The 57201-nt window shown below is 66.9% G+C and carries 51 protein-coding genes, 1 tRNA gene and 1 riboswitch (2 of these 53 running past the window's edge); of the genes, 32 read left to right on the top strand and 20 right to left on the bottom strand.

The annotated features are described in order from the left end of the window. The 4 genes from CRO07_RS04970 to CRO07_RS04955 all read right to left on the bottom strand — a co-directional run. Positions 1-173, bottom strand: partial view of an NUDIX domain-containing protein gene (locus tag CRO07_RS04970; RefSeq protein WP_097029581.1) — the 5' end (the start) only. The gene continues 268 nt to the left of window position 1, outside the view; the window shows 173 of its 441 coding nt (coding positions 1-173); it begins with the start codon at positions 171-173; its stop codon lies beyond the left edge, outside the window. A 119-nt stretch (positions 174-292) separates the two neighbouring features. Beyond that, the gene (locus CRO07_RS04965; protein ID WP_235840932.1) at positions 293-1450 is read right to left on the bottom strand and encodes an MFS transporter; all 1158 of its coding nucleotides are present in this window, start codon (positions 1448-1450) and stop codon (positions 293-295) included. Between the two features lie 193 nt (positions 1451-1643). Then, positions 1644-4070 (bottom strand): ATP-dependent helicase HrpB, encoded by a 2427-nt coding sequence (gene hrpB, locus CRO07_RS04960; RefSeq protein ID WP_097029580.1) that lies wholly within the window; start codon positions 4068-4070, stop codon positions 1644-1646. A gap of 91 nt (positions 4071-4161) precedes the next feature. After that, on the bottom strand, positions 4162-4866 hold the full coding sequence (locus tag CRO07_RS04955) for a DUF3108 domain-containing protein (RefSeq protein ID WP_097029809.1): 705 nt from the start codon (positions 4864-4866) through the stop codon (positions 4162-4164). 134 nt (positions 4867-5000) lie between these two features. Between CRO07_RS04955 and meaB the strand changes: the two genes are divergently transcribed. The 4 genes from meaB to CRO07_RS04930 all read left to right on the top strand — a co-directional run bounded on the left by meaB (position 5001) and on the right by CRO07_RS04930 (position 7802). Continuing rightward, the gene (meaB, locus tag CRO07_RS04950; RefSeq protein WP_097029579.1) at positions 5001-5972 is read left to right on the top strand and encodes a methylmalonyl Co-A mutase-associated GTPase MeaB; all 972 of its coding nucleotides are present in this window, start codon (positions 5001-5003) and stop codon (positions 5970-5972) included. A gap of 270 nt (positions 5973-6242) precedes the next feature. After that, positions 6243-6533: a 50S ribosomal protein L28 gene (gene rpmB, locus CRO07_RS04945; protein WP_097029578.1), complete on the top strand. Its 291-nt coding sequence runs from the start codon at positions 6243-6245 to the stop codon at positions 6531-6533. 383 nt (positions 6534-6916) lie between these two features. After that, on the top strand, positions 6917-7270 hold the full coding sequence (locus CRO07_RS04935; RefSeq protein WP_097029576.1) for a hypothetical protein: 354 nt from the start codon (positions 6917-6919) through the stop codon (positions 7268-7270). Positions 7271-7304: 34 nt separating this feature from the next. Continuing rightward, positions 7305-7802, top strand: coding sequence for a copper chaperone PCu(A)C (locus CRO07_RS04930; RefSeq protein ID WP_097029575.1), 498 nt, complete (start codon positions 7305-7307; stop codon positions 7800-7802). Between the two features lie 59 nt (positions 7803-7861). Here the strand turns inward: CRO07_RS04930 and CRO07_RS04925 are convergent, their stop codons facing one another. Continuing rightward, complete coding sequence (locus CRO07_RS04925; protein ID WP_097029808.1) at positions 7862-8170, bottom strand: hypothetical protein; 309 nt, start codon at positions 8168-8170, stop codon at positions 7862-7864. A gap of 226 nt (positions 8171-8396) precedes the next feature. Here CRO07_RS04925 and lepA point away from each other — a divergent pair, with 226 nt between their 5' ends. Then, positions 8397-10196 (top strand): translation elongation factor 4, encoded by a 1800-nt coding sequence (lepA, locus tag CRO07_RS04920; RefSeq protein ID WP_176504500.1) that lies wholly within the window; start codon positions 8397-8399, stop codon positions 10194-10196. A 36-nt stretch (positions 10197-10232) separates the two neighbouring features. On the opposite strand, the gene CRO07_RS04915 is transcribed toward lepA, so the two are convergent. The 3 genes from CRO07_RS04915 to ftsY all read right to left on the bottom strand — a co-directional run bounded on the left by CRO07_RS04915 (position 10233) and on the right by ftsY (position 13051). Next, entirely contained in the window at positions 10233-10826 is a 594-nt protein-coding gene (locus tag CRO07_RS04915; RefSeq protein ID WP_097029573.1) for an inner membrane-spanning protein YciB, read from the bottom strand. 10 nt (positions 10827-10836) lie between these two features. Continuing rightward, complete coding sequence (locus tag CRO07_RS04910; RefSeq protein WP_097029572.1) at positions 10837-11742, bottom strand: DMT family transporter; 906 nt, start codon at positions 11740-11742, stop codon at positions 10837-10839. 103 nt (positions 11743-11845) lie between these two features. Then, positions 11846-13051, bottom strand: a complete 1206-nt coding sequence (gene ftsY / locus CRO07_RS04905) for a signal recognition particle-docking protein FtsY (protein ID WP_097029571.1) — start codon at positions 13049-13051, stop codon at positions 11846-11848. Positions 13052-13228: 177 nt separating this feature from the next. Between ftsY and CRO07_RS04900 the strand changes: the two genes are divergently transcribed. Next, positions 13229-13621, top strand: coding sequence for a hypothetical protein (locus CRO07_RS04900; RefSeq protein ID WP_097029570.1), 393 nt, complete (start codon positions 13229-13231; stop codon positions 13619-13621). Here the strand turns inward: CRO07_RS04900 and xseA are convergent. Next, positions 13618-15180 carry an exodeoxyribonuclease VII large subunit gene (gene xseA, locus CRO07_RS04895; RefSeq protein WP_097029807.1) on the bottom strand — a complete coding sequence of 521 codons (1563 nt, stop codon included), beginning with the start codon at positions 15178-15180 and terminating at the stop codon, positions 13618-13620. The two genes, CRO07_RS04900 and xseA, sit on opposite strands and share 4 nt — an antisense overlap. A gap of 123 nt (positions 15181-15303) precedes the next feature. Here xseA and purD point away from each other — a divergent pair, with 123 nt between their 5' ends. The 6 genes from purD (at position 15304) to CRO07_RS04865 (ending at position 24290) form a co-directional block, all read left to right on the top strand. After that, positions 15304-16566, top strand: a complete 1263-nt coding sequence (purD, locus tag CRO07_RS04890; protein ID WP_097029569.1) for a phosphoribosylamine--glycine ligase — start codon at positions 15304-15306, stop codon at positions 16564-16566. Between the two features lie 133 nt (positions 16567-16699). Beyond that, the gene (locus tag CRO07_RS04885) at positions 16700-17959 is read left to right on the top strand and encodes an aspartate kinase (RefSeq protein WP_097029568.1); all 1260 of its coding nucleotides are present in this window, start codon (positions 16700-16702) and stop codon (positions 17957-17959) included. A 24-nt stretch (positions 17960-17983) separates the two neighbouring features. Continuing rightward, the gene (gene ptsP, locus CRO07_RS04880; RefSeq protein ID WP_097029567.1) at positions 17984-20227 is read left to right on the top strand and encodes a phosphoenolpyruvate--protein phosphotransferase; all 2244 of its coding nucleotides are present in this window, start codon (positions 17984-17986) and stop codon (positions 20225-20227) included. A 22-nt stretch (positions 20228-20249) separates the two neighbouring features. After that, a riboswitch (SAM riboswitch) is annotated at positions 20250-20328 on the top strand. Positions 20329-20372: 44 nt separating this feature from the next. Further along, the gene (metZ, locus tag CRO07_RS04875; RefSeq protein ID WP_097029566.1) at positions 20373-21554 is read left to right on the top strand and encodes an O-succinylhomoserine sulfhydrylase; all 1182 of its coding nucleotides are present in this window, start codon (positions 20373-20375) and stop codon (positions 21552-21554) included. A gap of 98 nt (positions 21555-21652) precedes the next feature. Then, the gene (gene folE2, locus CRO07_RS04870) at positions 21653-22732 is read left to right on the top strand and encodes a GTP cyclohydrolase FolE2 (RefSeq protein ID WP_097029565.1); all 1080 of its coding nucleotides are present in this window, start codon (positions 21653-21655) and stop codon (positions 22730-22732) included. A gap of 100 nt (positions 22733-22832) precedes the next feature. Beyond that, positions 22833-24290, top strand: coding sequence for a TrkH family potassium uptake protein (locus tag CRO07_RS04865; protein ID WP_097029564.1), 1458 nt, complete (start codon positions 22833-22835; stop codon positions 24288-24290). Positions 24291-24329: 39 nt separating this feature from the next. Here CRO07_RS04865 and CRO07_RS04860 read toward each other — a convergent pair whose 3' ends face one another. Beyond that, positions 24330-26204 carry a trypsin-like peptidase domain-containing protein gene (locus tag CRO07_RS04860; RefSeq protein WP_235840931.1) on the bottom strand — a complete coding sequence of 625 codons (1875 nt, stop codon included), beginning with the start codon at positions 26202-26204 and terminating at the stop codon, positions 24330-24332. Between the two features lie 135 nt (positions 26205-26339). Between CRO07_RS04860 and CRO07_RS04855 the strand changes: the two genes are divergently transcribed. From CRO07_RS04855 to CRO07_RS04815, 9 genes are all read left to right on the top strand, one after another. Next, positions 26340-27263, top strand: coding sequence for a glycine--tRNA ligase subunit alpha (locus CRO07_RS04855; RefSeq protein ID WP_097029562.1), 924 nt, complete (start codon positions 26340-26342; stop codon positions 27261-27263). Then, positions 27260-27730 (top strand): DUF6446 family protein, encoded by a 471-nt coding sequence (locus CRO07_RS04850; RefSeq protein ID WP_097029561.1) that lies wholly within the window; start codon positions 27260-27262, stop codon positions 27728-27730. Before CRO07_RS04855 ends, CRO07_RS04850 begins: the two co-directional genes overlap by 4 nt. 3 nt (positions 27731-27733) lie before the next feature. Further along, complete coding sequence (gene glyS, locus CRO07_RS04845; protein ID WP_097029560.1) at positions 27734-29968, top strand: glycine--tRNA ligase subunit beta; 2235 nt, start codon at positions 27734-27736, stop codon at positions 29966-29968. Between the two features lie 118 nt (positions 29969-30086). Beyond that, positions 30087-32633 (top strand): putative PEP-binding protein, encoded by a 2547-nt coding sequence (locus CRO07_RS04840; RefSeq protein ID WP_097029559.1) that lies wholly within the window; start codon positions 30087-30089, stop codon positions 32631-32633. A gap of 229 nt (positions 32634-32862) precedes the next feature. Further along, entirely contained in the window at positions 32863-33528 is a 666-nt protein-coding gene (locus tag CRO07_RS04835; protein WP_097029558.1) for a cell wall hydrolase, read from the top strand. 98 nt (positions 33529-33626) lie between these two features. Further along, entirely contained in the window at positions 33627-34529 is a 903-nt protein-coding gene (locus CRO07_RS04830; protein WP_097029557.1) for a dihydroneopterin aldolase, read from the top strand. A 46-nt stretch (positions 34530-34575) separates the two neighbouring features. Beyond that, positions 34576-35595 (top strand): dihydropteroate synthase, encoded by a 1020-nt coding sequence (folP, locus tag CRO07_RS04825; RefSeq protein ID WP_097029806.1) that lies wholly within the window; start codon positions 34576-34578, stop codon positions 35593-35595. Beyond that, positions 35592-36935 (top strand): phosphoglucosamine mutase, encoded by a 1344-nt coding sequence (glmM, locus tag CRO07_RS04820; RefSeq protein WP_097029556.1) that lies wholly within the window; start codon positions 35592-35594, stop codon positions 36933-36935. The genes folP and glmM overlap by 4 nt, the downstream gene beginning before the upstream one ends. Positions 36936-37038: 103 nt before the next feature. Then, positions 37039-37236, top strand: a complete 198-nt coding sequence (locus tag CRO07_RS04815; protein ID WP_235840930.1) for a hypothetical protein — start codon at positions 37039-37041, stop codon at positions 37234-37236. 48 nt (positions 37237-37284) lie between these two features. Here the strand turns inward: CRO07_RS04815 and ilvC are convergent, their stop codons facing one another. Next, positions 37285-38307 carry a ketol-acid reductoisomerase gene (ilvC, locus tag CRO07_RS04810; RefSeq protein ID WP_097029555.1) on the bottom strand — a complete coding sequence of 341 codons (1023 nt, stop codon included), beginning with the start codon at positions 38305-38307 and terminating at the stop codon, positions 37285-37287. A 131-nt stretch (positions 38308-38438) separates the two neighbouring features. Between ilvC and CRO07_RS04805 the strand changes: the two genes are divergently transcribed. The 3 genes from CRO07_RS04805 to CRO07_RS04795 all read left to right on the top strand — a co-directional run bounded on the left by CRO07_RS04805 (position 38439) and on the right by CRO07_RS04795 (position 40687). Next, positions 38439-38894, top strand: a complete 456-nt coding sequence (locus CRO07_RS04805) for an Lrp/AsnC family transcriptional regulator (protein WP_097029554.1) — start codon at positions 38439-38441, stop codon at positions 38892-38894. Continuing rightward, positions 38891-39349, top strand: a complete 459-nt coding sequence (locus CRO07_RS04800) for an Lrp/AsnC family transcriptional regulator (protein WP_097029553.1) — start codon at positions 38891-38893, stop codon at positions 39347-39349. The genes CRO07_RS04805 and CRO07_RS04800 overlap by 4 nt, the downstream gene beginning before the upstream one ends. A gap of 210 nt (positions 39350-39559) precedes the next feature. After that, positions 39560-40687 carry an aminotransferase class V-fold PLP-dependent enzyme gene (locus CRO07_RS04795; RefSeq protein ID WP_097029552.1) on the top strand — a complete coding sequence of 376 codons (1128 nt, stop codon included), beginning with the start codon at positions 39560-39562 and terminating at the stop codon, positions 40685-40687. 5 nt (positions 40688-40692) lie between these two features. On the opposite strand, the gene CRO07_RS04790 is transcribed toward CRO07_RS04795, so the two are convergent. The 3 genes from CRO07_RS04790 to CRO07_RS04780 are packed head-to-tail and all read right to left on the bottom strand — an operon-like array spanning position 40693 to position 42902. Continuing rightward, positions 40693-41892, bottom strand: a complete 1200-nt coding sequence (locus CRO07_RS04790; RefSeq protein ID WP_097029551.1) for a UbiH/UbiF family hydroxylase — start codon at positions 41890-41892, stop codon at positions 40693-40695. Positions 41893-41944: 52 nt separating this feature from the next. Beyond that, positions 41945-42175, bottom strand: coding sequence for a hypothetical protein (locus CRO07_RS04785; protein WP_097029550.1), 231 nt, complete (start codon positions 42173-42175; stop codon positions 41945-41947). 52 nt (positions 42176-42227) lie between these two features. After that, positions 42228-42902, bottom strand: a complete 675-nt coding sequence (locus CRO07_RS04780) for a pyrimidine 5'-nucleotidase (protein ID WP_097029549.1) — start codon at positions 42900-42902, stop codon at positions 42228-42230. 113 nt (positions 42903-43015) lie between these two features. On the opposite strand from CRO07_RS04780, the gene CRO07_RS04775 reads away from it, so the two are divergent. Continuing rightward, entirely contained in the window at positions 43016-43651 is a 636-nt protein-coding gene (locus CRO07_RS04775) for a GntR family transcriptional regulator (RefSeq protein ID WP_097029548.1), read from the top strand. On the opposite strand, the gene CRO07_RS04770 is transcribed toward CRO07_RS04775, so the two are convergent. The 4 genes from CRO07_RS04770 to carA all read right to left on the bottom strand — a co-directional run bounded on the left by CRO07_RS04770 (position 43617) and on the right by carA (position 47811). After that, positions 43617-45563, bottom strand: a complete 1947-nt coding sequence (locus CRO07_RS04770; protein WP_407919620.1) for a glycosyltransferase family 2 protein — start codon at positions 45561-45563, stop codon at positions 43617-43619. The two genes, CRO07_RS04775 and CRO07_RS04770, sit on opposite strands and share 35 nt — an antisense overlap. A gap of 111 nt (positions 45564-45674) precedes the next feature. Continuing rightward, entirely contained in the window at positions 45675-45884 is a 210-nt protein-coding gene (locus tag CRO07_RS04765) for a hypothetical protein (protein WP_097029546.1), read from the bottom strand. A gap of 250 nt (positions 45885-46134) precedes the next feature. Beyond that, positions 46135-46524: a PAS domain S-box protein gene (locus tag CRO07_RS04760; protein WP_176504491.1), complete on the bottom strand. Its 390-nt coding sequence runs from the start codon at positions 46522-46524 to the stop codon at positions 46135-46137. A 123-nt stretch (positions 46525-46647) separates the two neighbouring features. Continuing rightward, positions 46648-47811 carry a glutamine-hydrolyzing carbamoyl-phosphate synthase small subunit gene (carA, locus tag CRO07_RS04755; protein WP_097029544.1) on the bottom strand — a complete coding sequence of 388 codons (1164 nt, stop codon included), beginning with the start codon at positions 47809-47811 and terminating at the stop codon, positions 46648-46650. A gap of 176 nt (positions 47812-47987) precedes the next feature. On the opposite strand from carA, the gene CRO07_RS04750 reads away from it, so the two are divergent. Further along, a complete protein-coding gene (locus CRO07_RS04750) occupies positions 47988-48446 on the top strand; it encodes a GatB/YqeY domain-containing protein (protein WP_097029805.1) in 459 nt (152 codons plus the stop codon). Between the two features lie 100 nt (positions 48447-48546). Here CRO07_RS04750 and ctaD read toward each other — a convergent pair whose 3' ends face one another. Both ctaD and lipB read right to left on the bottom strand, forming a co-directional pair. Further along, the gene (gene ctaD, locus CRO07_RS04745) at positions 48547-50244 is read right to left on the bottom strand and encodes a cytochrome c oxidase subunit I (RefSeq protein ID WP_097029543.1); all 1698 of its coding nucleotides are present in this window, start codon (positions 50242-50244) and stop codon (positions 48547-48549) included. A gap of 182 nt (positions 50245-50426) precedes the next feature. Then, positions 50427-51086, bottom strand: a complete 660-nt coding sequence (gene lipB / locus CRO07_RS04740; protein WP_097029542.1) for a lipoyl(octanoyl) transferase LipB — start codon at positions 51084-51086, stop codon at positions 50427-50429. 102 nt (positions 51087-51188) lie between these two features. Between lipB and CRO07_RS04735 the strand changes: the two genes are divergently transcribed. From CRO07_RS04735 to CRO07_RS04710, 6 genes are all read left to right on the top strand, one after another. Next, positions 51189-52724, top strand: coding sequence for a peptidoglycan-binding domain-containing protein (locus tag CRO07_RS04735; RefSeq protein ID WP_097029541.1), 1536 nt, complete (start codon positions 51189-51191; stop codon positions 52722-52724). A 121-nt stretch (positions 52725-52845) separates the two neighbouring features. Next, a tRNA-Leu gene (locus tag CRO07_RS04730) sits at positions 52846-52932 on the top strand. 287 nt (positions 52933-53219) lie between these two features. After that, on the top strand, positions 53220-54323 hold the full coding sequence (locus CRO07_RS04725; RefSeq protein ID WP_097029540.1) for an ABC transporter ATP-binding protein: 1104 nt from the start codon (positions 53220-53222) through the stop codon (positions 54321-54323). A 50-nt stretch (positions 54324-54373) separates the two neighbouring features. Continuing rightward, positions 54374-55462: an ABC transporter substrate-binding protein gene (locus CRO07_RS04720; protein ID WP_176504490.1), complete on the top strand. Its 1089-nt coding sequence runs from the start codon at positions 54374-54376 to the stop codon at positions 55460-55462. A 53-nt stretch (positions 55463-55515) separates the two neighbouring features. Beyond that, on the top strand, positions 55516-56790 hold the full coding sequence (locus CRO07_RS04715) for an ABC transporter permease (protein WP_097029538.1): 1275 nt from the start codon (positions 55516-55518) through the stop codon (positions 56788-56790). Between the two features lie 79 nt (positions 56791-56869). Then, positions 56870-57201: the 5' end (the start) of an ABC transporter permease gene (locus CRO07_RS04710; RefSeq protein ID WP_097029537.1), read on the top strand. Its footprint extends 577 nt past the window's final position; the window shows 332 of its 909 coding nt (coding positions 1-332); its start codon is at positions 56870-56872; its stop codon lies off the right edge, out of view.

The following is a 57201-nucleotide window of genomic DNA, read 5'->3' as shown; positions in this document are numbered from 1 at the left end:
CCGGTTTCCTCGGCCACTTCGCGGATCAGGTTGTCGGGAAGGGATTGGCCGGCCACCACCCCGCCGCCGGGCGCACCCCAGAGATCCGAGCTGCCCTCGGGCCAGGCATTGACCAGAAGCAGGCGGTTCCGGTGCAGGATCAGGGCGCGGACGGCAAGGCGGGGTTGCATCATGGCACAAGTGTCGGGGGGCGGGGCGGGTTTGTCCATGCCCGGATGGCGTCGGGGGGGGGTGCCGCCCGCGGAGGCATCGAGCCCCCGCGGGCGGCGCTGCCGCGGATGCGGGCCGCGGGTCAGGCGCGACCGTCGGCGGCCGCGCAGCGCGGGGCCAGTGCCGCCACCACCAGCAGCAGCAGCGCCAGCGCGGCATAGGTCAGGCGGAACCCGGTCTGTTCGGCGATGACGCCGATCGACGAGGGCGCGACGAGGATGCCGGAATAGCCCATCATCGCCACCGTCGAGATGCCCGCGCCGGGGCTTAGGCCCGGCTGGTTGCCGGCCGCCGAGAAGGTGATCGGCACCGTATTGGCGATGCCAAGGCCCGTGACCGCGAAGGCCGCCAGCGCCCAGCCTTCAGAGGGCGCGATGCTGGCCGCGGCCAGCCCCACCGCTGCCAGCACGGCTGACGCGCGCAGCGTGTGCACCGCGCCAAAGCGGTTGCGCACCCGGTCGCCGGCAAAGCGCATCGCTGCCATCGCGGCCGAGAACAGGCCGAAGGCCAGCCCCGAGCTGGCGGTTCCGCCGCCCAGTTCCTGCATGACGTAAAGCGCCGCCCAGTCGAGCACCGCGCCCTCGGGCACCATGCAGAACAGTGCCATCAGCCCGATCAGCCAGATCGCCGCGCCGCGCGGCAGGCCGCGACGGGCAGGGGCATGGGCCGGCGCTGGCGGCTCGGCCAGAAGGGGGCGCCCTGCCACAAGCACCACCGCGAGCGCCGCCATCGACACGACCAGCGCCTGCGCCCCCGCGCCCAGCGTGGCGATCAGAAGCCCGCCCAGCCCGCCGCCGGTGAAGCCGCCGAGGCTCCAGAATCCATGCGATGAGGACATGACGGCGCGGCCAAGGCGGCGTTCGACCTCGACCGCGTTGGCGTTCATCGCCACATCCATGCAGCCGATGCAGGCGCCCATCGCCACCATCGCCAGCGTCAGCCCATAAAGGCCGGGCGCCAGCACCACCGCTGCCAGCGTCAGGCTGGCCGCAACCGCAAACAGCCGCAACACGGTGCGCGAGCCGTGTCGGGCCACAAGCCCGCCGGTCAGCGCCATCGCCGCGACCGCGCCGGCCCCAAGAGCAAGGATCAAAAGGCCCATCGCGCCTTCGCCGATGCCATGGCGCGGCAGCAACAGCGGGATCTGCGGCGCCCATGCCCCCATCACGAGGCCATTGGCGAAGAACATGGCCGCCACGGCCCATCGCCCGCGCCGGGCAGCGGCAAGATCGGTGGTCACATAGGCTCTCCTTGGTCCTTGAGTCTTCGACGGTTCTTGCCTCTTCGCCCGGCCACGCCGCTTCCCCGGCGCCAGCTTGGGCAGGCCGGGGGCTGCACGGTTCCTCGGACAGGGATGGTGCCATCGGTCGGGGTGCGGGGTCTGTCACCGAATGAAACGGGGGGCATGGGGGCAGGCATGGGGCTGCTGCCGGTCACGTTCCGCGCGGCTTGGCGCGCAGCGTGGGTTCGGCCGCGGTCGGGTCTTCGGGCCAGGGGTGGCGCGGATAGCGGCCGCGCATGTCGCGCCGCACATCGGCGTAGGAACTGGCCCAGAAGCCCGGCAGATCCATCGTCACCTGCACAGGCTTGCCCCCCGGCGACAACAGCGTGATCCGCAACGGCAGCCGCTTTGGCCCCACCACCGGATGACAGGTCACGCCGAACAGCTCCTGAAGGCGGATCTCGATCCCCGGCGCCTCGCCGTCATAGTCGATGGGCACGCGCCGGCCCAGGGGCGTTTCGAAATGCGCCGGGGCGAGGCGGTCGAGAAGCTGCACCCCGTCCCACCCCAGCCGGGCGCGCAGCGGTTCAGTCAGATCAAGCGCACGCAGGTCGGCCTCGGTCCGCCGGCCCGACAGGAAGGGCAGAAGCCAGCCGGGATCGTCCAGCAGCGCCGCATCCGACAGGTCGGGCAGGTCCGCGCCCTCGGCCCGGCACAGCATGGCGCGGGCGCGCAGGCGGCGGGCGCCGTCGCCCCACGGCAGGCCGATCTGGCGCAGGCCATCCACCGCGGCACGGGCGAGCGCCTCGGGCGGGGCGTCGGGCCAGGCGCGATCATCCAGCACCAGCGCGCCGAACCGTTCCTGCCGCCGCGCGATCACCCGGCCGTCGCGGCGGGACCAGTCGCAGACCTCGTGCCAGCCGATCCGCGTCGGAAACAGCGCCCGAAGGTCGGATTCGGTCAGGGCCGCGGCCTGCCGCACCCGGGCCTCGCGCGGGTCGCCGTCCAGATCGGTCGCCACGATCAGCCGCGCCCCCGACAGTGGCTGTCCCGGCTCCATCACTGCGCCCTTGCCGCCCGACAAGACCCAGCGCGGCGCATCGCCCTTGCGGCGCAGCCCCACCCGGTCGGGATAGGCAAGGGCGGCCATCTGGCCCACCGACAGCCCGGCCGCGGTATCGGGCGCAAGGCGCACAAGCCGTTGTGCCTCTTGCCGGATGCGGGTCAGGGCGGGGCGGTTCACCTCATGCGGGTGATCGTCGGAAAACCGCTTTGGATCGCGCAGCGCCGCCAGCCGAAGCGTCAGATCGGGCGGCCCGCGCACCGGATCGCGGTCCGCCATCAGCGCGGCCAGGGGCGCCGCGTCACGCCCCGCCACCATCAGCATGTGCCCCAGCCGCGGATGCAGCGGAAGCCGCGCCAGCGCCCGGCCATGATCGGTGATCCGGCCCCCCTGAAGCGCCCCCAACCCGTCCAGCAGGCTGCGGGCCTCGGCCAGCACACCGGGATGCGGCGGGGTCAGAAAAGGCAGGTCGGTGCTGCCCCAGACCGCCAGTTCCAGCGCAAGGCCGGTCAGGTCGGCGGCCTCGATCTCGGCGGGGGGGAAGGGGGCCAGCGCGCCTTCCTCGCCGCGGGTCCACAGCCGGTAGCAGACCCCCGGCGCCACCCGGCCGGCGCGGCCGCGGCGCTGCTCGGCCTCGGCGCGCGTCACCCGTTCCGTTACCAGCCGCGACATCCCCGACGCGGGATCGAACCGCGCCCGCCGCGCCCGGCCGGCATCGACCACCACCCGCACCCCCGGAATGGTCAGCGAGGTTTCCGCGATCGAGGTCGCCAGCACGATCCTGCGCATGGAACAGGGCGCCAGCGCCGCGCGCTGTGCCGCGAAATCCATCGCGCCATAAAGCGGCGCCACCTCGCACCCCGGCAGCGACAGCAGCGCCTGCACCCGGCGGATCTCGCCCTCGCCGGGCAGAAAGACCAGCACATCGCCCGCCGTCTCGGCCACCGCCCGCCGGATCAGATCGGCAACCGCGGGTTCCAGCCGCGCCCCCGCGGGCAGCGGCCGGTCCAGCCAGCGGATGTCCACCGGAAAGGCCCGCCCGGCCGAGGTGACCACCGGCGCGCGCCCCATCAGATCAGCCACCGGCTGCGCATCCAGCGTGGCCGACATCGCCAGCAGAATCAGATCCTCGCGCAGCGCGCCCCGCACCTCAAGCGCCAGCGCAAGGCCCAGATCGGCGTTCAGGCTGCGTTCGTGGAACTCGTCAAAGATCAGCGCGCCGATGCCATCCAGCGACGGATCGTCCTGCACCATCCGGGTCAGGATGCCTTCGGTCACCACCTCGATCCGGGTCGCGCGGCTGACCTTTGCCTCGCCGCGGATGCGGTAGCCCACGGTCTGGCCCACCGGCTCGGCCAAGGTGTCGGCCATCCGCTCGGCCGCGGCGCGGGCGGCAAGGCGGCGCGGCTCCAGCATGACGATGCGGCCGGGGGCCAGCCCGGCATCCAGCAGTGCCAGCGGCACGCGGGTGGTCTTGCCCGCACCGGGCGGCGCCTGAAGCACCGCCATCCGGCGGGCGCCAAGGGCGGCGATCAGATCCGGCAGGGCCTCGTCAATGGGAAGGGTCTCGCTCATGGTGCCGTTATGGCCGCAGCACGCGCCCCGCGCCAGAGCCTGAGGGCACGTCAGCGAAGGGCAAAGACCCGCCCGATCCCCGCGCCCAAGACTAGCGCCGCGTCAACGTCGCCCGGCCATAAAGCGTGTCGGTCGCCACCTCGACCACCCGCATCCGGCCCTCGGCCGTGGGGGCATAGGTCAGCGAAAAGGGAAACCGGGTCTTTTCGGCCATGTCCTTGCGCGAATAGCCGGCAATCCTGAGGAACTCGCCCGTGCAGGTCACGCCCTGACCCTTGGCCTGCGGCGCAGCCAGCGCCAGCCGGGTCCGCCGCCGTCCGTCAAAGATGTCCAGCGACAGCCGACATTCCTTGCCCGGCTCGACATCGCGCAAGACCGCGTAAAGCGCCGTCAGCGGGTCCACCGTGCCCTTCTGGGTCGCCGGATCGACATCATAGGGCCGCGGATCGCGCGGCGGATCATAGGCATCCACCCGTGGCACGCCCCCCCGCCACGACATCTCGACGTTGGATTGCCGCTTGCCGGTGTCGGCGCTCTCGCGATAGCGCAGGGGCGCAGGCAGCCCGCCGCTGATCCCCCCGCGCGCCTCGGCGTCATAGCGAACCTTGCGCAGCATCCCCAGCAACCCGCCGCTCTGCAACCGGCCCGAGACGGCATACCGTCCCGCCTCCTCGGTGCCGCTGAAAGACAGGGTTCCCGCCCCGATCCCCCGCAACACCAGATCGAACGCGGCCTTGTCGGTCTGGGCCGACGCCGGCCCCGCGACAAGCGCCGCCACCACGATCAAAGCCTTCATCGCCGTCACCCCGCCCGTCACAACCTCCCCTCTGGCATATCCCGGCAAGAGCGGGCAAAACAGCCCCGCGCCGATCCCGCCCGCTGACAATCGCGTCACCGGCAGATCCGCGCGCCACCCTGCCGGAGCGCCCGATGGATGTAACAGATCTCGCCTCGCGTATCGCCAGCGGCGACCGCCGCGCGCTGGCCCGCGCCATCACCCTTGTCGAAAGCCAGCGCGCCGACCACCGCGAACAGGCGCTGGCACTGCTGAACGACCTTGCCCGCCACCCGCGTCAGGCGCTGCGCATCGGCTTGTCCGGCACCCCCGGCGTCGGCAAATCCACCTTCATCGAAACCTTCGGCCTGATGCTGGTGGGCCTTGGCCTGCGGGTGGCGGTGCTGGCGGTCGATCCGTCCTCGGCGCGCTCGGGCGGCTCGATCCTCGGCGACAAGACCCGGATGGAGCGGCTCTCGCGCGAACCGCGCGCCTTCATCCGACCCTCGCCGTCGCAAACCCACCTCGGCGGGGTGGCCCGCCGCACCCGCGAGGCCGTGGCACTGTGCGAAGCCGCAGGCTTCGACGTGATCCTGATCGAGACGGTCGGCGTCGGCCAGTCCGAAACGGTGGTGGCACAACTGTGCGACCTGTTCCTCCTGCTCCTCGCCCCGGCCGGCGGCGACGAACTGCAAGGCGTCAAGCGCGGCATCATGGAGATGGCCGACCTCATCCTCGTGAACAAGGCCGACGGAGACCTGAAACCGGCAGCGATGCGCACCGTATCGGATTATGCCGGCGCGCTGCGCCTGCTGCGCCGCCGCCCGCAAGACCCCGAGGGCTTCCCCAAGGCGCTGCCGGTCTCTGCGCTGGAAGACACCGGCCTTGCCCCGGCCTGGACCGAGATGCAGACCCTGATCGGCTGGCGTCGCGACCACGGCCACTTCGCCCGCCGCCGCGCCGAACAGGCCCGCCACTGGTTCGAGGAAGAGGTCCGCCAGGGCCTCCTGGCCGTCCTGACCCGCCCCGGCCCCGTCCGCGAAACGATGGCTCGCCTTGGCGATGCCGTCACCCAGGGCACCCTGACCCCCGAGGCCGCCGCGGCCGAGCTTCTGGCGCAACTCTGAAAACCGCGCCGCATCACACCACGGATATCAAAGCGGCGGCTCTGACCGCCCTTTTCCCAGTTCATTCTGGCCCAAATATCCCAGGGGGGACCGGGGGGCGTGAAGCCCCCCGGCGCCGGCTCCGGGCGCTGACCATTCCAGTCCCTGAATCGCTTGACGTCGCCCCCGATTGCCCCTAAACGGCCCCGATGGAATTCGGCGCGCTGCCTTCGGCGGTGCCCTTCATGCACCACAACGTGCATCTGATGCACAACCACGAGGATCACGACCATGTCGCGCGTCTGCGAACTCAGCGGTAAGGCTCCGATGACCGGCAACACGGTCAGCCACGCCAACAACAAGTCCCGTCGGCGCTTTCTGCCGAACCTCAACGTCGTCACGCTGATCTCGGACGTGCTCGGCCAGTCGTTCAAGCTGCGCATCTCGGCGGCAGCCCTGCGCACGGTGGACCACCGCGGCGGCCTCGACGCCTTCCTTGCCAAGGCCAAGGATGACGAGCTGTCGCTCAAAGCCCGCGCGATCAAGAAGGAAATCGAGAAGGTCCAGGCCACCGCGGCCTGAGTCCTTCCTTCGGACACAGGCGAATCGGCCTTCCGCCCAATCGTCTGCCGTTTGAATTAGATAACCCGCCCCCGGAAACGAGGGCGGATTTTTTCTTTTCCCGGCGCGCATAGGCCATGCGGCTCAAGAGGCCAGACCCCGACAGGGGCGCGAGTTTCCTGTTGCACGGGGTGGGCAGACATGGTCCGTCTCCGTCTCCGTCTCCGTCTCCGTCTCCGTCTCCGTCTCCGTCTCCGTCTCCGTCTCCGTCTCCGTCTCCGTCTCCGTCTCCGTCTCCGTCTCCGTCCCGGTTCTGCGATGGTCTTGCTGCGGCGTTGCGATGGCGCAAGCTTTGGCGACAATGCCGGCTTGCCCCGCTCTGCCAGTCGCCTAAGATCGCGGGCATGATCCGGTTTCGCGCCCTTCTGGCCCTGCTGGTCGGCCTTGCGCTGGCCTCTGCCTCGCTGACGGCATCGGTCGCGCGGGTCGATGCGGCGGGGGCCATGCAGGTGGCGATCTGCACCGGCTATGGCATGACCACGCTTCTGGTCGATTCCGAGGGTCGGCCGGTCGCGCCCACCCATCCCTGTCCGAAGTGCCTTGCCGGCATGATGGCCGCGGCCCTGCCCGAAACGGTGCCGCTGCCGGCCCGGCCGGTGTCGGATGGTCGGGCGGCGCGGCTTGACCGGCTGGCGCTGCCGGGGGCCATCGCTTGTGTCCGGCCTTGCGCCAGGGGGCCGCCATGGGCTGCCACCTGAGCTTTCGGACCCAACCCCACGACAGGAGAGAATGATGACCCTGCTGAAATGCCTGATGACTGCCTCGGCGCTGGCCCTTGCTGCGGGCGCCGCGCTTGCCGACAGCGAGATTGCGGTCAAGGATGCCTATGCCCGCGTGTCCAGTGCCGCTGCCAGGTCCGGCGCGATCTTCATGGTGATCGAGAACCACGGCACGACCGACGACCGGCTGGTTGCCGCCGCCTCGGACGTCTCGGCCAGGACGGAACTGCACACCCACATCCTGGGCGCCGATGGCGTCATGCAGATGGTCGCGGTGAAGGAAGGCTTCCCCGTTCCCGCCCATGGCACCCATATCCTTCAGCGCGGGGCTGACCATGTGATGCTGATGGGGCTGACCGCACCGCTGGTCGATGGCGAAAGCGTGAAGCTGACGCTGAGCTTTGAAAGCGGCAAGACCGTTGAACTTGATGTTCCGGTGGACTCGGCCCGCACTGTCGCGGCACCGATGGACGGCCAGCCGATGGATGGGGCGATGCACAGCAGCCACTGACGTGCAGGTCGCGGGCAGGGAACGGCGCGGGCAGATGCTGCCTGCGCCGTTTTTTCGTCTTAGCCGGCGCAGAACGCCTGCGCGGTTTCCCCGAAGGATTTGTAGCGCGACCAGAAGGCCGTGTCCGAGTCGCGGTTGGAAAAGCGCACTTCCTGCGCCCGCTCGGGGTCGTTGAAGAACTTGGCCGCCCGGCGCTGGTCGCCGCCGCGCAGTGTCATGTCCGCAACCTGCTGTATGCAGGTGCAGGTGGCGCGGTTGGCCGCCTGACGATCAGACTTCAGGCAGGCGCGTTCGATCGGGCCGCCTGCCATGGTGATGGTGGGAAGGAAAAGCGCGGCAAGTGCCGCCGCAAGGGCCGGTTTCATCATCATCTGCCTCGTTTGCTGCCCGGGCAGGCTGGGTTCCTGCCGCCATTCTGTGCCCGGCATTATGCCAGATCTGCGATGCAGAGTTCAAACGATTCCGGTTAACGAATCGCCCTATGCCTCGCTTGTGGTGCGGCTGACGGGTATCCGCAACATCCTGTGCGTCCTGCCGCGGCAGGCGCCGCGAAACGCCATTGACCGGCCAAGGATTCCTGCTCATATGCCGCGCATGACCCAGCTCGACCTTATCCGCAATTTCTCGATCGTGGCGCATATCGACCACGGGAAATCCACCCTTGCCGACCGGCTGATCCAGTTGACGGGAACGGTGGCCGAACGCGACATGAAGGCCCAGATCCTCGATTCGATGGATATCGAGCGGGAGCGCGGGATCACCATCAAGGCCAACACCGTGCGGATCGAATATCCCGCCAAGGACGGCCGGACCTATATCCTGAACCTGATCGACACCCCCGGCCACGTCGACTTCGCCTATGAGGTCAGCCGCTCGATGCGCGCGGTCGAAGGATCGCTTCTGGTGGTCGATGCCAGTCAGGGCGTCGAGGCGCAGACGCTGGCCAACGTCTATCAGGCGCTGGATGCGGGTCACGACATCGTTCCGGTCCTGAACAAGATCGACCTGCCCGCAGCCGAGCCCGAACGCGTCAAGACCCAGATCGAGGATGTGATCGGGCTGGATGCGTCGGACGCGGTGCTGATCTCGGCCAAGTCGGGCCTTGGGATTCCCGATGTGCTGGAAGCCATCGTGACCCGCCTTCCGCCGCCCAAGGGCGACCGCACCGCGCCGCTGAAGGCGATGCTGGTCGATTCGTGGTATGACGCCTATCTGGGCGTGGTCGTGATGATCCGCGTCATGGACGGGGTGATCCGCAAGGGCGACCGGGTCAAGATGATGCAGACCGGCGCGGTCTATGGCATCGACCGGCTGGCGGTGCTGAAGCCGCAGATGGTCGATATCGAGGAACTGGGCCCGGGCGAGATCGGCGTTCTGACCGCCTCGATCAAGCAGGTGCGCGACACGCGGGTGGGCGACACGATCACCCATGAAAAGAAGGGTTGCGACGCGCCGCTGCCGGGCTTCAAACCGGCGCAGCCGGTGGTGTTCTGCGGGTTGTTCCCGGTGGATGCCAACGATTTCGAAAGCTTGCGCGAGGCGATCGAGAAGCTGGCGCTGAATGACGCGTCGTTTACCTACGAGATGGAAACCTCGGCCGCGCTGGGCTTTGGTTTCCGCTGCGGCTTTCTGGGCCTGCTGCATCTGGAAGTGGTGCGCGACCGGCTGGAACGCGAATATGACCTTGACCTGATCACCACCGCGCCGTCGGTGGTCTATCAGATCTACATGAAGGACGGGACGGTGCAGGAGCTGCACAACCCCACCGACATGCCCGACCTGACCTATGTCGACCATATCGAAGAGCCGCGCATCCGCGCCACGATCATGGTGCCGGATGACTATCTGGGCGATGTGCTGAAGCTGTGTCAGGACCGTCGCGGTATTCAGCTGGATCTGAGCTATGCCGGTTCCCGGGCCATGGTGGTCTATGACCTGCCGCTGAACGAGGTCGTGTTCGACTTTTACGACCGGCTGAAGTCGGTGACCAAGGGCTATGCCAGCTTCGATTATCAGATCACCGGCTATCGCGAGGATTTCCTTGTGAAGATGTCGATCCTTGTGAACGACGAGCCGGTGGATGCGCTGTCGATGATGGTGCACCGCGACCGGGCCGACATGCGTGGCCGGGCGATGGTGGAAAAGCTGAAAGAGCTGATCCCGCGGCACATGTTCAAGATCCCGATCCAGGCCGCGATCGGCAGCCGCGTGATCGCGCGCGAGACGCTGTCTGCGATGCGCAAGGACGTGACGGCCAAGTGCTATGGCGGCGACGCCACCCGCAAGCGCAAGCTGCTGGACAAGCAGAAGGCCGGCAAGAAGAAGATGCGCCAGTTCGGCAAGGTCGAGATCCCGCAGCAGGCCTTCATCAGCGCGCTGAAGATGGACAACTGAAACGGGGAAGGGCGGCCGGGGCCGCCCTTTCGCCTGTCAGGGTTTTTCAAAGCCGTATCGCTTGAACAGCCCGCCCTGGGTCATGAAGAAGGCAAAGATCGCCAGCGGCAGCCCGAAGGTCTTGAAGTTCACCCAGACGTCGGTGCTCATGCTGCGCCAGATCGCTTCGTTCGCGACAGCCAGGGCGAAGAAGAAGGCGGTGACGCGGCGGGTCAGGATCATCCAGCCCTCGGGCTGCATCGGGATCGCATCCTCGAGCACCAGCTTCAGCCAGCTTTGGCCGCGCAGCAGCCCGATACCCAGCAGGCCGCCGAACAGCAGGTAGATCATCGTGGGCTTCATCTTGAAAAAGCGTTCATCGTTCAGCCAGACCGACAGGCCGCCGAAGATCACCACCAGAACGACCGTCGCGACCTGCATCTTCGACAGCTTGCCCGAAAGCCACCACATCAGCCCGGTGGACAGCAGCATCAGCGGAATGAAGGCCGCCGTCACCACGATGAAGCCGTGATAGTCGGTGCCGGCGATGGTGAAGGATTCGTCCTTCAGCTTTACATAGCCAAGGAAGAAGGCCGCGATCGGGCCCCATTCCAGCACCGCCTTGACCACGGGATTGATCCGTCCTGCCATTGTCTGTCCTTTATCCGGCCTGCACCAGTATCGCGCCGAGGGCGATCAGGCCCATCAGCAGTATCTTTCCCGGCCCCGATCTCTCGCCCAGCACCAGCCAGCCGATGGCGGCGGCAAAGAGGGTCGAGGTCTCGCGCAGCGAGGCGACCTCGGCCACCTTGCCAAGCCGGGTGCCCAGCATCACGCCCCCGAAGCTGACAAAGGCGATCAACGCGCCGATGAGGCCGCGAAGCGCCAGCGCGCCGGCGGCCTCGGGCATCCGGCGGGCCTTGACCAGCCTGTAGCCCAACATCAGCGGGAAATCGAGAGAGGTCAGCAGGAAGAACCACGCGAGGAAGGTGAACGGGTCGGGCATCAGCCGGATCGCCCAGGCGTCATAGGTGGTGTAGATCGCGACCAGAAGCCCGCCCAGGAAGGCCCAGATCAGGCCCGCACGCAGCACCGCCCGGTCAGGCAGCGGGGCGGTGCCGAAGTTCAGCCGGGCCAACGCCAGGATCGCCGCCGACAAAAGCGCCACGCCCAGCCACTGAAGTGGCGCGTATTCCTCGGCGAGGAAGGTGGCCGCGAAGGCAAGGGTGGCCAGCGGACCCACGCCGCGCACCACCGGATAGACCACCGTATAGGCGGCGCGGGAATAGGCGCGGGCCATGGCGATCTTGTAGGCCAGGTGGATCGCGATCACGCCGGCCATCACCAGCCATTCGAAGTCCTGCGGCCAGGGCACGAGGAACAGTGCCACCGGCGCCGCCAGCACCGCCATGAAGGCATCCATCGCGCCGCGGGCCAGCCAGGGATCGTGCCGGCCCTTTTGCAGCGCCCCGAAACAGGCATGGGCCAGTGCCGAGGTCAGGGCAAGCAGGATGGCCAGCCGCGCGCCGGCCTCGGTGCCTTCGAGGGAGATGAGCCAGGCTGTCATGGCGCTGTCCGGGTGGCTGGCCGCCGGGGGCTGTCTGCCCCCGGACCCCCGAGGATATTTTCCCAGAGTGAATGGGACAGTGGGGTGTGCCAGTCTTTGGTGGTCAGTCGTCGAGGCCCATCAGGGCGCGGGCGAAGTCTTCGGGGTCGAAGGGGGCAAGGTCGTCGATCTGTTCGCCCACGCCGATGGCATGGATCGGCAGGCCGAAGCGGTCGGCGAGTGCGACAAGGACGCCGCCTTTCGCGGTGCCATCGAGTTTGGTCATCACCAGACCCGAGACATCGGCCAGTTTGCGGAAGATCTCGACCTGGTTGAGGGCGTTCTGGCCGGTGGTGGCATCCAGCACGAGCAGGGTGTTGTGTGGGGCGTCGGGGTCTTTCTTGCGGATGACCCGGACGATCTTGGCCAGTTCCTCCATCAGGTCGGCGCGGTTTTGCAGTCGGCCTGCGGTGTCGATCATCAGCAGGTCCGCGCCTTCGGCCTGGGCCTTGGTCATGGCGTCGAAGGCCAGGGATGCGGGGTCGGAGCCTTCGGGTGCGGTCAGCACCGGCACGCCGGCGCGTTTGCCCCAGACCTGAAGCTGTTCGACGGCGGCCGCGCGGAAGGTGTCGCCCGCGGCGATGACCACCGATTTTCCGGCGGCGCGGAACTGCGAGGCGAGTTTGCCGATGGTGGTGGTCTTGCCCGATCCGTTGACGCCCACCACCAGCACGACCTGCGGGCGCGAGGGGTAAAGCGGCATCGGGCGCGCGACGGGGTCAAGGATGCGGGCGATTTCGGAGGCCAGCGCCTCTTTGATCTCGCGCGAGGAGACGCGGCGGCCATAGCGGCCTTCGGCGATGTTGGCGGTGACGCGCAGGGCGGTTTCCACGCCCATGTCGGCCTGGATCAGCACCTCTTCCAGGCTTTCGAGCATGGCATCGTCGAGGATGCGGCGGGGTTCTTCGGTCTGGCCGAAGATGCGGCCGAAGAAGCCGGGGCGGCGTTGCTCGGGGTTCGGGTCCGCCGTCGGGGCGGGTTCGGGGTGGGGTGGGGCGGGTTCGTCGCTATCCGCCGCGGGTGTCGGGGCGGGTTCCGCCACCGGGGGCGGCGTCGGGGCGGCGTCGGTCACCGGGGTGTCTAGGATCAGCGGCGCCGGGGTGCGGGGCTGCGTTTGCGGTGCGAGTGCGGGTTCCGGTGCGGGTTCCGCCTCGGTCTGGCGGGGGGCGGGTTCGGTATCCGCGCCCTCTTCCACCAGTGCGTCCAGGTCTTCCGACAGGCGGTCGGACGAGCGGAACATCTTTTCCCGCATCTTCTTGAAGAACGACATGGGCCTCCGCCTCTTGTAGCCAACGGCCCCTGACACCTAGTCGCTTCGGGCGGGCGAGGGAAGGGGGAAGGCGGCCGCAGTCGGTGGGTGCGGGGCGGGGGAGGTGGCGCGGCCGCGACTGGTCAAGCCATGCGGGGTCTGGCAGTCTGTGACAGGGGATTGGCAAAGGGGGGGATCATGCGCGGGATCTGGCTGGCTGCCCTTTTGATCGGTTCGCCCGGTTGGGCGGCCGAGCCGATGACGGCCGAGGAATTCGACGCCTATACCCTTGGCAAGACCCTGTCCTATGCCATCGGCGGTCAGATCTACGGGGCCGAGCAGTATCTGTCCGGGCGGCGGGTGATCTGGGCGTTCAAGGGGCAGGAGTGCACTCGTGGCATCTGGTATGACGAGGGTGGACAGATCTGTTTCGTCTATGAGCATGACGGCGCGCCGCAGTGCTGGACCTTTTATCGTCAGCCGGACGGGTTGCGGGCGCGGTTCGAGGGCGATCCCGCGGGCACCGAACTGTCCGAGGTCGAGCAGAGCCGGACGATACTGATCTGTGCCGGGCCGGATGTCGGCGTCTAGAGCAGGCTGCCCTGTGCGGTGGGCGGGTCGGCCTTGCGGCGGGACTTTTTCGGCGACAGAGGCAGGCGGCCGTCCTGGAACTCGATCTCAAGCGATGCTGCGCGTTCGGCTTCGGCGCGGGTGGTGACCACGCTGCCGTCGCCGCGGACGACGGCATAGCCGCGTTTCAGCGTCTCGTGATAGCCGAGCGTCTGGCGCAGGCGGTCCAGCGCATCCAGACGGTCGGCCAGTCGGCCGAGGCGCGTGGCGGGCGCGGCGTGCAGCCGGGCTGCAAGCGCGTCCAGCGCGATGCGGTCGCGGCGGGCGCTGCGGTCGGCCTCGGACAGGGCGCGGGCGAAGGCGGGGGGCAGGCGGGCCGAAAGCGCGGCCAGCCGGTCCGTGGCGCGTTCCTGCCGCCGGTCAAGGCTGGCGGTCAGGCCGCGGCTGCGGTCTGCAAGGCGTTCGGTCTGGCGCGAGACCAGATCGGCCAGAAGCCGTGGCCGCAGATGGGCGCCCAGCGGCCCAAGGCGGGCGCGGCGGGCCGCGATGGACTGGCCGAGCGCCCCGGCAAGGCGGGTGGCCCACAGGTCGAAGCGTTGCGCGGGGCCTGCGGTCAGCCCGTCAAGCCGCGGCAGCGCGCGGGCCAGATCGCGCAGGCGCTGGTCACGCCGGCCGATGGCCTGCGCCGCGCCGCGCATCAGCCGCGCGCCTTGCCCGTCAAGTGCCGCCAGCAGATCAAGCCGCACCGGCACCGCCATTTCGGCCGCAGCTGTGGGGGTGGGGGCGCGGCGGTCGGCGGCATGGTCGATCAGCGTGGTGTCGGTTTCGTGCCCCACCGCCGAGATCAGCGGGATCGCGCTTTCGGCGGCGGCGCGGACGACGATTTCCTCGTTGAAGCCCCACAGGTCTTCCAGACTGCCACCGCCGCGGGCGACGATCAGCAGGTCGGGGCGCGGGATCGGCCCGCCTTCGGGCAGCGCGTTGAAGCCGCGGATGGCGGCGGCCACTTCGGCGGCGCATTTCTCGCCCTGAACCGCCACCGGCCAGATCAGCACATGGCGGGGAAAGCGGTCGCGCAGGCGGTGCAGGATGTCGCGGATCACCGCGCCCGAGGGCGAGGTGACGACCCCGATCACCCGCGGCAGGAAGGGCAGTGGGCGCTTGCGGTCGGCATCGAACAACCCTTCGGCGGCAAGCGCCGCGCGGCGCCGCTCCAGCATGGCCATCAGCGCGCCGGCGCCGGCGGGGGCGATGTCCTCGACGATGATCTGGTATTTCGACTGGCCGGGGAAGGTGGTCATGCGGCCGGTGGCTATCACCTCCATCCCTTCCTCGGGGCGGATCTGAAGCCGGGCGGCCTGTCCCTTCCAGCAGATCGCCGCGATCACCGCGCGGTCGTCCTTCAGGTCGAAATAAAGATGCCCCGAGGCCGGACGCGACACCCGGCCCACCTCGCCACGGACGCGGACAAGGGCAAATTCGCCCTCGATCACCCGTTTGACCGCGCCCGAAAGCTCGGACACGGTGTATTCCGGGGTGTTGCGGGGCGCGGGCGCGGGGTCTTCGAACAGGTCCGACATATGCCCCTTGTGCCAAAGGCCCCGCAGACAGGCAAGGCCGGGGGGGGGACGATCGGCCGGCCGGTTCTTGTCCGCCTGCGCCCGGCGCATTAGACAGCGGCAACACTGGACAAGGGAGCAGGCATGAACATCCTTATTCTCGGCGGCGGCGGGCGGGAACATGCGCTGGCCTGGGCGATCAAGCAGAACCCCAAATGCGACCGGCTGATCGTGGCGCCCGGCAACGCCGGGATCGCGCGGCTTGCGGAATGTTCCGATCTGGACATCCTTGACGGCGCCGCGGTGGTCGCCTTCTGCGAGGCGAACTCGGTCGATTTCGTGGTGGTCGGCCCCGAGGCACCGCTGGCGGCGGGGGTGGCGGATGCGACGCGGGCGGCGGGCATCCTGACCTTCGGCCCCTCGCAGGCGGCGGCGCGGCTTGAGGCGTCCAAGGGCTTCACCAAAGAGATCTGCGACGCCTGCAAGGCCCCAACGGCCGGTTATGCCCGCTTCACCGATGCCGCCGCGGCCCGCGCCCATGTGCAGGCCACCGGCGCGCCCATCGTGGTCAAGGCCGACGGTCTGGCGGCGGGCAAGGGCGTCGTGGTCGCCATGACCGAAGCCGAGGCGCTGGCCGCCATCGACGACATGTTCGGCGGCAGCTTTGGCGAGGCCGGCGCCGAAGTGGTGATCGAAGAGTTCATGTCGGGCGAGGAAGCCAGTTTCTTCATCCTGACCGACGGAAAGACGGTGCTGCCCATCGGCACCGCGCAGGACCACAAGCGCGCCTTTGACGGCGACGAAGGCCCCAATACCGGCGGCATGGGGGCCTATTCGCCTGCGCCGGTGCTGACCGCGGCGATCCAGCGGCAGGCGCTGGACGAGATCGTGAAGCCCACGATCGCGGAAATGGCGCGGCGCGGCACGCCCTATACGGGTGTCCTTTATGCCGGGCTGATGATCGATCAGGGCCGGGCGCGGCTGGTGGAATACAATGTCCGCTTCGGCGACCCGGAATGTCAGGTGTTGATGATGCGGCTGGGCGCGCAGGCGCTGGATCTGCTTCTGGCCTGTGCGGATGGCCGGCTGGATCAGGTTCAGGTCAGCTGGGCCGAGGATCACGCGCTGACGGTGGTGATGGCGGCCAAGGGCTATCCCGGCAGCTATGCCAAGGGGTCCGAGATCCGCGGCCTGTCGGTCCTGCCCGAGACGGCCGGGCAGATGGTGTTTCACGCCGGCACCGCCGAGAAGGATGGCCGCATCCTTGCCGCCGGCGGCCGGGTGTTGAATGTCACCGCGCGCGGCGAAACGCTGGCCGAGGCGCAGGCGCGGGCCTATCGGCTGGTGGATGCGATCGACTGGCCCGAGGGCTTTTGCCGCCGCGATATCGGCTGGCGGGCGCTGTGATCGCGGGGGCGGGGCGCGCGGGCCAAAGCGGCCGGCGGGCGCGTCCCGGCCGGTTCAGCTTTCCCTTGCCCTTCCGTGCGCCCCCGCATAAGAAGCGCCGGATTTCCGGGGTCCGGCTGCAGGGGTGAACGCCATGCCGCTTCTAGTGATGAAATTCGGTGGCACGTCGGTTGCCGATCTGGCGCGCATCCAGAATGCCGCCCAAAAGGTCAAACGCGAGGTCGAACGCGGCTATGACGTTATCGTCATCGTCTCGGCCATGTCGGGCAAGACCAACGAACTGGTGGGCTGGGTCGAACAGACCTCGCCGCTGTTTGATGCGCGCGAATATGATGCGGTGGTGTCGTCGGGAGAGAACGTCACCGCCGGGCTGATGGCGCTGACCTTGCAGGAAATGGACGTGCCGGCGCGTAGCTGGCAGGGCTGGCAGGTGCCGATCAAGACCACCTCGCAGCACTCGGCCGCCCGCTTCATCGAGATCCCGCGCGAACATCTGGATGCGAAATTCGCGGAAGGCTTCAAGGTCGCTGTGGTGGCGGGCTTTCAGGGCGTCAGCCCCGAGGGCCGGATCACCACGCTGGGCCGGGGTGGGTCGGACACGACCGCCGTGGCCTTTGCCGCCGCTTTCGGTGCGGATCGCTGTGACATCTATACCGATGTGGACGGGGTCTATACCACCGACCCGCGGATTGCCGCCAAGGCGCGCAAGCTGGAAAAGATCGCCTACGAGGAAATGCTTGAACTGGCCTCGTTGGGTGCCAAGGTGCTTCAGACCCGCTCGGTCGAGCTGGCGATGCGCTACAAGGTGCGGCTGCGGGTGCTGTCCTCATTCGAGGATACCGACGAAACTTCTGGAACGCTCGTCTGCGACGAGGAGGAAATCATGGAATCGAAAGTCGTCTCGGGCGTCGCCTATTCGCGCGACGAAGCGAAAATGACCCTCGTCACCGTCGAGGACCGCCCCGGCGTCGCCGCGGCGATCTTTGGCCCCTTGGCCGAGGCCGGGGTGAACGTGGACATGATCGTTCAGAACATCTCGGAAAAGGATTACGGCGGGCATATCGGCTCGGTCACCGACATGACCTTTTCCTGCCCGACCAATCAGGTGGCCCGCGCGACGAAGGCGCTGGAAGACGCCAAGGCGGCCGGCACGATCAAATATGACGATCTGGTGGTCGATACCGATGTGGCCAAAGTCTCGGTCGTGGGCATCGGGATGCGCAGCCACGCCGGCGTCGCCGCCACCATGTTCGATGCTCTGGCCGCCGAGAACGTGAACATCAAGGTCATCGCAACTTCCGAGATCAAGATTTCGGTGCTGATCGACCGGAAATATATGGAACTCGCGGTGCAGGCACTCCATGATGCCTTCGCATTGGAGACGGCCAACTGAGGCCGGCATTGGCGCCGGGGGGTCATGCCTGAACGCAGCGAAAGCGAAAGCCGCAAGCTTCTCAGGCGGTTGCGGGACAGTCTGGCCCTGTCCGGTGCGGGGCAGGACCGGCTTGACCGTATCACCGCGCTGATTGCGGACTCGATGCGGACCGAGGTCTGCTCGATCTACCTGTTCCGCGATGCGGAAACGCTGGAGTTGTCCGCGACGCAGGGCCTGAAGCCCGAGGCCGTGCACAAGACCCGGCTGAAGCTGGGTGAGGGGCTGGTGGGCCGCGTGGCGCGCACCGCCACCCCCATCAACACCGGCAATGCGCCGTCGGAACGCGGCTTCCGCTTCATGCCGGAAACCGGCGAGGAAGTGTTCTCGTCGTTTCTGGGCGTGCCGATCCAGCGCGTCGGTGAAAAGCTGGGCGTTCTGGTGGTGCAGTCGCGCGACGAACGCGAATATTCCGACGACGAGGTTTACGCGCTGGAGGTGGTCGCCATGGTGTTGGCCGAGATGGCCGAACTGGGCGCTTTCACCGGAGAGGGCGAGGCGCTCTCGGCCAAACACACCCAGCCCGTGCTGTTCCGCGGCGGCTGCGGGCAGGAAGGTGCGGCCGAAGGCCATGTCTGGCTGCATGAGGCCCGGGTGGTGGTGACCAACCCTGTGGCCGACGACCCCGAACGCGAACTTGACCGCATCCGCGCCGCGGTGGCGCAGCTTCGGGTGTCGGTGGACGATCTGATGTCGGCCTCGACGCTGGACAAGGAACAACGGCAGGTTCTGGAAGCCTATCGGCTGTTTGCCCATTCCCGCGGCTGGCTGCGCCGGATGGAAGAAGACATCATGGCCGGCCTGTCGGCCGAGGCGGCGGTGCAAAAGGAACAATCCGCCGCCCGCGCCCGGCTGGAACAGGTGCCCGATGCCTATCTACGCGACCGGCTGCACGATCTGGATGACCTGTCGCACCGCCTGCTGCGCATCCTGACCGGGCAGGGCCGCGACACCGGCGCCGCGATGCCGGAAAATCCGGTTCTGGTCGCGCGCAACATCGGGCCGGCGGAACTGCTGGAATACGGCCGCAAGCTGCGCGGCGTGGTGCTTGAGGAAGGCTCGGTCGGGTCGCATGCGGCGATTGTCGCGCGGGCGCTGGCGATCCCCTTGGTGATCCATGCCGAACGCATCACGACCGAGGCGCTGAACGGCGATCACATCATGCTCGACGGCGATGCCGGCGTCGTCCATCTGCGCCCCGAGGCGACGGTGGCGGCGGCCTTCCGCGACAAGATGGCGATGATGGCCAAGGCGCAGGAACGCTATGCCTCGTTGCGCAATCTGCCGGCGCAGTCGAAATGCGGCACGGTGACCGGCATCCTGATGAACGCCGGGCTGATGGCGGATCTGCCCAGCCTTGACAGTTCGGGTGCCGAAGGCGTCGGCCTGTTCCGGACCGAGCTTCAGTTCCTGATCCGCAACCAGATGCCCAAGCGTGACGAGCTGGCCCGGCTTTACGCGCGCGTCATGGATGCGGCGCGCGGGCATCGCGTGATCTTCCGCACGCTGGACATCGGCTCGGACAAGGTGCTGCCCTATCTGAAACCGCATGACGAGCCGAACCCGGCGATGGGCTGGCGTGCGATCCGGGTGGGGCTGGACAAGCCCGGCGTGCTGCGGATGCAGTTGCAGGCGCTGATCCGGGCGGCGGCGGGACGCGATCTGTGCATCATGTTCCCCTTCGTGTCCGAACATCACGAATTCATGATGGCGCGCAGCCACCTGCTGCGCGAGTTGCATCGCGAACGCAGCCTTGGCCATCCGGTGCCCACGAACATCTCGGTCGGCACCATGCTGGAAACCCCCAGCCTTGCCTATGCGCCGCGGGCGTTCTTCGAGATGACGGATTTCGTCTCGATCGGCGGCAATGATCTGAAGCAGTTCTTTTTTGCCGCCGACCGGGAAAACGAACGGGTGCGCCGTCGCTATGACGTGCTGAACGTCAGCTTTCTGTCCTTCCTTGAACATGTCATCGCGCGCTGTGCGGAAACCGGCACGCCGCTGTCGTTCTGCGGCGAGGATGCCGGCCGCCCGATCGAAGCCCTGTGCTTTGCCGCGCTGGGCATCCGGTCGCTGTCGATGCGTCCGGCGTCTGTCGGGCCGGTCAAGGCGCTGCTGCGGCGGGTGGATCTGTCGGACGCGCGGGCGGTGATCGAGATGGCCCGCGCCTCGGGGGCGGAAACGGTGCGGCCGGCGATCCTTGAATGGCTGGCGACACAGGTCGATTGACCTCTTTTCCGCTTCGGCTTATGGCCTTCGGCGTGGTGCTTTGTTTGCCGGATTGCGGGCCACGTTAAAGAAACCGCTAAAGAGGCGAGGGCCTGCAAGCCCCCGTGCTCTTCGGCGCGGGGGCTATTTGTTTCGGGGACGGCCGATGACGAAAGACTGGAACACGCGGACACAGCTTGTCCATGCGGGCAGCCGGAGAAGCCAGTATGGCGAGATGGCCGAGGCGATCTATCTGACGCAGGGCTTCGTCTATCAGTCGGCCGAACAGGCCGAGGCGCGGTTCATCGAGACCGCCGAGGATGAATTCATCTACGCCCGCTATGGCAACCCCACCACCCGCATGTTCGAAGACCGCATCGCCGCGGTCGAAGGCACCGAGGACGCCTTTGCCACCGCATCGGGGATGGCGGCGGTGAACGGGGTTCTGACCTCGATCGTGCGGGCGGGTGACCATATCGTGGCGGCCCGCGCGCTGTTCGGATCGTGTATCTATATCCTTGAAGAGGTGCTGGGCCGGTTCGGGGTGCAGGTGACCTTTGTCGATGGCACCGATCTGGACCAGTGGCGCGCAGCGGTGCGGCCCGGAACCAAGGCTGTCTTCTTCGAGTCGGTGTCCAACCCCACGCTGGAGGTGGTTGATATCGGCGCGATTTCCGCGATTGCCCATGCGGTGGGTGCTCTGGTGATCGTGGACAATGTCTTTGCCACGCCGGTGTTTTCGACGGCCGTGGCGCAGGGCGCGGATGTGGTGATCTATTCGGCCACCAAGCATATCGACGGGCAGGGCCGGGCGCTGGGGGGGGTGGTCTGTGCCTCGCGTCACTTCATCCGCAAGGTGCTGGAACCTTACATGAAGCACACCGGCGGCTCGATCAGCCCGTTCAATGCGTGGCTGATGCTGAACGGGATGGCGACGCTGGATCTGCGCTGCCGGGCGATGGCCGACAGCGCCGAGGCGATCGCCCGCGCGCTGGACGGTGATGCGCGGCTGGCGCGGGTGATCCATCCGGCGCTGACCAGCCACCCGCAGCACGAACTGGCCAAGGTGCAGATGAAGCGCCCCGGCACGATGATCGCGCTGGATCTGGCAGGCGGAAAAGAGGCTGCGTTCCGGTTCCTGAATGGGCTGAAGATCATCAAGATTTCGAACAATCTGGGCGATGCGAAATCCATCGCCACCCATCCGGCCACCACCACCCATCAGCGCCTTTCGGACGATCAGAAAGCGCATCTGGGCATCACGCCGGGGCTGATCCGGCTGTCTGTCGGGCTTGAGGATACGGGCGATCTGATCGCGGATCTGAAAAATGCGCTTCAGGTGATCTGAAAAGGCCCATCCCTCGTATTCGAATGGACTGTTGGGAAAACGGGTGGGAATGGCTATATAGGCCGTTCCCGACCCGCTGCTGATGATGGGGGAGCGCAATGAACATCCTGACGCCGGTTTCCGACCGCATTCCTAGCCGCGACGAGGCAGAGGCGGCGCTGGACCTGCTGCGCCGCTGGGCGCGGGCAACGCCGGTGGGCGAGGTCACGCTGCTTGCCCCCGATGTGCCGTCGATGGTCTATCCCGACCTGAGCCGGACCTATCCCAAGGGCTTTGTAGCGGACGAGGCCTACAAGGCCGGGATGCCCGATCTTCAGAACGGCCCCGCCAGCCTGATCGTCGGCGCCAAGGCGGTGATCCAGCATGTCGGCATTTCGAACTTTCGCCTGCCGATCCGCTATCACACCCGCGACAATGGCGATCTGACGCTGGAAACCTCGGTTACGGGCACCGTCAGCCTCGAGGCCGAGAAGAAGGGCATCAACATGAGCCGCATCATGCGCTCGTTCTATGCCCATGCCGAACGCAGCTTCAGCTTCGAGGTGATCGAGCACGCGCTGGACGACTACAAACGCGATCTGGAAAGCTTCGACGCGCGCATCCAGATGCGGTTTTCCTTCCCGGTGAAGGTGCCGTCGCTGCGTTCGGGGCTGGTCGGCTGGCAGTATTACGACATCGCGCTGGAACTGGTGGACAAGGGCGGGGTGCGCCGCAAGATCATGCACCTTGATTTCGTCTATTCCTCGACCTGCCCGTGTTCGCTGGAACTGTCCGAACATGCCCGGCGTGAGCGGGGGCAACTGGCCACGCCCCATTCACAGCGATCGGTCGCGCGGATCTCGGTCGAGGTGCTGCCGGGCCAGTGTCTGTGGTTCGAAGATCTGATCGAACTGGCCCGCGCCGCGGTGCCGACCGAGACGCAGGTGATGGTGAAACGCGAGGACGAACAGGCCTTTGCCGAGTTGAATGCCGCCAATCCGATCTTTGTCGAGGATGCCGCGCGCAGCTTCTGTCAGGCGCTGCAATCCGAGTCGCGAATCGGGGATTTCCGCGTCGTTGCCAGCCATCAGGAAAGCCTGCATTCCCATGATGCGGTTTCGGTGCTGACGGAAGGGCCGACCTTCGCGACCGACAGTCTTGATCCGCGTCTGTTCGCCAGCCTTTACCATATCGGCTGAGGCGGCGGGGTGATGCGCCGCTGCCGCGCGGCGCATCACCCGGGGCCGCGGCCCGGCTGGCTGTCTTGACAGTTGCCGGGCGCGCGGCCAAGCCTTCGGCATGATCGACCCGCGCCCCGTCGGATATGTCATCGGCCTGCTCGTGGCCACGCTGGGCGTGATCATGCTGGTTCCGACCGCGCTCGACTATGCGGTGGGCAACGGGCACTGGATGGCCTTTCTGGAAAGCGCGATCATCACCACGCTCTTTGGTGCGGTGCTGGCGCTGGCCTGTGTCAATGCCAACGGCAAGGGGCGCGGGCTGACGCTGCAACAGACCTTTCTGCTGACCACCGGGGTCTGGCTGGTGTTGCCGCTGTTTGGCGCGCTGCCTTTCATGCTGGGCCAGCCCGGGGCCAGTCTGGCGGATGCGCTGTTCGAATCCATGTCGGGCATGACCACCACGGGGACGACGGCTTTCGTCGGGCTGGACAACCTGCCCATGGGAACCAACCTGTGGCGCGGCATCCTGCAATGGCTGGGCGGGCTGGGGATCGTCATTGTGGCGATGATCTTTCTGCCGGTGATGAAGGTCGGCGGGATGCAGTTCTTCCGATCCGAGGGGTTCGACACGCTGGGCAAGATCCTGCCCCGGGCGCTGGACATTTCGACCGCACTGATCCGGATCTATATCCTGCTGTCGGTGCTGTGCGTGCTGGCCTACATGGGCTTTGGCATGGGGCCGTTCGACGCCATCTTGCATGCGATGACCACGGTGTCGACCGGCGGGTTCTCCAGCTATGACACGTCCTTCGCGCGGTTTCAGGGGCCGCTGGAATATGTCTCGGTGGTGTTCATGCTGCTGGCCTCGTTGCCGTTCATCCGCTTTATCCAGCTGGCGCAGGGCGATTTCCGGCCGCTGTGGCGCGATCCGCAGGTTCGGGCCTATATGCGCTGGAACCTGTATGCGATCTCGCTGATCGTGGGGTATGAGCTGTTTGCGAACGCCAACGCCGACCTGTCTGCCCTTGTGCGCGAGACGACGTTCAACGTGGTCACCGTCTTCTCGGGCACCGGCTTTGCCAGTGTCGATCTGTCGACATGGGGGCCGTTTCCCTTCGTGATGCTGATCGTGGTGGGGCTGATCGGGGGCTGCACCTCGTCCACCGGCTGTTCGGTGAAGGTGTTCCGCTATCTGATCCTGATCGAGGCGGTGAAGGTGCAGATCCGCCGCCTGCAAAGCCCGAACGCGGTGATCTTTGTCGATTACGAAGGGCGGCGCGTGTCCGAGGATGTCATCAACTCGGTGATCCTGTTCTTCACCATGTTCATCCTGAGTTTCGGCGTGCTGTCGGTGCTTTTGTCGCTGACCGGGCTTCAGACCAAGACCGCGGTCACGGCCGCCTGGACGGCGATTGCCAATGTCGGCCCGGCCTTCGGCCCCGAGGTCGGCCCGACGGGTGCCGTCAACGGCTTCCCCGAACCCGCCAAATGGCTGATGATTCTGGGCATGATGGTCGGCCGGTTGGAGCTTTTGTCGGTCTATGTGCTGTTCATGCGGCGGTTCTGGCGCGGCTGACAAATCCGCATCCCCTGCCGCCGCACGGTGCGGTGGGGCCTAATCCCAGCACGATACCAGCGCGGCAAGGCCGTCACCGATCCGGGCCAGATCCTCGGGGGATTTGCCTGTGCCTGTGCCTGCGCCCTCGGCCGTGGGGCGCGGCTGAAGGTCGGCCTGCTGAAGCCGTGCCGTCAACGCCTCGGACGACAGCGCAAAGGCCACCTTGGCCGGCAGCTGCCGCGTGCCGGTGGGCTTGGGCAGCAGCATCCCGATCACCGCGCCCGTTCCGTCCAGCACCGGCGCGCCGGCATCGCCATCAAGCGTGTCCAGATGCAGCCGCAGCAGGTGCGGCTCGCCCTCAAGTCCCGTCAGGTCTTCCAGCGCACCGAAGGTCAGGGTGGGGGCGGTCAGTTTCTCGCCATAGGGATAGCCCGCGGCCGCCACCGCCGTGCCGGGCCGGGCGGCGGTCGTGGCGAAGGCTGCGGTTGCGCGCGGGGCCAGCGGGGCTTGCGGCGCCAGCACCGCAAGCCCAAGCGCCGGGTCGGTCAGCGTCACGCGGGCGTCGGTGTCGCGGTCGATGGTGATGCGGGCGCAGCCCTCGACCGCCTGAAGCGTCGTCACCACCGTGCCCTTGTCGTCAAGGAAAAAGCCCGACCGTGACAGCTTCGGCTGCCGCAGATCCAGTCCCGCCAGCATCCCGCGGCGCTGATCGGCCGTCAGCGCGACCAGACCCGGGTCCAGTGCGCGGTCGCCCAGCGATCGGAAGCTTGATCGCATCGCCGTCAGCACCCGCGCCATGCGCGCGTCATCGGCCGGGTTCCAGACCAGCATGTAGCCCTTGATCAGCCCGCCTTTCAGTTCGGCATGGGTATAGCTGGCCACGCGGTCGGACCGGCCCTCGATGGTGAACGACTCGGCCCGCTTTTCGCGCAGCCCGTCGGGCGGCACGGTTTCAAGGGTCTGAAGGATTTCATAAAGGCCATGCAGCGTGCCCTGATCGCCGGGTTCGCTGATCAGCATGACCTGCACACCCGATCCGTCGCGTTCCAGCCAATGCACGAACGGCGGGTCATAGCGGTCGAAGCGCACAAGGGCGGTGGGCAGGGTGATGCCGATCCCGGCCTGCGTCTCGGTCACGGGTTCCAGCCCCAGCTCGGCCTGTTCGGCGCGAAAGCGGGCCAGAAGGTCCGCGCGCTGGCGGGTGGTCAGGATGCCGGTCGGCTCGGTCGCGGTTGCCTGTTGCCATGCGCTCATCGAGGCGCGGGTGCCGGGACCGAAGGCGCCGTCGATCGACGAGGCGTAATGCCCGAACCATTGCAGCGCCATCTGGATCTGCCGACGTTCGTCCAGGGACAGTGCCGACTCGGACTGTCGCGCCTGTTCAGGGCTTTCGTCGGGAAGCGGCGGGGGGGCGGGGGTAGCCACGACCGCGGGGGCGTCATCGGGGGCTTCCTCGGGCGCGGGGGCGATGTCGAGCGGATCGGTCGCCCGCGGCAGCTCGACCACGGGGGGCGCGTCCTCGGGCAGATCCTCGGGGCCGGGGACGGCCATCGGTTCGGCCATCGGTTCGGGGCCGGGTTCGGCGGCAACGGGTGCCCCGGCCTGCATGAACGGCTCGCGGAAGGCTGTGCCATCGGCGATGAAACTGTCGCGCGGGATCAGCCCCGCGCCCAGAAGATCGTCCAGCCGCAACTGCGCCACCTCGGGGCCGTAGGGGCCAAGCACGATGCCATACCAGCCCGATGCCAGCCGGTAGGACGAGACGTCGGGAAAGATCTCGGCATAGGCGCGGGCGCGCTCGGCGGCCTGTTCCTCGGTCGGGCGTGCCTCGATCTGCACCCAAAGCCGGGTCTGGGTCTGGTCCTGCGCCCATGCCGCAGGCATCTGCACCAGCGCCGCGCCCAGCCACAGAAGGAAGATCGTCCGTTTCATCATGCGCCGTTCCCGCCTTGCCTGCTGCCTTGCCTGCGGCCGGATACCGATCAATTCCGGCCCCGCCCGCTGCCGCCGATTGACCCTTGCGCGCCTCTTGCCTATGGAGAGGGCGCTTTGCAAGAGGGCCAGCGCATGACCGGCAAACCCGTTCCCCCCCGCAGCTTTCAGGAAATCATCCTGCGCCTGATGACCTACTGGGGCGGCAAAGGTTGCGCGGTGCTGCAACCCTACGACATGGAGGTGGGGGCCGGCACCTTCCACCCCGCGACCACGCTGCGTTCGCTGGGGGCGCGGCCATGGGCTGCGGCCTATGTCCAGCCCTCGCGCCGGCCCACCGACGGCCGCTATGGCGAGAACCCCAACCGGCTTCAGCATTACTACCAGTATCAGGTGCTGATCAAACCGTCGCCGCCCGATCTTCAGGCGCTTTACCTCGGCTCGCTTCAGGCGATCGGGATCGATATGGACCTGCACGACATCCGCTTTGTCGAGGATGACTGGGAAAGCCCCACGCTGGGCGCCTGGGGCCTGGGCTGGGAGGTCTGGTGCGACGGCATGGAAGTCAGCCAGTTCACCTATTTCCAGCAGGTCGGCGGGCATGACTGCAAGCCCGTCTCAGGCGAGCTGACCTATGGTCTCGAACGGCTGGCGATGTATGTTCTGGGCGTGGATCACGTCATGGACATGCCCTACAACGACCCCGACAGCCCGACGCCGCTGAAGTATGGTGACGTGTTCCGCCAGACCGAACAGGAATATTCGCGCTGGAACTTCGATCAGGCCGATACCGAGATGCTTTTGCAGCATTTCAAGGATGCCGAAGCGGAATGTCAGCGCATCCTGTCGGCACCGGAACTGGACAAGGCCGGGCGCCGCATCGTCATGGCGCATCCCGCCTATGACCAGTGCATCAAGGCCAGCCACCTGTTCAACCTTCTGGACGCGCGCGGTGTGATCTCGGTCACCGAGCGTCAGGCCTATATCGGTCGCGTCCGCGCGCTGGCGAAGCAATGCGCCGATGCCTTCGTGACGACCGAAGCGGGGGCGGCTGCGTGAATGGCAAGCTTGTCGCAGGTGGCCTTGTGCTGACCGCCGCGCTGGCCGGGGCGGCGGTCTGGTGGCTGCAACTTCACGCATTCTACGACCCGGTCGCCTTTCAACCCGGCGAGGAAATCCGCCTGACCCCGATCCTTGGCGAAGTCCCCGAGGTCATCATCGCCGACGAGGTGACCGGGATCGACGCCGCCTCGTCGCCGCTGCGCTTCCGCGCCTGTTTCACCACGCCGCTGTCGCAGGCCATGCTGACGGAAACCTACCGCGTCTATCCCGACCCCACGCCGCTGAACGCGCCGCCGTGGTTCGATTGTTTCGACGCGCGCCGGATCGATCAGGCGCTGCGCACCGGCGAGGCGATCGCCTTCCTTTCCGAACGTGACATCGCGCCGGGCGTCGATCGTGTCGTGGCCGTCTTTTCCGATGGCCGTGCCTACGCCTGGCATCAGCTTCATCCCGAGGACCAGTGACCCATGCCCGACCTGCTGATCGAACTCTTCTCGGAAGAGATCCCCGCCCGGATGCAGGCCCGTGCGCGCGAGGATCTGAAGAAACTGGTGACGGATGGTCTGGTCGAGGCCGGCCTGACCTATGCCACGGCGGGCGCCTTTTCCACTCCGCGGCGGCTGGTGCTGACGGTGCAGGGCCTGTCGGCCGAAAGCCCCGCGCTGCGCGAGGAACGCAAAGGCCCCAAGGCCGACGCGCCGGCCGCGGCGATCGAAGGCTTTCTGCGATCCACCGGCCTGACCCGCGATCAGCTTGAACTGCGCGAGGACAAGAAGGGCGCGGTGCTGTTTGCCGTGGTGGAAAAGCCCGGCCGCCGCGCGCCTGACATCGTGGCCGAGGTGCTGGAACGCACCATCCGCACCTTCCCCTGGCCCAAGTCGATGCGCTGGGGCAGCGGAACCCTGCGCTGGGTGCGCCCGCTGCATTCGATCCTCTGCCTGCTGACGGACGAGGGCGGGGCAGAGGTCGTCCCCGTCACCCTGGACCATCTGACCGCGGGCAACACCACCGAGGGCCACCGCTTCATGGCGCCCGCCCGCATTGCCGTGACCTCGTTCGATGACTACCGCGCGAAACTGCGCCGCGCCTTCGTGATGCTGGACACGGCCGAGCGTGAACAGGCGATCTGGCACGACGCCACCACGCAGGCCTTCGCCCTAGGGCTTGAGGTCGTCCCCGATGCGGGCCTTCTGGCGGAAGTGGCGGGCCTGGTCGAATGGCCCGTGGTGCTGATGGGTGCCATCGGCGGCGAGTTCCTGTCGCTGCCGCCCGAGGTTCTGCAAACCTCGATGCGCGAGCATCAGAAGTTCTTTTCGGTCAGGAACCCCGCCACCGGCCGGATCGAGCGCTTTGTGACCGTGGCCAACCGCGAAACCGCCGACCATGGCGAAACCATCCTGGCCGGCAATGCCAAGGTGCTGTCGGCGCGGCTGTCGGACGCGCGGTTCTTCTGGGAAAACGACCTGCGCACGGTGCAGACCGTGGGCCTTGAAGGCATGGCCGCGGGGCTGGCCCATGTCACCTTCCACAACAAGCTGGGGTCTCAGGCCGACCGCATCCTGCGCATCGAATCCCTTGCGCGGGAAATCGCCCCCCTTGTCGGCGCGTCGCCGGACTTGGCCGCCGAGGCCGCCCGCGTGGCCAAGGCCGATCTGCAATCCGCGATGGTGAACGAGTTCCCCGAACTGCAAGGCACGATGGGCAGCTATTACGCCCGCGCCGCCGGCCTGCCAGAGTCGGTGGCACTGGCCTGCAAGGCCCATTACCAGCCGCTGGGGCCGTCAGACGAGGTGCCCACCGATCCGGTCTCGGTCGCCGTGGCGCTGGCCGACAAGATCGACACGCTGACGGGCTTCTGGGCCATCGACGAGAAGCCCACCGGCAGCAAGGATCCCTTCGCGTTGCGGCGGGCGGCGCTCGGGGTGATCCGGTTGTTGTTGGCGCGGGATGTGCGAGTTGCCTTGATTCAGTTCATCGCAACACGCGTCGCAGCGCATGTCGGATCGCAGATCGGAAACGTCTATGGCAGCAAAACAGTGGCAGCCGCCGCGGCACTCTCGGATATCGGGCAGAAGAACTTTGCCGAGAAGCTGCTCGCGCAGATCGACAACAAAGAATATGATGCCTTCGCCGTGATTTCTGATTTCAGCGCCGATATTGCTGTCAGAGACATCGGCCCCAATCTCCTCTCCTTCTTCCACGACCGCCTGAAGGTCCACCTGCGCGAGCAGGGGATCCGGCATGACGTGATCGACGCCTGCCTCGCCATGCCCGGCAACGACGACCTGACCCTTCTGGTCAAACGCGCCGAGGCCCTCTCGGCCTTCCTCAAGACCGACGACGGCACCAACCTCCTGCAAGGCTTCAAACGCGCGAACAACATCCTTACCCAGGCCGAGGCGAAAGACGGCGTCGAATACAGCTTCGGCGCCGACCCAAAATTCGCCGAAACCAAAGAAGAACGCGCCCTGTTCACCGCTCTCGAAACGGCGCAGGCGACCATCGCCCCGGCCATGGCGCAAGAGGATTTCGCCGCCGCCATGGCCGCGATGGCCGCCCTTCGCGCCCCCATTGATGCTTTCTTCACCGCCGTCCAGGTCAATGCCGAAAACCCGGTGCTGCGCCGCAACCGGCTGAACATGCTGCACACCATCCGCACCACCTGCGCCCAGGTCGCGGATCTGACCCGGATCGAAGGCTGATCCCCTTCATTCTGGCCCAAATATCCCACGGGGGTGCGGGGGTGTGAAACCCCCGCCGCCACCTCTCCGCTTGCACCCCCGCTCACGAAGCGTATCCTGCCCGCAAGGGAGCGCCGCAGTGCAGAAAATCGAGCCTATCAGCGACTTCGACCGCATCACATGCATGGCTGCCATCAGCCTGAAAACCCATGGCTTCCGGGCAAAATGCCTGCAACGCCTGGTCCGGCTTGATCTGCCGGTGCCGACCACCGTCGCGGTTCCCGCCAGCACCGTGCGCCAGATCGCCACCGGCCATGCCGTCGACTGCGAGGCGATCCTTGCGCATTTCGGCCCGACGCCGCTGGTTTCGGTCCGCCCCAGCCCGGAAAACCCTGACTGGGGCGGCCCCGCCACCGTGCTCAACATCGGCATGAACGCCGCGCGCCACGCGGCCCTTGCCCGCAGCCACGGCGAGGAAGCCGCCAACGCGATCTACCTTGGCTTCATCCAAAGCTATGCGATCCATGTCGCCCGCCTTGACCCCGAGATGTTCGACACCACCGGCGCCTCGGGCGAGGCGCTGCGCGCGGCCCTCCATGCCTGGTCCGAGGAAATGGACGAGCCCTTCCCGCAAGATCCGGCGCGGCAGCTGGCCGAAGTGCTGCGCTCGATGGCCCGCGCCTGGGAAGGCACGACCGCGCGGCTGCTGCGGCAGGCCAAGGGCGCAGCCGAAGATGCCCGTCTGGGCCTTGTCGTGCAGGAAATGGCGCAGGATCTGGGGCAGGGGATCTCGGGTTCGGGGGTGATCCAGTTCGTCGATCCTGCCACCGGTGGGCCGCAGGTCACGGGGCGGTTCTTCAACCAGTCCGGCGGACGCCATCGCAAGGCCGAAACGCTGTATCTGACGCGCGATCCGCGGGGGCCGTCGCTGGAAGATCGCGCGCCCGAGATCTTTGCCGCGCTCTGCCGGCACGGCTCGGTCTGTCGCGCCCGCCTGCGCGAAGAGATGCAGATAGAATTTACCATCGAGGACAGTCAGTTGGCCGTTCTTGATGCGGTCCGGGTGCAGCGGTCGTCGCGTGCGGGGCTGCGAATCGCAGTGGCCCTGGCCGAGGATCAGGTCATCACCCGCGCCGAGGCGCTGTTGCGGGTCGAGCCGCGGGCGCTGTCGGAACTTCTGCACCCGCAGGTCGATCCGCGCGGCAAGCGCGACCGTTTCGTGCGCGGCATCCCGGCCAGCCCCGGCGCGGCGGTGGGGCGGATCGTGTTCTCGTCACAGGCCGCGCAGGCCTCGGCCGCGCGGGGCGAGCCCTGCATCCTTGTCCGGCGCGAAACCTCGCCCGAGGATATCCGCGGCATGAACTGCGCCGCCGGTGTGCTGACTGAACGCGGCGGCGTCACCAGCCATGCGGCGGTGATCGCGCGCGGTCTGGGCCTGCCCTGCGTTGTCGGCGCCTCTGATATGCGGCTGGATGCGCGGGACAAGCGACTGGTCGCCCCCGACGGCCGCATCTTCACCGAAGGCGACATCATCACCGTGGACGGCACCGCCGGCGAGGCGCTGGCGGGCGCCGCCGCCATGCTGTCGCCCGCGCTGGACGGCTGTTTCCGCAAGCTGTTGTCCTGGGCCGACGAGATGCGCGACATCGGCGTGCGCGCCAATGCCGACACCCCCGCCGAAGCGCTGGTGGCGCGCGAGTTCGAGGCGCAGGGCATCGGTCTGTGCCGGACCGAGCATATGTTCTTCACCGACGACCGTCTGGTGGTGATGCGCGAGATGATCTTTGCCGACAGCGCGACCGACCGCGCGGCCGCCCTGGCCCGTCTTTTGCCGATGCAACGCGCCGATTTCGTGCAACTTTTCGAAATCATGCAGGGTCATCCGGTCTGTATCCGTCTGCTTGACCCGCCGTTGCACGAATTTCTGCCCCATTCGCGCGAAGGGATGCTGGAGTTGGCCGAGGCGCTTGACCGGCCGCTGTCCGAGGTGATGCGCCGTGTCGAGGCAATGGCCGAGTTCAACCCGATGTTGGGGATGCGCGGTGTCCGCCTTGGTATCGCCTTGCCTGAAATCTATGACATGCAGGCGCAGGCGATCTTCGAGGCGACGCTGGAAGTCGCGCGCCGCGGCGATCCGGTGGTGCCTGAAATCATGATCCCGCTGGTCTCGGCCCGGCGCGAGGTCGAGTTGGTCAAGACCCGGATCGATGCCGTGGCCGCCGCCGTGCATACCAAGTTCGGCCGCGATTTTGCCTATCGCCTGGGCGTGATGGTGGAAACGCCGCGCGCGGCGCTGCGCGCGGGCGAAATCGCACAGCACGCCGCCTTCCTGTCTTTCGGCACCAACGATCTGACACAGATGACTTATGGCCTGTCGCGCGATGATGCGGGGCGGTTCATGAACACTTACGTTCAAAGCGGGGTGTTCCCCGAAGATCCGTTCCACATTCTGGATGTCGATGGCGTGGGCGAGCTTCTGTTGATCGGGGCCGAACGCGGGCGGCGCACCCGGCCGGATCTGGTGGTCTCGATCTGTGGCGAACACGGGGGGGATCCCGAATCGATTGAGTTCTGCCGCAAGGCCGGTTTCGACTATGTCTCGTGTTCGCCCTATCGCGTGCCGCTGGCTAGGCTGGCTGCCGCTCATCTGGCGATCCGGGAACGGATGGCGGCAAAACCCCACTGATTTCAGGGGCTTGATCTGGAATCTGCGAAAGGGTGTCGCAGGCACCTGCCCGGGGGATGAGCAGATTCTCGCCCATTTTTAGCGCATAAGGATGTGGCATAAATGTCGCACGGGTGGACTCGTCGGATCGAATCCGGCTAGCCACGACCCCGTTGCGCGTCGGAGCCGAAAAAACAGGCGGTCGGTTCCGGACTTTTGACGCGCGTGGAAAGTGACCGGGAACAGAAACATGTGCTTGCTTAAGACCTGGGTGCGCAGCGCGGTGGCGCTGACGTTCCTGAGTGGAGCGGCCTTCGCCGATGTGACGGTGAGCCAGTCCAACGATCCGACCGCCAGTCTTGGCGGACACCTGTCAGCCCTGCTGGGCGCCGAGCGCACCGCGCTGGGCTCGCTTCCCACCCACCGGCTTGAGGCGATGGCAGGCGCGGTGAAGCGCGCCACCGGCAAGGCCGATGCGGCGCCCGCCGCCCCCCGGCTGGATGAACGCTGGCTTGCCACCCAGCCGGTGCCTGCCGCGTCGCGCGAATGGCAATGTCTGGCGACCGCGCTGTATTTTGAAGCCCGCGGCGAGCCGATCGAAGGTCAGGTTGCCGTGGCCGAGGTGATCCTGAACCGGGTCGACAGTCCGGGCTATCCGCGGTCGATCTGCGGGGTGGTGCATCAGGGCGGGCAGTTTTCCTATACGTTCGACGGCCAGCCCGACACGATCCGCGAAAAGGCCGCCTTCCAGCGCGCGGGCAAGATCGCGGCGGCAATGCTGGCCGGGGCGCCGCGGGCGCTGACGCAGGGGGCCACGCATTTCCACACCCGCGCGGTTCGGCCGGGCTGGGCGCATCGCTTTCCGCGCACGGCCGCCATTGGCGGGCATCTGTTCTATCGTCAGCCCGGCTCCTGACCCGGTTCTGTCGCAAGCCTTGCCTTGGCTGCCGCCTTCGGGCTAGGCGGGGCGGGTGACGGGACTATGCTGCCCGGAAGCAGCGCCGGGAGACCGCCTTGACCAACGACATCCGCCTTGCCTTTGCCCATCCCGAAGAACGGGCTGAGGCTTCGGCCGGCGCGGCCCCGCGCGACCGGATCAGCCTGCGCGACCATGTGGCCGAGGTCGAGATCGGCGCCTTTCAGCAGGAACGCGGCACCCGCCAGCGTATCCGCTTCAATGTGGTGGTCGAGGTGCGCCCCCATCCCGCGCCGCTTCAGGACGATGTGGACCGTATCCTGTCTTATGACCGCATCACCGAATCCATTGCGGCGGAACTGTCGGCGGAACGGCTGAACCTGCTGGAAACCCTGGCCGAACGCATCGCCGAGCGCATCCTGGCCGAGCCGCAGGCGATGCGGGTCTTTGTGCGGATCGAAAAGCTGGATCGCGGCCCGGGGGCGCTGGGGGTGGAAATCGTCCGCTCGCGCGCCGAGGCGCCGGTCCGGCGCACCGCCGAGGGCGGCGAGGCGGTGCATCCTCTGGTGGCCTATCTCGACAATGCCGCCATCGCCTCGGCCGGGCTGCCTGCGGTGCTGGATGGGCTGGTGGCGCGGGGGCTGCCGCTGGTGCTCGCCGTGGGCCTGCCTCCCGAGACGCCGCCGCAGACCGGCCACCGTCCGACCCAGCGCCGGATCGACCTTCTGGCGATCGAGCAGAATGGCTGGCGGCTGGCAGCGCGCGATCCGCGCTGCGTGGTGGTGTCCAGCCGGACCGAGATCGACTGGGCGATGCGGCATGGCCAGACCGTGGTCTGGGCGCCGTCGAAGCTGGTGCTGGATGCGGTCGACGGGCCGAACTCGCGCGATCCGGTGGCACTGGCGCTGTGGCTGGCCGAGATGCTGGCGGCCGCCCGGATGGTGGTTCACGGCGATGTGACATTGCCGGCGGGAAGCCGCGTGCCCTTGGAACGCGCCTGACGGCGGGGGCTTGCGCGCCGGCCCGCCGCGCCGCAAAACCGGGCGCATGATCTATTACCGCCCCATCCCGCTTGCCGATCCTGTCCGCCCCCGCGATGCGCTGCCCCTTGCCGGGGGGGCACTGGTCTTTGACCGGGTCGAAATACTGGAACGCGCCCGCCCGCCGGTTGTCGTGCCGGTGTCTGATCTGCCGGACGCGGTGCTGGCGCCGCTGATCGCGCAGCGCCCGGATGTGGCGGGGCTGGTGATGGACCGGCCGCGGATCATGGGCATCCTGAACGTGACGCCCGACAGTTTCTCGGACGGGGGCCGCTTTGCCGCGCTGCCAGAGGCATTGGCGCGGGCGCAGGCGATGGTGGCGGACGGGGCCGACATGCTGGACATCGGCGGCGAAAGCACGCGCCCCGGCGCGGCCGATGTCGATCCGGCCGAGGAAATCGCCCGCACCGCGCCGGTGATCGAGCTGTTGCGCGGGCAGGGGCTGTCCACGCCCATTTCGATCGACACCCGCAAGGCGGCGGTGGCCGCGGCCGCGCTGAAGGCGGGGGCCGATCTGGTGAACGATGTGGCGGCGCTGACCCATGATCCGGGACTGGCTGCGGTGGTGGCCGATCATGCGGCGCCGGTCTGCCTGATGCATGCGCAGGGCACGCCCGACACGATGCAGGCCGATCCGCGCTATGACGATGTGTTGCTCGATGTCTATGACTGGCTGGCCGATCGCATCCGCGCAGCCGAAGCCGCGGGCATTCCGCGGGCGCGGATCGTGACCGATCCTGGCATCGGTTTCGGCAAGACCGTCGCGCATAATCTGGCGCTGGTGCGGCGGCTGTCGCTGTTTCACGGGCTGGGCTGCCCGATCCTGCTGGGGGCCTCGCGCAAGCGGTTCATCGGCACGCTGGCGGACGAGCCGGTGGCGGATCGGCGGATGGCGGGCTCGGTCGCGGTGGCGCTTGCGGGGGCGGCACAGGGGGCACAGATACTGCGGGTGCATGATGTGCGCGAAACCCGGCAGGCGCTGACGGTCTGGCGCGCAGTGACAGAGGCCGAAGGGGAACAGGCATGACACGGAAACTTTTCGGCACCGACGGCGTGCGCGGCACGGCCAACACCTACCCGATGACCGCCGAAATGGCGCTGCGCCTTGGTGCGGCGGCGGGGCGCTATTTCCGGCCCGTGGGCGGCGGCGCGCATCGGGTGGTGATCGGCAAGGACACCCGGCTGTCCGGGTATATGCTGGAAAACGCGCTGACGGCGGGGCTGACCTCGACCGGCATGAACGTCCTGCTTCTGGGTCCGGTGCCGACGCCGGCGGTGGGGTTTCTGACGAAATCCATGCGGGCGGATCTGGGGGTGATGATCTCGGCCAGCCACAACCCGCACGAAGACAATGGGATCAAGTTCTTCGGCCCCGACGGTTTCAAGCTGTCCGATGAGGCCGAAGCCGAGATCGAGGCGATTCTGGAAGGTCAGATCCAGCCCGCCCAGCCCGGCAATATCGGCCGCGCCAAACGGATCGAGGACGGCCGAGGCCGCTATCAGGAATATTGCAAGACCACCTTTCCGGCGGGGCTGCGCCTTGACGGGCTGAAGGTGGTGATCGATTGCGCCAACGGGGCTGCCTATCGCGCCGCCCCTGAAGTGTTGTGGGAACTGGGTGCCGAGGTGATCCCGATCGGCGTGCATCCGAACGGCAAGAACATCAACCTGCGCTGCGGCTCGACCCATACGGCGACCGCGGCCGAGGCCGTGCGCACGCACGGGGCCGATGTGGGGATCTGCCTTGATGGCGACGCCGACCGGGTCATCATCCTGGATGAGACCGGGACGGCCGCTGATGGCGATCAGCTGATGGCGCTGTTCGCCGCACGCTGGGCCGACGAAGGGCGGTTGCGCGATGGCACGCTGGTGGCCACCGTGATGTCGAACCTTGGGTTGGAGCGGTTCCTTGCCGGGCGTGGCCTGCGGCTGGAACGCACGCCGGTGGGGGACCGCTATGTGGTCGAGGCGATGCGGCGCGGCGGCTGGAACCTGGGTGGCGAGCAGTCGGGCCATATCGTGATGACGGATTATGCCACCACCGGCGACGGGCTGCTGGCAGGGTTGCAGTTTCTGGCCGCGATGGCGCAGACCGGGCGGCGGGCCTCGGATCTGGCGCGCAGCTTTCAGACCGTGCCGCAGCTTTTGAAGAACGTGCGCTATGCCGCCGGGCAGGAACCGCTCAAGGCGCCAGCGGTCGAGGCGGTGATCCGCGCGGCCGAAGGGCGGCTGACCGGGGCGGGGCGGCTTTTGATCCGCAAGTCGGGGACCGAGCCGCTGATCCGCGTCATGGCCGAATGCGAGGACGAGGCGCTGCTGCATGAAGTGGTCGATGGCATCGTCGCCGCGGTCGAGGACGCAGCGTAAGGCCGGGAACACGCGCCCGCGCGGGGACTTGTCGGGGGATCAGCCAAAGCCGCCTGACCTGACCCGACAACGAGACCGCGATGGATTTGCCTGGATTGTTTAGTTGCCGTTTCTTCTTGCCTTGCTGGCGGCGCTTCTGTTCGCCCTTGTCAGCAAGGACCGGATCAAGGCCCGCCGCCACGACCCGAACGCGCCGAAATCGACGCTGGCCAAGGACGGCCGACAAGGGGGCGTGGCGTTCCGAAGGAAGGACGGCCCTATACCCGCCGACAAGCCCGACGCATCGCCGGTTCCGGACTGAAAAAGGCGCCCCGCGGGGCGCCTTTCATGTCTTCCGAGGTATTTCCGATCAGTTCCGCGAACGGTCGACCATCTTGCCCTTGGAAATCCACGGCATCATGGCGCGCAGTTTCTCGCCGACCTGTTCGATCTGGTGTTCGTCGTTGATGCGACGGGTGGCCTTGAAGAACGGCTGGCCGACGGCGTTTTCCTGCATGAAGTCGCGCACGAACTTGCCGGTCTGGATGTCGGTCAGAACCGCCTTCATCCGGGCCTTGGTTTCCTCGTAGGGCAGGATGCGCGGACCCGAGACATATTCGCCGTATTCAGCGGTGTTCGAGATCGAGTAGTTCATGTTGGCGATGCCACCTTCGTAGATCAGGTCCACGATCAGCTTCACTTCATGCAGGCACTCGAAATAGGCCATTTCGGGCTCGTAGCCGGCTTCCACCAGCGTCTCAAAGCCCATGCGGATCAGCTCGACCAGACCGCCGCACAGCACCGCCTGCTCGCCGAAGAGGTCGGTTTCGCATTCCTGACGGAAGTTGGTTTCGATGATGCCCGAACGCCCGCCGCCGATGGCCGAGCAGTAGGACAGGCCGATTTCCATGGCCTTGCCGGTCGCGTCCTTGTGAACCGCCACAAGGCAGGGCACGCCGCCGCCCTTGACATATTCGCCGCGGACGGTGTGGCCCGGGCCCTTGGGCGCCATCATGATGACGTCGACGCCGGGCTTCGGCTCGATCAGGCCGAAATGCACGTTCAGGCCGTGGGCGAAGGCGATCGCCGAGCCTTCACGCAGGTTGTCGTGGACGTATTTCTTGTAGGTCTCGGCCTGAAGCTCGTCGGGCATGGTGAACATGATGACGTCGCACCAGGCGGCGGCCTCGGCGATGCCCATGACCTTCAGCCCTTCACCTTCGGCCTTCTTGGCCGAGGGGCTGCCTTCGCGCAGCGCGACGACCACGTTCTTCGCGCCCGAGTCGCGCAGGTTCAGCGCATGGGCGTGGCCCTGCGACCCATAGCCGAGGATGGCGACCTTCTTGTCCTTGATCAGGTTGATGTCGCAGTCGCGATCGTAATAGACGCGCATGGGGCGCTCCTTTCGGTGATGAACTGGTGCGCACCATAGGGATGCGGGGGGCGAGAACGGCTGCAAAGTTTGACGATTTCCGCCGTATCTGGCAAAGATCATGTTCAAGATTTGCGTTTGATGAAATAGCCATGCTTGACGATACCGACCGCCGCCTGTTGCGCCACCTGCTGGCCGAGCCATCGCTGGGCACGGCAGAGCTGGCCGAGCGCGCAGGGCTGACCACGGCCACCTGCTGGCGGCGGCTGGAGCGGCTGACCGAGCGCGGCGTGATCGGCGCCCGGCAGGCGGTGATCGACTGGCGCAAGCTGGGCTATGCGGTCGAGGTCAGCTTGCGCTTCACGCTGGACAAGACCGACCCGCGGGCCTTTGACGAGTTCCTTGCTGCGGCGCGGCAGGTGCCCGAGGTGATCGGGATCGAGACCTTTCTGGGCCGCGTCGATGTGCGGCTGAATGTGATCGCGCGGGACATGAAGCATTACCAGGAGCTGTACCGCGCGCGCATCCTGACGCTGCCCCATATCGCCGATATCGAGGCGTTGATGTTGGTGGCCGCGATCAAGGACGCCGAGGCGCTGCCGCTGTGATCGATCTGGACGATACCGACCGCGCCTTGCTGCGCGCCCTGGCCGAGGATGCCACCGTCAGCGCGGGTGCGCTGGGCCGCCGGTTCGGCCTGTCGCAGCCGGCGGCGTGGCGGCGGATCAGGCGGCTGGAAGAGGCGGGTGTGATCGTCGGCCGCCGGGTGGTGGTGGACCGCGAGGCGCTGGGATTCGGCGTGACGGTGTTTCTGGGCGTGAAGCTGGCAACGAAGGGGCGTGTCAGTCTTGAGGATTTCGAGCGCGCGGTGACGGCGATCCCCGAGGTTCAGGTGGTTCAGCATGTGCTGGGCCTGTTCGATTATCGCCTGCGGGTGGTGGCGCGCGACATTGCGGATTTCGAGCGCGTGCTGCGTCGGCGGATCATGACCCTGCCGGGGGTGGGGCAGGTCGAGGCGAATGTGTTGCTGACCGAGGAAAAACGCCCCGGCCCGCTGGGCTAGGGGCCGGCGTCGCGGGGGGCTGTCTGCCCCCCGTGCCCGCCCATGGGCGGGCGTTTCGGTCTGGATACCCTCTGGTCGAGGGTATCCAGACCGAAACCTCCCCCCGAGGATATTTCCGCCAGAATGAAAGTGACGGGGATGCGACCTTTTTCGGCTGGCGGCGCGGGTGGGGTGGCGGCAATCTGGGGCGAGGAAAGAAGGAGAGTTTTCATGCCCGCGCTGCGCCCGGATGTCGATCCTGACGGTTTGCAGGAGTTTTCGGTGGTATTCACCGACCGTTCGCTGAACCACATGTCCGCAAGGTTCCAGCAGGCGATGCGGGATATCTCGGGGATGTTGCGCGAGGTTTATGCCGCCGAGGCGGTGGCGCTTGTGCCCGGCGGCGGCAGTTTCGCGATGGAGGCGGTGGCGCGGCAGTTTGCCGGTGGCGGCCATGCGCTGGTCGTGCGCAACGGTTGGTTTTCCTATCGCTGGACGCAGATTTTCGAGGCCGGAGATTTTGCGGCCCGGCAGACGGTGGTGATGGCGCGGGCGTCCGGCAACGGGGCGCGGTCGCCGTTCGCGCCGCCCCCCGTCGCGGAGGTGGTGGCAAAGATTGCCGAGGTGAAGCCGGATGTGGTGTTTGCGCCGCATGTGGAAACCTCGGCCGGGATCATCCTGCCGGACGATTATATCGCCGCGGTGGCGGCGGCGGCGCATGAGGTGGGCGCGCTGATGGTGCTGGACTGCATCGCCAGCGGGGCGGTCTGGGTGGACATGAGGGCCACCGGGGTGGATGTGTTGATCTCGGCGCCGCAGAAGGGGTGGTCGGCCTCGCCCTCGGCGGGGTTGGTGATGATGTCGGCGCGGGCCATGGCGCGGCTTGAGGCCAGCACGTCGGACAGTTTCGTGCTGGATCTGAAGAAATGGCGTGCGATCATGGCGGCCTATGAGGGCGGCGGGCACGCCTATCACACCACGATGCCGACCGATGCGCTGCTGGGCTTTCGTGATGCGATGGCCGAAACGAAGGCGCTGGGGTTCGAGGCGATGAAGGCGGCGCAGTGGCGGCTGGGCATGGCGGTTCGGGCGATGCTGGCGGAAAAGGGTATCCCTTCGGTCGCGGCCGATGGGTTTGCCGCGCCGGGGGTGGTGGTCAGCTTTACCGACGATCCCGAGATCCAGACCGGCCGGAAGTTTCTGGCCGAGGGGATGCAGATCGCCGCGGGGGTGCCGCTGCAATGTGGCGAGGGGACCGAGTTCCGCACCTTCCGGCTGGGGCTGTTCGGTTTGGACAAGCTGACCGATGTCGAGGGCACGCTGGCGCGGTTGCGGGCGGTGATCGACCGCGTGCTGTAGGGGGCTTAACGCACGCCGAGGCCCGCGCGCATCAGCGTGCGGCGCACCGGGGCCAAGCCATACATCGCATCAAGCAGCTTGGCGCGCAGGTCGCGCCAGGCGGGTGCCCCGGCCATCGACGCGCGGTTCAGCAGGTCGATGCCGGTGATGCGGGCCTGCACTTCGCAATGGCGGCGGCGGTGATAGGCATCGAGCATCGCGGGTGAGCCGAGGTCGGCCTTGTGGTCGGCGGCCAGTTCCAGCAGCACCCGCAGGTCGGCAAGGCTCATGTTCAGGCCCTGTGCGCCGATGGGCGGCATCACATGGGCGGCCTCGGCCATCAGGGCCGTGCGTTCGCCCGACATGCGGTCTGCCACCTGGCTGATGATCGGCCAGAGGTTGATCTGCGAGTTCAATCGCAGCGGCCCAAGGATGCCGCAAGAGCGGTCGTTCAGCGCGGCTTCGAACTCGGCCACGGGCAGGGCGCGCAGGCGCTGCGCCTCGGGGCCGGTTTCCATCCAGACCACGGCCGAGGCGGGGCTGCCCTTGTGGTCGGGCAGCGGCACCAGCGTGAATGGCCCGCCCGTGCGGTGGATCTCGGTCGAGACATTGTTGTGGGGGATGGGGTGGGTGACGGTGAAGGCCAGCGCCTTCTGGCCATAGCGCCGGGTGTGGACGCCGATCCCCAGCGCCTCGCGCACCGGCGAGTTGCGCCCGTCGGCCGCCACCAGCAGCCGCGCCGAGACGCGGGTGCCGTCCGACAGCGTGACCAGCGCCTCGGACTCGCGGGTCAGAACCGTGCGGGTGGCCACGCCGGGGCGGAAATCGGCCCGGCGCAGTCGGGACAGATGGGCCACCATCTCGCGCCGCAGCAGCCAGTTCGGCAGGTTCCAGCCGAAGGGTTGGTTCGAGATGTCGGCAGCGTCGAAATCCTTGACCACGCGCGGGGTGGCCGTGGGGCCGCCGGCGTCGATGATCCGCATCACCTGAAGCGGCGCCGCATGGGGCGCAAGGCGCGGCCAGAGGCCCGCGGCCTGCAAAAGCGGGATTGAGGGTTGCAGCAACGCGGTCGAGCGCAGGTCAGCGCCTTCGGCCTCGGCCGAGGTCACGGGTGGCTGCGGATCGACGCAGATCACCGAAAAACCGGCGGAAGCAAAGGCCGCCGCAGCGGTCAGTCCGGCGACGCCGCCGCCGGAAACAAGGATGTCGGTCGCGATGCGGGTCATGGGTTCCCCTGTGTTTCCGGGGAAGCTAGTGGCCCGGTCGTGGCTCGTCCAGTCAGCCGATCGTGATCAGCACGAGCATGATCATGACCACCGGCACGAAGAACACCGCCGTCAGGCCAAGCGCCACAAGGCCGAAGGTCCAGACGCCAAGCGCCACCGCAGCCAGCAGCACAACGGCACAGACCAGAAGCAGGATTTCGGCGGTCGTCGTCTTGCGCACCTGCGTCTCGACCGGCGGGATCACATGATTCGGCAGGTCGGTGATGTCAGCGTAAGCGGTCATGCGGGATCTCCGTTAACGTCGGGAATTTGATAGTCGCAAACGGCTGGTCTGGCTAGGACAATATGCCGCTTTTGTCGTGATCGGGTTGAAGCCGACCCAGAAATTCCGACAGGTCTGGCGCGTGGTGATGGATGTGGGGGGCCGGTTCGGGGGCAGGAGCGACATGGACCGTGCGCATGCCCATGGCGTGCGGCGCGATCAGATTGCGCGAATCGTCTTCGAACATGGCGGCGGTTTCGGGCGTCAGGCCGTCGGCGGCGAACACCGTTTCGAAGGCGGTGCGTTCGGGTTTGGGGCGGAAGCCGGCATGTTCGACGCCATAGACCGCATCGAACAGCCCCGACAGGCCCCGCGCTGCAAGCACCCGTTCGGCATAGGGGGCGCAGCCGTTGGTGTAGACGACCTTGCGCCCCGGCAGCGCGCGGATGCGGGCGGCCAGCAGCATATCGGCCTGAAGGTGGTCCAGCGCGATGTCATGGACATGGGCCAGATAGGGCGCGGGATCGACGTCATGTTCGGCCATCAGCCCGGCCAGCGTGGTGCCGTAGCTGTGCCAGTAGTGGCGACGCAGGCGGTCGGCCTCGGGGCGGGGCAGGCGCAGGCGTGTCATCACCCAGTCGGTCATGCGCTGCTCGATCTGGTCGAACAGCCGCGCCGAGGGCGGGTAAAGCGTGTTGTCCAGGTCAAAGACCCAATTGCGGACATGGGAAAAGCTGTTGGCCACCATGGGAACAAGCCTAGGCGGCCGGGCGTGCCGCCGCAATGGTTTGAGGTTGATTCCCCCCGCCTCCCGTGGGTAACGTCGCGCCGGTCCAGCCTGATGCGAAAGGTCGCAGCGCCGTGCAGAAAGATGCCTATACGCTGATCCTCGAGGCGATCGAAGGCGGCGTCTACAAGCCCGGCGACCGGCTGGTCGAATCGGAACTGGCCGAGCGTCTCGGCGTGTCGCGGACCCCGGTGCGCGAGGCGTTGCAGCGGCTGGAAACCCAGTCGATGCTAAGCCGTGACGGCCGCAGCCTGATCGTCGCCTCGCTGGACCATAACCAGTTGACCGAGCTTTACGCGGTGCGCACCGAGCTTGAGGGGCTGGCCGCGCGGTTGGCCGCGCGTAACGCCACCGAGGAGGAAATCCGCGTGCTGCGCGGCATGGTCGAGGATGACCGTGCGTTGCTGGGCGGCGATCCGCGGGCGCTGAGCCGGGCGAACAAGCGGTTCCACAAGCAGATCCACCTTGCGTCGCACAACCGTTTTCTGGTGCAGCAGCTTGACCTTGTGCATCGGTCGATGGCGCTGATGGCGACCACGTCCTTCGCGGCCGAGGGGCGCGACGAGGTGGCGATGGCCGAACATGACCAGATCGTGCAGGCGATCGAGGCCCGCGACGGCGAGGCCGCCTATTCCGCCCTGCGCAACCACATCTCGAAAGCGTTCGAGACCCGGCTCAGGGTCGATGCGGGCGAGTTGAAGATGCGCTGAGACCGGAACGCGCTGGCGGGTCGAAGATGCCGTGGCGGGTCTTGTCCCAGTAGAACGGCGCGCTCAGCAACTCCCACAGGGCCTTGTAGGCGGCAAGGGTGGCCAGCGGATTGTAGAAGTGCAGCGTCGGCACCCACAGCGGGTTCAGCCGATGCCGCGTGCGCCGGATCGCAAGCACGCCGATGGCGATGCCGACGGTTTCGGTCAGCAGGAACAGGGTTGCCATCGCGCCCACGGCGCCGGGCGGCAGCAGGCCCGCCACCGGATGCGGCAGGCCGGCCGCCAGCAGCCAGAACGACCACAGCACCGGCGCCAGCAGCGACTGCGACAGCGTGCCCAGAAACAGCACCTGAACGCCCGCGAACTTCCACGGCCCCAGTTGCCGCCACAACAGGCGCGGGGCGCGCATGTGGACCGCCCATGTCATCATGAAGCCCTTGATCCAGCGCGAGCGTTGCTTGATCCACGGGATCGGGCGGCAGTTGGCCTCTTCCTCGGTCACGGTATCGATCAGGTCGGTGCGATAGCCGTGGCGGGCAAGGCGGATGCCCAGATCGGCGTCTTCGGTCACGTTATGCGCGTCCCAGCCGCCCAAGGCTTCCAGCGCAGCGCGGCGGAAAAACAGCGTCGTGCCCCCCAGCGGCACCGCAAGGCCCAGCCGGTCAAGCCCGGGCAGCAGAACGCGGAACCATGCCGCATATTCGATGGTGAAACAGCGCGCCATCCAGTTGGTGCGGGGGTTGTAATAGTCCAGCATCCCCTGAAGGCAGGCGACATTCGCGCCACGGCGGGCGAAGCCTTCGACGACGCGGCGGATCTGGTCGGGGGCGGGGGCGTCCTCGGCGTCATAGACCCCCACGATCGTGCCGCGGCAATGGTCCAGCGCCACGTTCAACGCCCGCGGCTTGGTGCGGATGCGGCCCCGGGGCGAGATCACGATCCGCATCCAAGGCGGCAGATGCGCCGCTTCCAGCGCGGTGCGGGTGCGGCGGTCCTCGGCCTCGACCACCAGCAGGATTTCCAGCAGGTCGCGCGGATAGTCGATCCGCGACAGGCGGGCGATCAGGCGCGGGGCAATGTTTTCCTCATCATAAAGGCCCACGATGATCGAGACCATTGGCAACCGCGCCATCGCCGGCATCGGGGGCAGCGGCAGGGCGGGGCGCGTCACCGCGATCAGGGCGGCAAAGCGCAGCGCCGTGGTCAGCGTCAGGGCGGTCAGCGCCCAAAGCGCCAGAAGAAGAATGACCGCACCGGGCGCGATCACCAGCCCTGCGGCCAGTGCAAGGCCGAAAAGGCCCAAGGCCCGGCGCATCACGCCGGCTTTCCAGTCGCGGCAGCTTTCCGGTGCCGGCACGCGGGCTTCGGCGGCCGCACTCAGCACCTCGGCCCGGGCCTGGCCGATCGCGGTCTCGATCTCGGATCTGGGCGCAAGCGCCGGCAGCACCCGGCCGAACAGCGCGCCAAGCCGTGGCCCGCAGCGCAGGAAGGCATCGGGATGGGCGGCGACGACAAGGGTCGCATCGCCCACCGTCCGGCAGGGCAGCAGCCCTTCGCGCAGGCAATCCTGCGCGCCGAAGCGGTCGATCAGGCGGGGGTCGGGTGCGATCTCGGCCGGGCGCAGAACCGCATGGCCGCAGCGCCGCGCCAGCGCCTCGCAAAGGTCGCGCTCGCTCAGCACGCCGTCGGCAAGCATCACCTCGGACAGGGCGACGTCGCGGCCGGCACTGCGGCTGAGCGCCTCCATGATGCGGTGCGGGGCGACATGGCCTTCGCGCAGCAGCATCGCACCGAACGCCTGTGGCGGCGGGGCGATCTTGCGGGCAGGGGGCGGGATGGGCCGCGGGGCCGTCACCTTCTCTGCTGGCGTCAGACGCCGGACGAGGGGCAGGGGGGGCGGCGGAGGTGGCACGACACGGCCTTTCGGTTCCTGTCCCGAAGTCTTGCGGATATTGGTTAAGATCGGATTAAGACTTGCCCTGCGCGGCATGTCCGCAATCGCTGCGCAGGTGTTGGCCCGATGTCAGAGCGGCGGGGTCAGGAAAACGCCGGGGGCGCGGTCGAACGGGTTGACGATGATCGTGCCGCGCGGGGCGTCGGTCCAGTCATCGACCTGCCGCCGGATGGTTTGCCCGGTCAGATACTGCGGCGGAACGGCGGGGATCAGCATATCGTCATCCTGCACCGGCCCATAGGCCGCCGAGACCTGCGGCCCCGTCGCGGGTGGTGTCATGCGCGCAGGCGGCTTGCGCGGCCATCGCGGCAAACGTCGGAAGCAGGCGGTGGCGAAGAAGAAGCGGTCTGGTCACCGGCAATCCTTGGTCCATCCTGCCGGTCGCTGGATAGGAAAAGATCACTACGCCGCCGGGGTTCCGGCGCTGGCGGATCTTGTGCCCGTGATTGCGGACTTGTGCGTGCAGCCGCGGCGCACCGCCTGCGCAAGCCGGGGCCGGCTTCGCGCGCCTTGGGCGCAAGTCGGGGCGCTATGGCCGTTCGCGCAGGATGGCGGTGAAAAAGATGCTTTCTGCTGTCTGCGTCCGCGAGATTGATGCCTCGACCGGAAATTCGTGCCCGTCCGCGCGCCGCCCCATCACCTGACTGCTCGCCATGTGTCGGGCCGTCACGCCGGTCGCGCCGTAAAGGTCCAGGGTGCGATCATGCCGGCTGCGGGCGCTTGGGGGAAGCAGGCGCCACAGCGGCTGTTGCAGCACATCCTTGGCGCGATAGCCGAACATCCGCCCGGCGGCGGCGTTGAACACCACGATCCGATACTCTGCATCAACCACGACGATGGCATCGGGGGCCGTGTCGACAACAGCGACAAGGGTTGCAGCGTCGAGACCGTCAGTCGCGTCCAGATCACTTTTGGGCATGAAGAGAGCCGAACCCCCGGCAGATAACATGGTTCTGCCCGCCGGACCGGGCTGGGGACCGGCGTGACCCCGGGCGGATCACGCCGGCCTTGTGCCGCATCCGGGGTGCGCCGATTGCTGCCGTCAGGCGGCGCGGCGGGCGCGGATCGCGGCGGCGAAGCGATCGAACAGATAGTAGCTGTCCTGCGGGCCGGGGCTGGCTTCGGGGTGATACTGGACCGAGAACACCGGCCGGTCTTCCATGCGGATGCCGCAGTTCGATCCGTCGAACAGACTGACATGGGTTTCCTTGACCCCCGCGGGCAGGGTCTGGCTGTCCACGGTAAAGCCGTGGTTCATCGAGGTGATCTCGACCTTGCCGGTTTCCAGATCCTTCACCGGATGGTTGGCACCATGGTGGCCATGGTTCATCTTGACCGTCCTTGCCCCCAGCGCCAGCGCCAGCATCTGATGGCCAAGGCAGATCCCGAACACCGGCAGGTCACGTTCCAGAACACCCCGGATCATCGGCACGGCATAGGCGCCGGTCGCGGCCGGATCGCCCGGGCCGTTCGACAGGAACACCCCTTCGGGGTTCAGCGCCAGAACATCCTCGGCCATGGCGGTCGCGGGAAGCACTGTCACGTCGCAGCCCGCCGAGGCAAGGCAGCGCAGGATGTTGCGTTTCGCGCCGTAGTCGATGGCGACGACCTTCAGCCCGGGGCCTGTCCGCTCTTTATAGCCTTCGGGCCAGGCCCAGCGCATCTCGTTCCAGCGGTAGCTTTGCGCGCAGGTGACATCCTTCGCCAGATCCAGGCCCACCAGCCCGCGCCAGCCGCGCGCCTTCGCCACCAGCGCCTCAAGGTCGAAGCGGCCTTCGGGGTCATGGGCCAGCGCCACATGCGGCGCCCCCTGCTGGCGGATCGCACGGGTCAGGCGGCGGGTATCAAGCCCGCCGATGCCGATCCGGCCCTTGGCTTCCAGCCATGCCGTCAGATCGCCCGTGGCGCGCCAGTTCGACGGCTCGGTCGGGTCCCATTTCACCACCATGCCGGCGGCGACCGGCTCGGCCGTCTCGTCGTCCTCGGGGGTGATGCCGACATTGCCGACATGGGGGAAGGTGAAGGTGACGATCTGCCCGGCATAGGAGGGATCGGTCATGATCTCCTGATAGCCGGTCATGGCGGTGTTGAAGACCAGTTCGGCCACCGTCTCGCCCACGGCGCCGAAGCCCCGGCCGTAGAAGACGGTGCCATCCGCAAGGACGAGGCAGGCGGTGGGCTTCGGGGTGGGGCTGGCGGTGGCCATGGGGCGACTCCTTGGCAAAATCTGGCGGACACTAAGGGCGCCGGCGGGCGGGGTCAAGGCCATTGGTGAAATGACTTATCCTTTTATGCCAATGGGTTGCGCCGGGATGCCGCCGTTGTGTCGGCCCCGGCTTGCCTGTAAGGTGCGAAGCCTGACGGCGATGGAGATGGATGAAGATGACTCTGCGTGAGCGGCTTCAGGAAGCGATGAAGGACGCAATGCGTGCAAGACAGCCCGACCGGCTGTCGACGCTGCGCCTGATCAATGCGGCCATCAAGGATCGCGATATCGCCGCCCGGGTGGATGGGGCGGCCGGTATGGTTACGGATGAGGAGATCACCGCGATCCTCGGCAAGATGGTCCGCCAGCGCGCCGAAAGCGCGCGCGCCTACGAAGAAGGCGGCCGGCTGGAGTTGGCCGAGAAGGAACGCGCCGAAATCGGCGTGATCGAGGACTTCCTGCCGCGCCAGCTTTCCCCCGATGAGATCGAGGCCGCGCTGGCTGCCGCAATCGCTGAAGTGGGCGCCAGCACGATTCGTGACATGGGCAAGGTGATGGCGGCGCTGAAGGCGCGCTATACCGGCCAGATGGATTTCGGCGCCGTCGGGCCGATGGTGAAGGACCGGCTGGGCTGAGAGGCCCGGCCCGCGCGGGCGTGTCCGGTCTTTCCGCGGCAGCGCGCCGCGACGGGCCTCGATGGCCCCGAGCGGCGCTTCTCCCGGCCGGGCCCTGTCGTCAGTGGGCGTGGCTGCGGTCCCAATCTTCACGACGGGGCAGGTTTTCGAACGTGTGCTCGGGCGGGGGGCAGGGCAGCGTCCATTCCAGCGTGTCGGCGTGGTCGTTCCAGTAGTTCGTCCCCGTGATCCGGGCGCCCCGCGTCAGGGTATGGGCCATCACGCCCAGAAAGAACAGGAACGAGGCAAAGGACAGGAACGCCCCGAGCGACGAGACCATGTTCCAGGTCGCGAAAGCCTCGGGATAGTCGATATAGCGCCGCGGCATCCCCTGCCGGCCCAGGAAGTGCTGGGGGAAGAAGGTCAGATTCGCGCCGACGAACATCATCCAGAAATGCAGCTTGCCGGCCCATTCGGGATAGTGCCTGCCGGACATCTTGCCGATCCAGAAATAGATCCCGGCAAAGATCCCGAACACGGCGCCAAGGCTCATGACATAGTGGAAATGCGCCACGACATAATAGGTGTCGTGGTAATAGCGGTCGACGCTGGCCTGACTGAGAACGACCCCTGTCACGCCGCCCACGGTGAACAGGAACAAGAACCCCAGCGCCCACAGCATCGGCGTCCGCAGGTCGATCGAGCCGCCCCACATCGTCGCGATCCACGAAAAGATCTTGATCCCCGTGGGCACCGCGATCACCATCGTGGCCAGCATGAAATAGCTTTGCTGGGTCAGGCTCATGCCTGCCGTATACATGTGATGCGCCCAGACCACGAAGCCCAGCACGCCGATGGCCACCATCGCATAGACCATCGGCAGATAGCCGAAGATCGGCTTTCTGGAAAAGGTCGCGATCACATGGCTGACGATGCCGAAGGCGGGCAGAACAATGATATAGACCTCGGGGTGGCCGAAGAACCACAGGATATGCTGGTAAAGCACCGGATCGCCGCCGCCTTCGGGCTGGAAGAAGGTGGTGCCGAAATTGCGGTCGGTCAGCAGCATGGTGATGGCGCCCGCCAGCACCGGCAGCGCCAGAAGGATCAGCCAGGCGGTGACAAAGATCGACCACGCGAACAGCGGCACCTTGTGCATGGTCATGCCCGGCGCCCGCATGTTCAGGAATGTGGTGATCATGTTGATCGCGCCAAGGATCGACGAGGCCCCCGACAGATGCACCGCAAAGATCGCAAGGTCGGTGGAATAGCCGGTTTCCGAGGTCGAAAGCGGTGGATAAAGCACCCAGCCGATCCCTGATCCCAACTGTCCGTTGCCGCCCGGCGCGAACAGCGACGCCACCGCCAGCGAGGTTCCCGCCACATAAAGCCAGAACGACAGGTTGTTCATCCGCGGAAAGGCCATGTCGGGCGCGCCGATGTGCAACGGCATGAAGTAGTTGCCAAATCCGCCGAACAGGGCCGGGATCACCACGAAGAACATTATCAGGATGCCGTGGGCGGTGATCATCACGTTCCAGACATGGCCGTTCGGGGTGCAACTTGCGATCGATGACGGCCAAAGCGATTGCAGGAAGCCGCGCAGCAGGCCCGCATCCAGATGTTCGGCGCACATGAACTGCACGCCGGGCGCCATCAGTTCCATCCGCATGTAGACGGTGAAGGCCACCGAGATCAGCCCGACAAGCCCGCCGGTGACCAGATAGAGGATCCCGATATCCTTGTGGTTCGTCGACATCAGCCAGCGGGTGAAGAACCCCCGCCGGTCTTCGTGGCCCTCGATGGCTGCATCGGCCATGGCTCGCCTCCCCGCGTGCTGTGTTCCGACCGGACGCCAGCCGCCCCGTCACCGGCGCCTTTATTCAGATTTCTAGGGCGAAAGGACTGCGAGGCAAATTTTCCGTGTGAGAGGATTTGTCTTTTCCGCCCCGTGGCGCGGCCGGGGGCAGTCTGGACAATACCTTGTAAGGCCGGGGGGGCTTAGTCGGGGAAATGCCGTGGAAAGCACTGCATCAGTGCGGCGTCAAGGTCGGCCATGGTCACCGGAAGCCCCAGATCGACAAGGCTGGTGACGCCATGTTCGCGGATGCCGCAGGGCACGATGCCGTCGAAATGGGAAAGATCGGGTTCGACGTTGATCGAGATGCCGTGAAAGCTGACCCAGCGGCGCAGTTTGACGCCGATGGCGGCGATCTTGTCCTCGCGCGGGGTGCCGTCGGGGTTTGCGGGGCGGTCGGGGCGCACGACCCAGACCCCCACCCGGCCCGCGCGACGTTCGCCTTTTACGTTGAACTGGGCCAGCGTGTCGATCACCCAGTCCTCCAGCGCGGCGACGAACCGGCGGACATCGCGGCCTCGGCGGTCGACGTCCAGCATGACATAAGCCACGCGCTGGCCGGGTCCGTGATAGGTATACTGCCCGCCGCGCCCGGCGACATGGACCGGAAAGCGGTCGGGGGCCACCAGATCCTCGGCCCGGGCCGAGGTGCCGGCGGTGTAGAGCGGCGGATGTTCCAGCAGCCAGACCGCCTCGGCCGCGGTGCCGGTTCGGATCGCCGCGGCGCGGGTCTCCATCGCGGCAAGCGTTTCGGCATAGGGTTGCAGGCCGGGCAGCACCGACCATTCAACGGGGTTTGTCATGTGCTTGGCCTCATTCCAGCCAAAACCACCCAAAAAAAACCGCGAAGGCGGCGTAACCCGTGCTAGCCTGACTGTGAAGCTACGTTTGCCGGGAGAGTTCCTATGTATTTTAAATCCGTCGCCACCGCCAGTCTTGCGGCGGTCATTGGGCTGGCGCCGGCCGAGCCGGTGATGGCCGATGCCGGGGACGCCATTGCCGGCGCGCTGATCGGCGGCATCCTTGGCCATGCGATCGCCAACGACCAGAACCGCCGCCGGGAACAGGCGCAGCCTCAGCGCCATACACCGCGCAGCACCCGTCCTTCGATGTCGACCGCGCAACGCGAGTCCAACAAGGAAGTGCAGAGCGCACTGAACTATTTCGGCTACAACGTGGGCACGGTGGACGGGGTGCTGGGCCAGCGGTCGCGATCGGCCGTGTCGCAGTATCAGGTGCTGCTTGGCTATCCGCCCACCGGCCAGTTGACGGATTATGAACGCACGCTGCTGACCACCGCCTATCACCGCGGCGTGGCGGGTGGGCCGATGGTGGCGCAGGCGGTTGCCACCCACCCGCAGGGGATGCGCGGCCTGTTGCTGATGCAGCGCGACGAGATGGCGGGAATTCCCAGCCAGCCCGCGGGAATGCCGATGGCGATGACCCCGGTCATGCCGATGGCGCCGGCGGCGGCTGCCGTGGGGACCGCCGCTGCGACCGCGCTGCCTGAACTGCCGATGCCGGCGCCGGTTCCGGCGGCCGAGGCCGCGCCGCAACTGCCCTCGTTCCTTGGTGCGGGCGGCACGATGGTGTCGCTTGCCTCGCACTGCAACTCGGTCGGGCTGCGGACGAATGCCAACGGCGGCTACACCACATCCGCCGCGATGACCGATGCGGGGTTTGCGCTGGACGAGCAGTTCTGTCTGGCCCGCAGCTTTGCCATTTCGTCCAGCGAGGAGTTGTCCCGGCAGGTGGCGGGCTTCACGCCGCAACAGATCGCGGATCAGTGTCAGGGCTATGGCCCGGTCCTGCGCGAGCAGGTGGCGGCGCTGTCGCTGGAACCTCGGGATACGGTGCTGAAACAGGTGTCCTCGTTTGTGCTGGCCAGCGGTCAGTCGCCGGCGCAGCTGACCGGGACGGCGCGGATCTGCCTTGGTGTTGGCTATGCCAGCGATTCGATGGATGTGGCGATCGGGTCGGCGCTGCTGCTGACGGCGCTGGGCCAGAAGGGCTATGCCGAACTGTTGGGCCACCATCTGGCACAGGGATTCGGCGCCAGCCCGCGGCCGGATCTGGCGCTCGACTGGTATCAGATGGGGCTGGATGCGGCGCAGACCGGCGGCGCGGTGTTCGGGCAGGGGATGCCCGACCGGACCGAGGTGATTCGCAAGGCCGCCTATACGATCGGTGGCCGGGTGGATCTGCTTCAGCCATCGCTGCCCGCCTTTGCCCCCCCCGCGGCCCCTGTGATCGAGGCAGCGGCCCCGGTTCCGGTTCCGTCCGCGCCCGTGGCGCCGGTGACGGTGGCCGACGTGGCTGATCCTGCGCCATCCGCCCCGGTGACGGCGGTGGCCGCGCAGCCGGCCGCAGCCGTGGCCGAGGCCGGCACCAAGGCGGTTTCGGCAGCGGCGCGCCTGCCTTTCCTGCTGCTTGGCCAGTGAGGTGACAGGGCAGGGGGTGCGACAGAGCATCCCTTGCCCTGTCAATTTGCCGGAGACCCGAAAATTTCGCTTTTCTTCGGCGGCGCGCTTGGCTAAGAACCCGCCACCAAGTCAAGACAGTGCGGTCGTGGCGGAATTGGTAGACGCGCAGCGTTGAGGTCGCTGTGGGGTAACTCCCGTGGAAGTTCGAGTCTTCTCGACCGCACCAATCTTTTGAAGAACGCCAGAAGGCGGCCCCTAGGGCCGCCTTTGGTGTTTCTGGCGCCGTCGTGCAGTGGTCCGCGACGTTATCCTCACAAATCCGTCGCATTCGGTGGGTGCGTGTTCGCATCCCGGCGCATCGCTGCGCCAGCCGGCGTGCAAGCTGCTCATGCAGATGGCAGTTCAGGCCCCTCCCTTTTCCTGTGCATAACAAGATTGCATTGAGGGGACCGTTCAGCTTTAAACAAACCAACGAGTGCAGGAAACCTGCCGGTTCAAGATGGGGAGACTGGGGTGGTGTCTTCTACCCGAAACGACGGATTCGTCGTATTCGAACATGTGCAAAAAAGCTATGACGGCGAGTCGCTCGTCGTCAAAGATCTCAATCTGGCAATCTCGAAGGGCGAGTTCCTGACGATGCTCGGGCCGTCCGGCTCTGGCAAGACGACCTGCCTGATGATGCTGGCAGGCTTCGAGACCGCAACTCATGGCGAGATCCGGCTGGATGGGCGGCCGATCAACTCGGTTCCGCCACATAAGCGCGGGATCGGCATGGTGTTCCAGAACTATGCGCTGTTTCCGCATATGACGGTGGGCGAGAATCTTTCCTTTCCGCTGGAAGTGCGCGGCATCGGCAAGGCCGATCGCGAACAGAAGATCCGTCGTGCGCTCGACATGGTGCAGATGGGGGCCTTCGCCAACCGTCGCCCGGCGCAGCTTTCGGGCGGCCAGCAGCAGCGGATCGCCTTGGCCCGCGCGCTGGTGTTCGACCCCAAGCTTGTGCTGATGGACGAACCGCTGGGCGCACTGGACAAGCAGTTGCGTGAACACATGCAGTTCGAGATCAAGCATCTGCACGAAACCCTTGGGATCACGGTGGTTTATGTCACCCACGATCAAGGCGAGGCGCTGACCATGTCGGACCGGATCGCCGTGTTCAACGATGGCCGCATCCAGCAGCTGGCCCCGCCCTCGGATCTTTACGAACGGCCCCAGAACAGCTTTGTCGCGGGCTTCATCGGCGAGAACAACAAGTTGCCCGGCACGGTCGAAGAGATCGCCGAGGGTCGCGCGCTGGTCCGTCTTGCCACGGGCGAGCTGATCGACGCGACGCCGGTGAACGTGTCGCGTCAGGGGCAGAAGACGCTGGTCTCGATCCGGCCCGAACGAGTCGAGTTCAAGCCCGAGATGCTGCCCCCGAACGCCCACCTGATCGATGCCGAGGTGATGGAGTTCATCTATATGGGCGACATCTTCCGCACCCGCCTGAAGGTGGCCGGGTCCGAGGAATTCGTGATCAAAAGCCGAAACACGCTGGGCCAGCGGATGTTGGAACCCGGTGAAAAGATCCGGATCGGCTGGGCGCCGCAGGACGCCCGCGCGCTCGATCCGCTTTAACTCCGTCGTAACGGACCCGCCGCAGGTTGCGGCCAATAAAACTTCGCAACATGGGAGAAGACTTGATGAAAACGGCCCTCGTTCTTTCCTCGGCCCTGACCGCCGTGGCCTTCGCGGCCTCGGCAGAAGAAATCACGGTGATGTCCTGGGGTGGCGCCTATACCGTCAGCCAGGTAGAAGCGTTCCACAAACCCTTCACCGCCGCGACCGGGATCAATGTGATCTCGGTCGATGCCGACAACCCGGCCACGCCGTTGAAAGCGATGGTCGAGGCCAACAACGTCAGCGTCGATGTGGCGGATGTGAACACCTCGGACGCGGTTCGGCTGTGCGACGAAGGCCAGCTGGAAGAGATCGACCCGGCCAGCCTGCCGCCCGCCCCCGATGGCACCCCGGCGACCGAAGACTTCCTGCCCGGCGCGCTCAGCGATTGTGCCGTGGGCAACATCGTCTATTCGATGGTCGTGGCTTATGACGCCTCGAAATTCCCGGACGACAAGCCCGCGACGATTGGCGATTTCTTCGATACCGCGAAATTCCCCGGCAAACGCGCGATGTGGAAAAGCGCCAAGACCACGCTGGAAATGGCGCTGATGGGCGACGGCGTGCCCGCGGCCGAGGTCTATGACGTGCTGGGCACCCCCGAAGGCGTGGAACGCGCCTTTGCCAAGCTCGATTCGGTCAAAGGCCAGATCGTGTGGTGGGAAGCCGGCGCCCAACCCGTCCAGCTTCTTGCCGATGGCGAAGTGGCGATGACCACCGCCTATAACGGCCGGATCTTCGCCGCCGCCGTGACCGAGAACAAACCCTTCGTCGCGATCTGGGACGGTCAGGTTTATGAATACGACCTGTTCGTGATCCCGAAAGGCGCCGCCAACCTGGAGGCGGCCAAGAAGTTCGTGGCCTTCGCCACCGGAACCCAGCCCCTGGCCGATCAGGCCAAATGGATCAGCTACGGCCCGGCGCGCAAATCCTCGGGTCCGCTGGTCGGCCTGTTCCAGGACGGCAAGACCGAGATGGCGCCGCACATGCCCACCGCCGCGGCCAACCTGACCAACGCGCTGCCCTCGTCCTACGAGTTCTGGGTCGATCACGAGGCCGAACTGGCCGAACGCTTCAACGCTTGGCTCGCAAACTGATCCGGGCGGCGCACGTCCCCAGGGGCGTGCGCCACTCCAGAAGGAGGGCTGGGATGGCCGACGCAACCGCAGATCTTGCCGCCGAACCGACCGGGCGGCTCACCACGGCCGATGGCAGGCCGCTGAAGACGGCACTCGCCCGCGCACAGGCCCGCGCCCGGCGCCGTGCCTTTCTTCTGGTTCTGCCATTGCTGCTTTTCATTCTCGTCACGTTCATCGTGCCGATCGGGCAGATGCTCCACCGCTCGATCCATAACGACGGCTTTTCCGCGAACATGCCGCTGCTCAGCCAGTGGTTCGCCCGGACCGAACCCGGAACCGCCCCGGACGAGGCCGCCTATGCCGCCCTTGCCGCCGACCTTCAGGCGGCAGCCAAGGCCAAGACTGTCGGCGTTGTCGGAACCCGGGTGAACTATGAAATGCCGGGAACGCGATCGCTTTTCACCTCGACCGGCCGCAAGGCCCGCGGGTTCGAACCACCCTACCGCGAAGCGATCCTTCAGGCCGATCCCAAATGGGCCGACCCGACGCTCTGGGGCACGATGCGGCAGGTCTCTCAAGCCTATTCGCCGAACTTCTTCCTTGCCGCCGTCGATCTGGCGCGGGACAACGAAGGCAACATCGTGCAGGCCCCGCCCGAGAGGCGCGTGTATCTGATGCTGTTTCAGCGAACCTTCCTGATCGCCGGCCTCATCACTGTCCTTTGCCTGCTTCTGGGCTTTCCGGTTGCCCATCTGCTGGCAACCCTGCCGCTGCGCGCTTCGAACCTGCTGATGATCCTTGTCCTGCTGCCGTTCTGGACCTCGCTTCTGGTCCGCACGACGTCCTGGATCGTGCTGCTGCAAGGTCAGGGCGTGGTGAACAACACATTGGTCGCGACCGGGCTGATCACCGACCAGAACCGCATGCAGATGATCTACAACCAGACCGGCACGATCATCGCCATGACCCACATCCTGCTGCCGTTCATGATCCTGCCGCTTTATTCGGTGATGCGGCCGATCCCGCCCACCTATGTCCGGGCGGCCCGCTCGCTCGGCGCCTCCAGCTGGACCGCCTTCCGCAGGGTCTACCTGCCGCAAACCCTCCCCGGCATTGGCGCAGGCGCGCTGCTCGTGTTCATCCTTGGCGTCGGCTACTACATCACGCCGGCCCTCGTCGGTGGCGCATCGGGCCAGCTCATCTCGAACCTGATCGCCTTCCACATGCAAGACAGCCTGAACTGGTCGCTTGCCGCCGCCCTTGCCGCGGTGCTGCTCGGCCTCGTCCTGATCCTTTACTGGCTCTACGACCGGCTGGTCGGCATCGACAACCTGAAGCTGGGCTGACCGCCCTTTCATTCTGGCCCAAATATCCCGGGGGTCCGGGGGCAGAGCCCCCGGCCGTCGCTACAGGAGACCCCGCCCGATGGCTCTTCCCGTCTATGCCAGCCCGCTCGAGCGCCTATGGTATTACACCTATCGCGTGATCTGTGCGCTGATCTTCCTGTTCCTGATCGCGCCGATCCTGATTGTCATCCCGCTCAGCTTCAACATCGAGCCTTACTTCACCTTCACCGAGAAGATGCTGGCGCTTGATCCCACCGGCTATTCGCTGCGTTGGTATGACACCCTTCTGACCTTCGGCATGGCCAACCCCGAGGCACCGCGAACAACGGCCTGGTGGGTCGATGTCTGGAACAACGCGGCCTGGGTCCGTGCCGCGAAGAACTCGGTCATCATCGGGGTGTCCTCGACCCT

Origin of the sequence: Cereibacter ovatus, from assembly GCF_900207575.1 — a bacterium.
GTDB lineage: Bacteria > Pseudomonadota > Alphaproteobacteria > Rhodobacterales > Rhodobacteraceae > Cereibacter_A > Cereibacter_A ovatus.
This window is presented reverse-complemented; position numbering and strand designations above follow the sequence as displayed.

Coding starts and splice junctions, on each gene's coding strand:
- hrpB (WP_097029580.1), bottom strand. CDS start 4,070: ATGAGCGAGACCCTTCCCATTGACGAGGCCCTGCCGGATCTGATCGCC.
- CRO07_RS04955 (WP_097029809.1), bottom strand. CDS start 4,866: ATGAAGGCTTTGATCGTGGTGGCGGCGCTTGTCGCGGGGCCGGCGTCG.
- meaB (WP_097029579.1), top strand. CDS start 5,001: ATGGATGTAACAGATCTCGCCTCGCGTATCGCCAGCGGCGACCGCCGC.
- rpmB (WP_097029578.1), top strand. CDS start 6,243: ATGTCGCGCGTCTGCGAACTCAGCGGTAAGGCTCCGATGACCGGCAAC.
- CRO07_RS04935 (WP_097029576.1), top strand. CDS start 6,917: ATGATCCGGTTTCGCGCCCTTCTGGCCCTGCTGGTCGGCCTTGCGCTG.
- CRO07_RS04930 (WP_097029575.1), top strand. CDS start 7,305: ATGACCCTGCTGAAATGCCTGATGACTGCCTCGGCGCTGGCCCTTGCT.
- CRO07_RS04925 (WP_097029808.1), bottom strand. CDS start 8,170: ATGATGAAACCGGCCCTTGCGGCGGCACTTGCCGCGCTTTTCCTTCCC.
- lepA (WP_176504500.1), top strand. CDS start 8,397: ATGACCCAGCTCGACCTTATCCGCAATTTCTCGATCGTGGCGCATATC.
- CRO07_RS04915 (WP_097029573.1), bottom strand. CDS start 10,826: ATGGCAGGACGGATCAATCCCGTGGTCAAGGCGGTGCTGGAATGGGGC.
- CRO07_RS04910 (WP_097029572.1), bottom strand. CDS start 11,742: ATGACAGCCTGGCTCATCTCCCTCGAAGGCACCGAGGCCGGCGCGCGG.
- ftsY (WP_097029571.1), bottom strand. CDS start 13,051: ATGTCGTTCTTCAAGAAGATGCGGGAAAAGATGTTCCGCTCGTCCGAC.
- CRO07_RS04900 (WP_097029570.1), top strand. CDS start 13,229: ATGCGCGGGATCTGGCTGGCTGCCCTTTTGATCGGTTCGCCCGGTTGG.
- xseA (WP_097029807.1), bottom strand. CDS start 15,180: ATGTCGGACCTGTTCGAAGACCCCGCGCCCGCGCCCCGCAACACCCCG.
- purD (WP_097029569.1), top strand. CDS start 15,304: ATGAACATCCTTATTCTCGGCGGCGGCGGGCGGGAACATGCGCTGGCC.
- CRO07_RS04885 (WP_097029568.1), top strand. CDS start 16,700: ATGCCGCTTCTAGTGATGAAATTCGGTGGCACGTCGGTTGCCGATCTG.
- ptsP (WP_097029567.1), top strand. CDS start 17,984: ATGCCTGAACGCAGCGAAAGCGAAAGCCGCAAGCTTCTCAGGCGGTTG.
- metZ (WP_097029566.1), top strand. CDS start 20,373: ATGACGAAAGACTGGAACACGCGGACACAGCTTGTCCATGCGGGCAGC.
- folE2 (WP_097029565.1), top strand. CDS start 21,653: ATGAACATCCTGACGCCGGTTTCCGACCGCATTCCTAGCCGCGACGAG.
- CRO07_RS04865 (WP_097029564.1), top strand. CDS start 22,833: ATGATCGACCCGCGCCCCGTCGGATATGTCATCGGCCTGCTCGTGGCC.
- CRO07_RS04860 (WP_235840931.1), bottom strand. CDS start 26,204: ATGAAACGGACGATCTTCCTTCTGTGGCTGGGCGCGGCGCTGGTGCAG.
- CRO07_RS04855 (WP_097029562.1), top strand. CDS start 26,340: ATGACCGGCAAACCCGTTCCCCCCCGCAGCTTTCAGGAAATCATCCTG.
- glyS (WP_097029560.1), top strand. CDS start 27,734: ATGCCCGACCTGCTGATCGAACTCTTCTCGGAAGAGATCCCCGCCCGG.
- CRO07_RS04835 (WP_097029558.1), top strand. CDS start 32,863: ATGTGCTTGCTTAAGACCTGGGTGCGCAGCGCGGTGGCGCTGACGTTC.
- folP (WP_097029806.1), top strand. CDS start 34,576: ATGATCTATTACCGCCCCATCCCGCTTGCCGATCCTGTCCGCCCCCGC.
- glmM (WP_097029556.1), top strand. CDS start 35,592: ATGACACGGAAACTTTTCGGCACCGACGGCGTGCGCGGCACGGCCAAC.
- ilvC (WP_097029555.1), bottom strand. CDS start 38,307: ATGCGCGTCTATTACGATCGCGACTGCGACATCAACCTGATCAAGGAC.
- CRO07_RS04805 (WP_097029554.1), top strand. CDS start 38,439: ATGCTTGACGATACCGACCGCCGCCTGTTGCGCCACCTGCTGGCCGAG.
- CRO07_RS04795 (WP_097029552.1), top strand. CDS start 39,560: ATGCCCGCGCTGCGCCCGGATGTCGATCCTGACGGTTTGCAGGAGTTT.
- CRO07_RS04790 (WP_097029551.1), bottom strand. CDS start 41,892: ATGACCCGCATCGCGACCGACATCCTTGTTTCCGGCGGCGGCGTCGCC.
- CRO07_RS04785 (WP_097029550.1), bottom strand. CDS start 42,175: ATGACCGCTTACGCTGACATCACCGACCTGCCGAATCATGTGATCCCG.
- CRO07_RS04780 (WP_097029549.1), bottom strand. CDS start 42,902: ATGGTGGCCAACAGCTTTTCCCATGTCCGCAATTGGGTCTTTGACCTG.
- CRO07_RS04765 (WP_097029546.1), bottom strand. CDS start 45,884: ATGACACCACCCGCGACGGGGCCGCAGGTCTCGGCGGCCTATGGGCCG.
- CRO07_RS04760 (WP_176504491.1), bottom strand. CDS start 46,524: ATGCCCAAAAGTGATCTGGACGCGACTGACGGTCTCGACGCTGCAACC.
- carA (WP_097029544.1), bottom strand. CDS start 47,811: ATGGCCACCGCCAGCCCCACCCCGAAGCCCACCGCCTGCCTCGTCCTT.
- CRO07_RS04750 (WP_097029805.1), top strand. CDS start 47,988: ATGACTCTGCGTGAGCGGCTTCAGGAAGCGATGAAGGACGCAATGCGT.
- ctaD (WP_097029543.1), bottom strand. CDS start 50,244: ATGGCCGATGCAGCCATCGAGGGCCACGAAGACCGGCGGGGGTTCTTC.
- lipB (WP_097029542.1), bottom strand. CDS start 51,086: ATGACAAACCCCGTTGAATGGTCGGTGCTGCCCGGCCTGCAACCCTAT.
- CRO07_RS04735 (WP_097029541.1), top strand. CDS start 51,189: ATGTATTTTAAATCCGTCGCCACCGCCAGTCTTGCGGCGGTCATTGGG.
- CRO07_RS04720 (WP_176504490.1), top strand. CDS start 54,374: ATGGGAGAAGACTTGATGAAAACGGCCCTCGTTCTTTCCTCGGCCCTG.
- CRO07_RS04715 (WP_097029538.1), top strand. CDS start 55,516: ATGGCCGACGCAACCGCAGATCTTGCCGCCGAACCGACCGGGCGGCTC.